This window comes from Hydrogenophaga intermedia (assembly GCF_000723405.1).
GTDB lineage: Bacteria > Pseudomonadota > Gammaproteobacteria > Burkholderiales > Burkholderiaceae_C > Hydrogenophaga > Hydrogenophaga intermedia.
Genome location: NZ_CCAE010000028.1, coordinates 1 through 54,215, shown reverse-complemented (window position 1 = coordinate 54,215; position 54,215 = coordinate 1). Strand labels below are relative to the sequence as shown.

Genomic DNA, 54,215 nt, shown 5'->3' with positions numbered 1-54,215 from the left:
AGGCAGCGGCGGATCAGCGCCACCATCTCGTCGATCTGCTCGCGCGTCATCACCAGCGGCGGCGCGATGATCATGCGGTCGCCCACGGCGCGCATGATCAGCCCGTTGCGGAAGCAATGGGCGCGGCACATCATGCCCACGGCCAGTTCCGGGTCGTACATGGCCTTGGAGGCCTTGTCCTTCACGAGCACCAGGCCTGCCACGAAACCACAAGTCTCGGCCAGGCCCACCAGCGGGTGTTCGCCGATCTCGGCGAAGCGCTTGGCGAGGTAGGGGGCCAGTTCCTCGCGCACCTTGCGCGGCAGGTCCTCGCGCTCCATCAGCTCCAGGTTGGCCAGGCCCACGGCGCAGGCCACGGGGTGGCCGCTGTAGGTGTAGCCGTGGTTGAACTCGCCGCCTTTGTCGATCAACACCTTCGCGATGCGATCACCCACCATCACCCCGCCCAGCGGGATGTAGCCGCTGGTCACGCCCTTGGCGAAGGTCACCAGGTCGGGCCGGTAGCCGAACTTCTCGTAGGCGAACCAGTGGCCCAGGCGGCCGAAGGCGCAGATCACTTCGTCGCTGATGAGCAGGATGCCGTACTGGTCGACGATGCGCTGGATCTCGGGCCAGTAGGTGGCCGGCGGAATGATCACGCCGCCCGCGCCCTGCACCGGCTCGGCGATGAAGGCCGCCACCTTGTCGGCACCAATCTCCAGGATCTTCTCCTCCAGCGCGCGCGCCGCGCGCAGGCCGAACTCGGCCTCGCTCTCGCCGGGTCGGCCGTTCTCGAAGAAGTAGGGTTGCTCGATGTGCACGATGCCCGGGATCGGCAGGTCGCCCTGCGCGTGCATGCCGCTCATGCCGCCGAGCGACGCCCCGGCCATGGTGGAGCCGTGGTACGCGTTGTGGCGGCCGATGATGGTCTTGCGCTGCGGCTGGCCCATCAGGTCCCAGTAGCGGCGCACCAGGCGCACGTTGGTGTCGTTGCTCTCCGATCCACTGCTGGAGAAGAACACGTGCTCGAACTTGCGGCCCCGCACCTCGGGCGCCAACGCAGCCAGCTTGGCCGCCAGTTGCACCGCCGGCACGTTGGTGGTCTGGAAGAAGCTGTTGTAGTAGGGCAGCGTCATGAGCTGCTGGTAGGCCGCCTCGGCCAACTCCTTGCGCCCATAACCCGCGTTCACGCACCACAGGCCGCTCATCGCGTCCAGGATCTTGTTGCCTTCCGAGTCCCAGATATAGATGCCCTGGGCCTGCGTGATTACGCGCGAACCACGCGTGGCCAGGTCACCGTGGTCGGTGAAGGGGTGGATGTAGTGCGCGCTGTCCAGCGCCTGGATGGCCTTGGTGTCGTGCTGCTCGGCGCGGCGCACCAGCGCGGGCGGGGCGATCAGGGGGTTCGGGTTCATCGCGGAGATTCCAGTTCAAACATGCAGCAGCAGGTGCTCTCTTTCCCAGGGGGAGATGACTTTCATGAACTCGTCGAATTCGAGTTCCTTGATCTCGGTGTAGATCGTCACGAACTCGTGGCCCAGCACCTCGTGCAGGTCGGGCTCGCGGCGCAGCCAGTCCAGCGCCTCACCCAGGCTGCGCGGCAGCGCGTAGGGCGAGAGGTAGGCGTCGCCCTTCATCTCGGGCTTGGGCTTGATCTTGTTCTTCATGCCCAGGTAGCCGCAGGCCAGGGTCATGGCCATGGCCACGTAGGGGTTGGCGTCGGCGCCGATCACGCGGTTCTCCACCCGGCGCGCCTCGGGCGAGGCGATCGGCGAGCGGATGCCCACGGTGCGGTTGTCGTGGCCCCACTCGATGTTGATCGGCGCGGCCGTGTGGCGGGAGAGGCGCCGGTAGCTGTTCACGTAGGGCGCCACCAGCGCCATGGCCGCCGGGATGTAGCGCTGCAGGCCACCGATGTAGTGGAAGAACTCGTCGGTGGCCGTGCCGTCGGGGTGACTGAAGATGTTCTGGCCGGTTTCCTTGTTCAGCACGCTCTGGTGCATGTGCATGGCGCTGCCCGGCTCGCCCGCGATGGGCTTGGCCATGAAGGTGGCGTACATGTCGTGGCGCAGCGCGGCCTCGCGCACGGTGCGCTTGAAAAAGAACACCTCGTCGGCCAGGCCCAGCGGGTGGTCATGGAAGAAGTTGATCTCCATCTGCCCGGCGCCGATCTCGTGGATCAGCGTGTCCACGTTCAGGCCCATGAGGTTGCAGTACTCGTAGATCTCCTCGAACAGCGGGTCGAACTCGTTCACCGCGTCGATGGAGTAGGCCTGGCGCGAGGTCTCGGCACGCCCGCTGCGGCCAATGGGCGGGCGCAGCAGGGTGTTGGGGTCGGTGTTGCGGGCGGTCAGGTAGAACTCCAGCTCGGGCGCGATCACCGGGTCCCAGCCCTCGGCCTCGTACAGGCCGCAGATGCGGCGCAGCACGCTGCGCGGCGCGTAGGGCACCAGCTTGCCCTTGTGGTCAAAGCAGTCGTGGATGACCTGCGCCGTGGGGTCGGTGGCCCAGGGCACGATGCGCACCGTCGTCGGGTCGGGGCGCAGCTGCATGTCGCGGTCGGTGGGCTCCACCACGTCGTAGTAGGGGCCGCTGGCGGGCTGCTCGCCCGTCACGCTCATGGCCACGATGGCGTGCGGCAGGCGCATGCCGCGGTCCTCGGTGAATTTCTCGCGCGGCAGGATCTTGCCGCGCGCCACGCCGGTCAGGTCGGGCACCAGGCATTCCACTTCGGTGACGCGGTGTTCGTTGAGCCAGCTCTCCAGCTCGTTGAAGTTCTTCGGGGCGCTCATGGCCGGTTCCTCGGGTTGGTTTCGGTTCGTTCGGGTGCTCAGGGTACGTGAATCGAACCTACCCGGGCTGGCTGCGCGCCAGGTCGTTCGCCTGCAAGCGCAGGCTGCGCCGCTGGCGGCAGGCGCGGCCGAAGGCCTCGAAGATGTTGGCGTAGAACGGCGTCTCCCAGCAGCGCCACTCGGGGTGCCACTGCATGGCGTAGGCAAAGGTGCGCGCGCCCTTCACCCAGAAGGCCTCGACCAGGCCGTCCGGCGCCCAGGCCAGCGGCGTCAGGCCCTCAGCCAGGCGCGCGATGCCCTGGCCGTGCAGGGAATTCACCTCGGCCTCGGTGCCACCGGCCCATTCGGCCATCACGCTGTCCGGTGCGATGCGGATCGGGTGGCGCGGCGCGTACTGCTCGTCGGGCGGCGCGGTCTTTGGCTCGCGGTGGTCGTTCATGCCGGGCACCTGGTGCACGCGCTGGTAGAGCGCGCCGCCCAGGGCCACGTTGATCTCCTGGAAGCCGCGGCACACGCCCAGCAGCGGCACGCCCTGGTGCACGCAGGCCTTCACCAGCGCCAGCGTGAGCAGGTCGCGGTCCTGGTCGAGCGGCAGGCTGGGGTCGGCCACCTCCTCCTGGAAGTGCGAGGGGTGCACGTTGGAGGGAGAGCCGGTCAGCATCACCCCGTCGACCATGCCGAGCAACTCATCGATCTGCTCGACCTCGGCCAGGGGAAACATCACCGGCTGGGCCTGGGCGCCGACCTTCACGGCCCGCGCGTACTTGTCGCCCAACAAGAGAAAGGGCATCTGGTGCCCGTGGTCGCCCAGCAGTCGGTGGTCGGCGGGCAGCCAGACCATGCATGGCGGCTTGTTCATGGGATCTCCACACTTTCTCGAACCATTGTGGTCGGCAAATTGGATCACAATGAGGGCCAGTTGTGCCCATCCCGTGGTGCCACTTACCCTGCTCCGGTACCGCTACATCCATGCTGTCCGAATACCTGCTGGCCGAGATGAACCGCCTCGGCGCGCAAGACGCCCTGCCCCTGCACCGCCAACTCTACGAGGCCCTGCGCCGCGCCATGCTGGACGGCAAGCTCGGCGCCGGCGAGCGCCTGCCCTCCAGCCGCGACCTTGCCGAGGACCTGAACCTCTCGCGCAACACCGTGGTCGCTGCCATCAACCAGCTCAGCGTGGAGGGCTACCTGGCCAGCCGCGTGGGCAGCGGCACCTATGTGAACGACCACGTGCCACGCAGTGCACTGGCACGCGGCCCGCGCGCGCCGGGCCAGGCGCCGCAGCACCAGCCAGCGCGCCTGTCCACGCGCGGCCATGCGCTGGCGCACAGCTTCAGCGCCGGTGCGCTGGAGGTGCAACCCTTCACCCCCGGCATCGCCGACTTCTCGGCCTTCCCCCTCACCCTGTGGCAGCGGCTGCAGAACAAGCACTGGCGCATGACCTACCCGGACATGCTCGACTACAACACCTCGGGTGGCTACGCGCCGCTGCGCCGCGCCATTGCCGACTACCTGCGCGTCTTCCGCAGCGTGCAGCTCGACGCCGACCAGGTCATCGTCACCACCGGCACGCAGCAATCGCTGGAGCTCTGCGCGCGCCTGCTGGCCGACCACGGCGACACCGTTTGGGTGGAAGACCCGGCCTACTGGGGCGCCATGAAGGCCTTCATCGCCACCGGCCTGGCCGTGCACCCGGTGGCGGTGGACGAACAGGGCATCAGCCCCACGCCGGCCGACGACGCCAGGCCGCCGCGCCTGATCTACGTCACGCCCTCGCATCAATACCCCGTGGGTGCGGTGATGTCGCTGGCGCGGCGCCACCAGTTGCTCGCCACGGCGCGCACGCACGGCGCCTGGGTGATCGAGGACGACTACGACAGCGAATACCGCTTCAGCGGCCCGCCGCTGTCCAGCCTGGAGGGCCTCGACCCGGACGGGCGCGTGCTCTACATGGGCACCTTCTCCAAGGTGCTCTACCCGGGCCTCAAGCTGGGCTACCTGGTGGTGCCCAAGGGCCTGATCGAGGCCTTCCGCCAGGCCCACTACGACCTCAACCGCCCGGGGCAGATGCCCACGCAGGCGGCACTGGCCGAGTTCATCGAGATGGGCCACTTCGCCAGCTCGCTGCGCCGCGCGCGCCAGACCTACGCCGAGCGCCGCCACTGCCTGCTGGAGGCCCTGAGGCCGGTGCTGGGCGACGGCCCCGACGCGCCGCGCATCAGCGGCGCCGAACAGGGCCTGCACCTGTGCCTGCGCCTGCCGCTGGCGGTGGACGACCAGGCCCTGGCGCGCCGGCTCGCACAGCAGGGCCTCACGGTGCGGCCCCTGTCGGCCTACTGCCTGCAGCGGCAGGATTTGCGTGGGTTGGTCATTGGGTATGGCTATGCGGCGCTGGAGGAGATCAAGCGCTGCGGGCCGGTGGTGGCCGCGGCCGTGCGGCAGGCGATACCGAACTGAACGACCTGGCTCTTGCAAATCTAAAGTTGGGTTTTGGATTTGTAAGACCTCAAGGTCACACCGCGTCGCGCAAGCGGTGCCACCACATTCCCAGCGCCAGACTGGGCGTGCGCAGCAGCGCGCCGCCGGGGAAGCGGTGGTGCTTGAGCCGCGCGTACAGGTCGAAGCGCCCCGCCTGACCCGCCACCGCTTCGGCCACGAGCTGGCCCGCCAGGCCCGTGAGCGCCACGCCGTGGCCGCTGAAGCCCTGCAGGTAGTACAGGTTGTGCCCGAGGCGGCCGAAGTCGGGCGCGCGGTTCATGCTGATGTCCACGAAGCCGCCCCACAGGTGCTCCACCGGCACCGCGCGCAGTTCGGGAAAGACCGCCGCCATGCGCGCGCGCATGGTGTCTTCCAGGCGGCGCGGGGTCATGGTGGTGTAGCTCACGCGGCCACCGAAGAGCATGCGGCGCTCGGCGCTGAAGCGGAAGTAGTCGAGCACGAAGTTGTTGTCGCACACCGCCGCGTCGCCGGGGATCAGTCGCTCGGCCAGGTTCGCGTCCACCGGCGCCGTGCCCAGGATGTAGGTGCCCACGGGCATGATGCGCGCCGCGATCTCGGGCGCCACCTGCGGGCCGTACTCGGGCAGCATGCAGTTGCCCGCCAGCACGCCGAAGCGTGCCGACACCTGGCCGCGCGCGGTGCGCGCGATCAAGGTGTCGCCGCGCTGCAGGCTGGTGACGGCCGATTGTTCGAAGATCCGCACGCCCGCGGCCTCGGCGGCGCGCGCCAGGCCCAGGGCGTACTTCAGCGGGTGCAGGTGGCCGCTGCGCTGTTCGCGCGCCGCCGCCGCGTAATGGTCGGTCCCGATCAGCCGGCGCGCATCCGCGCCCTCGGCCCAGTCCACCGCGATGCCGCGCGCGGCCAGGCCATCCATTTCCTCGCGCAGCTCGCGCGCCTTGCGCGCGCTCTCGGCCACATAGACGTAGCCGAAGCGGCGGTCGCAGTGAATGCCGTGCTCGGCGATGCGCTGGTCGATCAGGTCGATAGCCTCCAGCGACATCGTCCAGGCGCGTTCGGCGTCCTCGCGGCCCAGTTGCTGCTCGAACGGGCCTTGACCGCTCGCGTAGCCCACGATGGCCTGGCCGCCGTTGCGCCCGCTCGCGCCGCTGCCGATGCGATCGGCCTCCAGCACCACCACCGACAGGCCGCGTTGCGCCATCTCCAGCGCGGCCGACAGGCCCGAGAAGCCGGCGCCCACCACCAGCGCGTCAACCTTCAGGTGCTCCTGCAGCGGCGCGCGCGCCGGGCCGCGCTGCACGCTGGCCTCGTAGTAGCTGCGCTGATTCAGTTGCGTGTCCGAGCCAATGAGGGACATCACGCTTCCGCCCGGGCCACGCGACCCGCCAGGTACGTCCAGACGAAGCAGGCCGCCGCGTTGCTGGTGAGCTCGGCGTGGTCGTAGGCCGGGGCCACCTCCACACAGTCCATGCCGATCCAGTTCAGCGTGGCCAGCTCTTCCAGGAAGGTCAGCACCTGCGAGCTGGTGAGGCCGCCGGGCTCGGGCGTGCCGGTGCCGGGCGCGAAGGCGGGGTCCAGCACGTCGATGTCGAGCGTGAGGTACACGGGGCGCCCGGCAAGGCGCTCTCGGATGGCGGTGACCACCGGCCGCAGGGCCGAGCCGTCCAGCCCGCGCAAGTCGCGCGCGGTGAAGATCTGCCCGCCCTGGTCGGCCACGTAGTCGCGCGCGGCGCGCTCGCCGCTGGAGCGCGTGCCGATCTGCACCGTGTGCGCCGCGCTCACCAGGCCTTCCTGGATGGCCTCGTAGGTCCAGGTGCCATGGCCCGAGGGCTCGCCGAAGTGGTCGCTCCAGGTGTCGCAGTGCGCGTCGAAGTGCACCAGAGCCAGCGGCTCGCCGCCGTGGCGCGCCTTGGCCGCGCGCAGCAGAGACAGGGTGACCGAGTGGTCGCCGCCCAGGAACACGCAGTGGTGCCTGGCCATCAGCTCGCTCGCCTGGCGCTCGATGTGCGCACGCACCTCGGGCAGTGGCGAGGCGTTGGGCAGGCGCATGTCCAGCGCGTCGCCCAGGTGCTCCAGCGGCGAGACGTCGAACACCGGGTGGATGCCGTCGCAGAGCATGAGGCTGGCCGCGCGGATGGCCTGCGGCCCGAAACGCGCGCCGGGGCGGTTGGTCACCACGCCGTCGAAGGGGATGCCGCACACCGCGTACGGCTGCTCGGCCAGTGGCGCGCAGGCCAGGAACCGGTTGCTGTTGTTGGCGTAGGCGAACTGACCAAGGGCCATGGGTGAACGGGGTGTTGTCTGGGGATCGCCATGCGGCGGGAGGGGCGACGATAGCCCCGTGCCGGCCCGCCCCAGGGGGCCACTTGGGCGACGCCTCCGCCGTCCACCCCGCATCCCGCCAGACGGCTCGGCGCGGCTCCCCTCACGCCACGAACTAGCGCGCCAGTTCCAGCCGGTAGCTGAAGGCCTCGGGCCGGTAGGTGCTGGCCTCGAAGTGCAGCGGCCGGTCGTCCGTGGTGAACACCGTGCGCTCCACCCGCAGCACCGCCGCCGGATCGGCCAGGCCCAGCAGCTTGCGCTGGCGCGCCGTGGCCAGGGCCGCGCCGATGTCCACCGCCGCGCGCGTCACGCGCAGGTTCAATGCGCTCTCGTAGATCGTCAGCAGGTCGGTCTGCGCCAGCGCGGCTTCGTCCAGCGTGTCGCCCACGGTGGGCTCGATCCAGATGCTGTTGAGCGACAGCGGCTGCCCGTCGGCGAAACGCAGGGTCTGCAACTCGACGCAGGGCGTGCCCGCCGGCAGGCCCAGGGCCTGGGCAGCGCGCGCCGGCAATCCGGCCCGGCTCAGCGAGAGCACGCGCGTGAGCACCTCGCGCCCCTGCCCGCCCAAGGCTTCCGACAGGCCCTGCAGGCGCGAGAGCTCCTGGCGCACCGGCGCCGGCGCCACGAAGGAGCCCTTGCCCTGCACGCGCACGATCAGGCCGTCGCCCGCCAGGTCGGCCAGCGCCTGGCGCACCGTGATGCGGCTCACCCCGTGCCGCTCGATCAGCTCGTTCTCGCTGGGCAGGCGGTCGTGTGTGCGCCAGTCGCCGCGCAAAATGCCCGCGCGCAGCGCCTCGCGCACCTGCGCGCGCAGGGTCAGGCCATTGCCTGCCGACCCCGTGGATCCTGGAACGGTGTTTGCTTCACTTGTCATGACTTGTTATATCAAGTTGAATCGCCTCACCCGCCGGGTGCCTCTCCATCCTGTCAGGAGTTTCACATGTCCACCCCGTTCCGCGCCCTCTCCCGCCGCCTCATCCTCGCCGCTGCGCTGGCCAGCGCAGCCGGCACCTGTCTGGCGCAAGCCGCCGGCTACCCCAACCGGCCAGTCACCGTCGTGGTGCCTTTCGCACCGGGCGGCAGCGTGGACGCCGCCGCCCGCCTCACGCTGCAGGCCCTGGGCGAGCGCCTGAAGCAGCCGTTCGTCGTCGAGAACGTGGCCGGCGCCTCGGGCACCATTGGCACCCAGCGCGTGGCGCGCGCACCGGCCGACGGCTACACTCTGCTGTTCGCCGTGGCCAGCCCCATCAACGTGGCACCGGTGGTCAAGCCCTCCATCGTGCGCTACGACGTGTTCAAGGACTTCGCGCCCATCGCCACCGTGGCCAGCTCGCCCTTCGTGCTCATCGGCAGCCCCAAGCTCGGCGCCGCCGGCACGGCCGAGCTGATCGCCGCCGCGCGCCAGGCGCCCGGCAAGCTCAACTACGGCACCGACGGTGTGGGCACCTCCATGCACCTCACGGCCGAGATCATCAAGCTCGGGGCGGGCGTGGACATCGTGCATGTGCCCTACAAGAACGGCCCGCAGGTGCTCACCGAGTTGTCGGCCGGACTGATCGAACTCGCGGTCATGCCGATCTCGCTGGCGCAGCCCTTCATCAAAGACGGCAAGGTCAAGGCCTACGGCGTCACCACGCGCCAGCGCTGGCCCTTGCTGCCCGAGATTCCCGCGTTGGCCGAGACCCCAGCCCTGAAGTCGGTGGACGTGGATTCCTGGTACGGCCTGTTCGCGCCCGCCGGCACCGACGCCGCCCTCGTGCAGCGCGTGGCCGATGGCCTGCGCGAGGCGCTGAAGGACCCGGGCCTGGTCGAGAAAATGAACACCGCCGGCCTGCGGCCCCTGAGCGTGGAGCGCGAAGCGTTCGGCGCGCTGCTCAAGCGCGAGCGCGAGACGCTGGCCGCGGCCGTCAAAGCCGCCGAGATAAAACCTGAATGACCGGCACCGAAGCCCTCGCCTGGGCCGTGATCGCGCTGGCCGGCGCGGCCATCGGCGCCACGTCCATCGGCGGCGTGCTGGTGGTGCCCGCGCTCAGCAGCCTGCTGGGCGTGCCCTTGCCCGAGGCCATCGCCGCCTCCAGCCTGGCCTTTCTCGTCACCGGCGCCTACGCGCTCACCGGCAACGCTTCGGGCGCGCTCGCGCACCTGCGACGCGACGCGCCGCTCATGCTCACGGCCCTGCTCGGCGCGGGTGCGGGCGCCGCGCTCACCGCCTGGGCGCCGGGTGACGCGGTGCGCGGCTGGATCGGCCTGCTCGCGCTCGCCTCCGGCGCGCACGCGCTGTGGCGTCTGCACCGACCCGATCCGCGCGCCGACCACCCCTGGCCCGGCCTGGGCGGACAGATCGCGCTGGGCCTGGGCGTCGGCCTGGGCTCGGCCTTGTCGGGCACCGGTGGGCCGGTGATGCTGTTGCCGATCCTGATGCTGATGCGCCGCCCGCTGTCGCGCGCCATCGTCGCCGCGCAAGTCATCCAGTTGCCCATCGCCATCGCCTCCAGCGCCACACACGCCCTGGCCGGCCGGCTCGACTGGCGCCTGGGCGCCACCATCGCCGTCGCCCTGCTGCTGGGCGCCTGGGCCGGTCGCCGCCTGGCGCGCCGCGCCAACCCACGTCCCCTGCAGGCGGCCACCGCCGCCGTGCTCCTGGCCACCGGCGCCTGGTTCCTCCTCGCCTGAACACGAAAGCCCGCCATGGACCTCCGCACCGCCCTCGGCGCCCCCGAAACGCTGCTGCGCCCCGAACTCACGCTCATCGACGAGGTGCCGCGGCCCGACCTGGCCGTGCTGCTGCGCGATGGCCGCTTCGCCGACGTGGGGCCCGCCGATGAGGTGGCGCAGCGCCACCCCGGACTCACGCCCGTCGACCTGCCACGCCGCCTGCTCATGCCAGGCTTCGTCGACACCCACCACCACCTCACGCAGTCCTTCGGCAAGGCCCTGGCCTTTGGCGAGCCCTCGGAGATCTTTCGCCGCATCTGGGTGCCACTGGAGCAGCACCTCAACGAAGAGGCCCTGCACGTCTCGGCACGCCTGGCCGCGCTGGAGGCGCTGCGCGGCGGCTTCACCACCGTGTGCGACGCCGGCACGCGCTCTGAACACGGCCTGCAGGCGCTGGAGGCCGCCGTGCGGGAAAGCGGCATCCGCTGCGTGCTCGCGCGCACCTGCAACGACGCCGGTCTGGACGAGGCCGCCGCCGCGAACATCGTGCGAGAGGCCGAGCGCCACCTGAGCGCCCACCACCCCGACGGCCTGCTCCACGCCTCGCTGGCCATCTCCATCCCCGAGGCCGCCAGCGACGCCATGCTGGCCCGCGTGGCCGCGCTGTGCCGCGAGGCCGGCGCCGTGTTCCAGGTGCACCTCAACGAACACCTGGCCTCCATCGAGCGCTCGCTCATCGCGCGCGGCCGGCGCCCGCTGGAGGTGCTGCACCACGCGCGCGCCCTCGGCCCCGAACTGCTGGCCGCGCACGCCACCATGGTCACGCCGCACGAACTGGCCCTGCTGCGCGACAGCGGCGCGGCCGTCAGCTACAACCCCGTGGCCAGCAGTTGGAAGGGCAACGCCGTGGCGCCCGCGCTGCTGATGCACGGCCTGGGCATCCGCCTGGGCCTGGGCACCGACGGCACGCGCAGCGACGGCTTTCGCCTGATGGACGCGGCCGAGACCGCGCAGCGCCTCACCAGCGGCATGGACGTGGGCGATTTCTCCACCGGCGCCGGCTGGACCTGGCTCTCCATGGCCACGGGCGCGGGGGCCGATGCGGCTGGCCTCGGGCGGGTCACCGGTCGCATCGCCCCGGGCCTGGCGGCCGACGCCCTGCTCATCGACCTCGACGTGCCCGAGCTCACGCCCTCGTGGGACCTGGGCTGGGAGCTGGTGCGCCTGGCCCACCGCGGCCAGATCGAGGCCGTGCTGGTGCAGGGCCGCCTGCGACTGTGGCAAGGCTGGCCGACGGATTGGGACGCGCGCGCCCTGATGGACCGTGCGCGCGATCTCGCGCGCGAGGCCGTCGCCGCCGCGCCGATCCAGCGCATCCATCTCCCATCGGCGCAGGCGCCGCGCCCCAGCTCGTGACTTTCTGCACCGGGCGGACACCCCGATAGTTCGTGTCGTGCGGGTGTCTTCCCCGATGGGCCGACACCCGGTCATGCGCACTCGGCAGCGGTCATGTCTCCTTCATGACTCATCGCTGCCGCTGAGACAGACTGCGCGCCCCATGACCTCCCCACTCCGCCCCTACGCCCGCTTCACTGTTCCGCCGCTGTCCGACGAGGCGATGCGCGAGTTCGACACGCTACCCTTCGACCCCTACACCGGCGGCCTTCAACGCTACCGGCGCTTCTCGCAATTCCGCCTCTGGTTCGAAGGCGATGAGTGGCGCACGGAACGGCTGCCGCACCGGCCCTTCATCCAGTGCCGCCAGTACAGCGGCGTGACGGGCGGCGTGCTCCGCGAATTCGAGCCCATTCGCTTCGACCCCACGCCCCAGGTGGCGGCGGGCGCCAGCGCCGCCTGGCTCGAACAGGACCAGCTCTACCAGATCAACGTACACCAGGTGCGCGTCATCACCTCGAACGACATCAAGGGCATCGCCGTGCCTGAAGGTCCGCACCGCGACGGGCACGAGTTCGTCATGAACGCCGTCTTCTCCCGCCACAACATCACCGGCGGCGTGAGCCAGCTCATGCCCACGGGCGGCGGCCCATGCTTCTTCGAAGACGTGCTGCAACCGCAGGAAGCCATCGTCCTGGCCGACGACAGGATGTGGCACCACGCCACCGACATCCTGCCCGCCGGCCCCGGCCCGGGGCACCGCGACATCCTCATCGTCTCGTTCAACGCCTGGGCACGGCGACGCTATGGCGAGGCGTTCGAGCGCCGGATGGGCGCGCCGGGCCACGAGTCCGTGCCGGCATGACCCTCGCCGAGCGTCCGGCCGGGCGCCCGAACACAAGTCCCGCGCAGACGCGCGGAGCTACCGCTTCTCGCCGAACAGGTCCTTTAGGCCTTCACTCAGTCGATCGCCGAGGTTGGCGCCGGCCCCAGTGCCCACGCCCGGCATCACTGCGGTGCCGATGGCCGCGCCCAGCAGCGCGGCGCGCGTGAGCGTCACCTGCGGGTCGTCCAGCGTGCCGCCCACCGCCAGCGGCACGCCCACCACACCGGCCGTGGCGCCACGCGTCACGTCCACGCGCACACGGCCCGACAACGCGCGATTCGGTGAGATCGCCACGTCGCCTGTGGCCGCCAACAGGCCCGAACTCGCCACCAGGTTCGACAACTGGATGGCCTTGCCCCGCGTGGCCACCTGACCCGCCAGCGTGTCGAGCTGGGTGAGCCCACCGCTGGACAGGCCCACCGTGCTCACCGCCCGCAACAGATCCAGGCCGTGCAGCGTGGCGCCAGTCACCGTGAAGCGCGTGTCGCTGCGCAGTGCGTTCACCAGCGCGTCCGCGCTCACGCGCTCGGGAAAGCGCGCGCCCAACGTGGTCTCGGCCTGCAGGCGGCCCGTGAGCGGCTTGCTCGGCGCTGTCAGGGCCGATACCTCCACGCCCTCGGTGCGCAGCGAACCATCGAGCACCACGCGCCGTTCCTTCGCGCCGGGCTCGGGCAGTTTCACCTCGATCGGTCCGCGCACCCGGCCACCACCCACGCGCGCGTCCAGCGCCCAGGCCGTGGCCTCGCCCTCGCGCCTCAGCGTGGCCGTGGTGCCGCGCAACGCACCGCCCACGATCGCCAGCTCGGCCTTGGCGGGCCAGCCGTCCTCGGAGAACCGCAGGTCGGCGTTCACCGTGGTGCGCGCGCCATGGGCCGCCAACCAGCTCACCTCGTCGAGCACCAGCTCGCGCGGCAGCAACGAAAAATCGATGGCGTCGTCGGTGCCCTCATCCGCGGCCCCGGCCGGTGAGGCCTGCGCCGCGCCCACGCGCGCGCCCAGCAGTGCGATGGTGGCCTCGGGCAGCACCGCCTGGCGCACCACCAGCGTCTGCACACGCAGTTGCCCGGCCAGCAGAGCCGACCAGCGCGGCCGCAGCTCCACCCGCTGCAGCGACAGCGGCGTGCGCGCCTGGATGCTCAGCCCGTCCACCGCCACGCCGGGCACCGGCCACAGTGCCAGGCCAATGGCCTGCGCACGCACCGGCGCGCCCAGCAACTCGCTCGCCTCGGCCGCCAGGCGATCGCGAAAGCCCTCGCTCGTCACCCAGCGCTGCAGCGCGAACAGCAGGCCCGCGAGCAGCAGCACGGGCAACAGGAACCACAGGGTGAGGCGGGCGGATCGGCGCATGCCGAAATTGTGCCCAGGGCCAGTCGACTCCGCTTGAGGAAGTCATGCCGTCCGAGGCGACGCGAAGCCCTTACAGCGGGCGCTGGCGCCACGCGAACGCGGCCCCCAGCGCCAGTGCCAAGGCGGAGAACACCAGGCCTCGCGCCAGACCGCCCGGCCCATCGCTGATCAGCCCCGTGAGCACCGGGCCCACGATGTGCCCCACCGCGAAGCAGATGGTGAAGCTGCTGATGCCCCGCGCCCACGACGCGGGCGGCAGGTTGTGGCGCACGAAGGCCGTGGTCGAGGCCACCACCGACAGAAAACACAGGCCGAACAGCAGGCCCGACACCAGCGCCACCACCCAGCCGCTGGCCAGCACCGGCATCAACGCCGCCACCGCCAGCAGCGCGTTCAGTCGCGCAAAGGCGCCGCCACCGCGTTCGCGGTCGAGCAGGCCGGCCCACACGCGCGGCGCCACCACCACCGCCACGCCCAGCAGCGTGAAGTACGTGGTGATGCCCAGCGCCGACAGGCCCTGATCGCGCAGCAGCGCGACCGAGAAGGTCATGTAGCCGATGTAGCCCGCGCCGAACAGCCCGTAGCCCAGCAGCAACCAGCCCATGTCGCGCAGACGCACGGACGGCGGGCCGGCCGCTGCGCCCACCACTTCACCCACCGGCGCCGGCGGTTCGTCTAGCACCCGCACGGGCCAGGCCATGAAGACCGAGGCCAGCGCGCACAGCACGGCCAGACCCCACCACGCCCAGGCCCAGGCGTGCGGCTGCGTGGCAGCCACCTGCAACATCAGCGGCACCGCCAGCGCCGAGGCGATGATGCCCAGGCCCGCGCCGCCGTAGTACAGGCTCAACAGCAGGCTGCCACGCGCGATGTCGCGTGCGGCCAGGCGCGCCGCGAGCAGGCCACCCGCGATGAACTGGAACGCGCTCAGCACACCCGCCAGCAGGCGCTGAGCGAGCAGCGCCTCCGGCGCCACCAGAAAGCCCGCCACACCCATCAGCAGCGTGGCTAGCCACCCACCCCACAGGAACAACGCCGATGGCCCCGCACGACGCATCAGCACCGGCGTCAACAGCGCACCCACCAGATAGCCCACCGCGTTGACCGTGTTCATGGTGCCCGCCAGCGTGTAGCTCCAGCCCAGGTCGTCGCGCATGGGTGGCAGCAACAGGCCGTAGGCGAAGCGCGTCACACCCAGCGACACGGCCGCCCCGAGCGACAGGGCCAGGGCCAGGCGCATCAACGGCATCGGTGGCGACAGAGGTGTCGGCAAGGGCATGGCCGGCATTGTGGGCGCAGGCGCCCGCACCCACTGTCGCGCCGGTCCTTCAACCCCGCCGCGCACTGGCCCTGTGCCGATCGCGCCGCAGGCCGTAGAGTGGCCGCATGAACGCCCTGGCCATTCCTTCCGAACGACTGGCGGCGCTGCGGCGCCAGGAATCTGAACGCTTCGTCGCCACGCACCCGCGCTCCATGGCCCAGGCCGAGGCCGCGCGCGCCCACTTCCTCTTCGGCGTGCCCCTGCACTGGATGCGCGACTGGCCCGGCCCCGCCACGCTCGCGGTCGAGCGGGCCCAGGGTGCCGCGCTGTTCTGCGCCGACGGCCTGCGCTACAGCGACTTCTGCCTCGGCGACACCGGCGCCATGTTCGGCCACAGCCCCGAGCCGCTGGCACAGGCCATCGCGCAACAGGCCGAACGGGGCCTGACCTGCATGCTGCCGTCCACGCACACCGTGGCCGTGGGCGAGGCCCTGCAGCGCGTGTTCGGCCTGCCGGTGTGGCAACTGGCGCTGTCGGCCAGCGACGCCAACCGCTTCCTGCTCCGCTGGGCGCGCGCCACCACCGGCCGGCCCCAGGTGCTGGTGTTCGACGGCTGCTACCACGGCGCGGTGGACGACACCCTCGTGGACCTGGACGTGGCTTCGGGCACCACGGTGCGTCGCCCTTCCTTGCTGGGCCAGGTGCACAACCACCACGCCCACACACGCGTGGTGCCGTTCAACGACCTCGCCGCGCTCGAGGCCGCGCTCGCGCGCCACGACGTGGCCTGCCTGCTGGCCGAGCCCGCCCTGACCAACTGCGGCCTGATCCCACCGAACACGGGTTACTGGCCCGTCGCGCGCGAACTCTGCCGCCGCCACGGCACGCTGTTCGTCATGGACGAGACTCACACCATCTCCACAGCGCTCGGCGGCTACGCCCGCGCCCATGGTCTCGAGCCCGACGCCGTCGTGGTCGGCAAGGCCGTGGCTGGCGGCCTGCCCTGCGCGGTGTACGGCGTGACGACCGCGCTGGCTCAGCGCATGGTGCGTGCCAAGGAGGCCGCACCAGAGGGTCACAGCGGCATCGGCACCACCCTCTCGGGCAATGCACTGGCCATGGCCGCACTGGAAGCAGCGCTCACCCACCTGCACACCGAAGCGAACTACGCGCACATGCTGGCCATCGCCGCACTGTTGCAGGACGGCCTGGTGAAGCGCCTGCGCGCCGCCGGCCGCCCCTGGACCGTGACGCGGCTGGGCGCGCGGCTGGAGCTTCAGTTCATGCCACGCACGCCGCGCCACGCACAGGACGTGCGCGAACTCGCGCAAGGCGAACTGGAATCGCTGACCCACCTGTTCATGCTCAACCGCGGTGTGCTGCTCACACCCTTCCACAACATGATGCTCGCCAGCCCCGCCACCACGCCAACCGACGTGGAGCGACTTCTGGCCGTGTTCGACGAACTGCTCGTCGCGTTGGCCGACTGAGCCTCAGCCCACGCCCACGGGCGACGGCGCCAGGCGAACGATGCGCGTGAACAAGCGGTCGAAGGCCGGATCGCGCGAACCCTCGGCACTCAAGGGGTCCACGTGCTTGGCGAAGGCCGAGTCCAGCGCGCGGCGATCGGCCTCATCGAGACATTGCTCGGCGGCGGGCAGCACCACCTGTTCCTCCAGCTTCATGTGGGCCAGGTAGAAGTTCACGTAGTCCTTCGCCTCGCTCACGAACTCGCGGCGCCGGGGTTCGCCCAGGTACTCCCAGGCCAACAACAGGTGCATCAGCTCGCGCACGCGGTTCTCACCACCCAGGTGGTCTTTTTCCAGGCGCTGGATCGCTTCCATCGTGTGTGGCGCGGCGCGCGCCACGCGCGGAAACAGCAGGTCCGACTCTTTCGGGTGATGCAGCCGTTCGGGAAACTCGCCGATGTAGAACAGCATCGCGCGCAGCACATCGAAGAAGCGCTCGGGACCGTCCGTCTCCGGCCCTCGTTCAATCATCACGAGCATGGAACGCAGCATGGCCGACAGGCTTGCGTGTTCGTCGCGGATGGTGCTCAGGGCGTCGCGTTTCATGACGTGTCTCCTCGGACTGGAGTTCACAGCTTCCCACGCGATGGCCGCCCGCGCCTTGACGCAGGTCAAGCGCATGAATACATCGCAAACCCGCACGCTTGACCTTGACACCATGTCAAGCTTGAGAATGCCTTCACCCCCACACAGGAGTTCTTCCATGAACCAGACCTTCAACGTCCAAGGCATGACCTGCGGCCACTGCGAGCGCAGCGTCACCAACGCCATCAAGCAGCTCGACCCCCAGGCCCAAGTGCGCATCGACCGGCCACAGAACCTCGTCGAGGTCGACAGCACCGCCTCGCGCGAGAAGATCGCCGCGGCCATTCGCGAAGAAGGCTACGCGGTAGCGGCGTGATGGACACCCTCGCCACCGCCTGGCCGGTCAACATCGGTCAGGCCGCGCAACTCAGCGGCATCTCCCCCAAGATGCTGCGCCACTACGAAGGCCTGGGCCTGCTCGGCGCTGTGCGGCGCACCGACAGCAACTACCGCCAGTACGCCGAATCCGACGTGCACACCCTGCGCTTCATCCGCCGCGCGCGCGACATGGGCTTCACCCTCGATGAGATCCGCGACCTGGTGAACCTCTGGCACAACCGGCGGCGCAGCAGCGACACCGTCAAGCGCATCGCTCAGAAGCACATCGACGAGCTGGCCGAACGCATCGCCGCGCTCGAAGCCATGCGCCGCACCCTGCAGGACCTGGTGCAACGCTGCCCCGGCAATGACCGTCCCGACTGCCCCATCCTCGACGACCTGGGCGGTGGCGCTGACATGGATCTTTACAAGAACCACACAGAGCCTGCCACTTTGCTGCACAGAGCCCGCGCACAGTGAGACCCACGCCACCAGCCGGTGGTCCCATTGTTCAAAGGAGTGCCCATGAAACCCTCGATCTTCAGCCGCCGCGCCCTCGCCGTGACCGCCGCAGCCACCGCCATCACGGCCCTGTCCTTCGGCGCCCTGGCGCAGAACGTCGGCACCCCGGCCCAGCCGGCGCCCGCCGCCAGCGCCACCAAGCCCCAGGTGCAGGCCCCTCGCCACGACCCACAGCGCCACGCACAGCGCATGGAACGGATGCAGCAACGCATCGCCGAGCACCAGTCGCGCCTGAAAGACAGCCTGCAGTTGCGCCCTGAACAGGAATCGGCCTGGAACGACTTCCTCTCCAAGACGAAACCCGCCGCCCGCTCCGCCGGTGGTGAACGCCTCAGCCGCGCGGACTGGGCCAAGCTCAGCACGCCGCAGCGCCTGGACCGCCTGGACGCCATGAAGGCCGAGCGTGACCGCCAGATGGCCCAACGCCACGACGCGATCCGCCAGTTCTACGCGCAGCTCACGCCTCCGCAGCAAAAGGCCTTCGATGCGCAACGTGGCATGGGCATCGGCGGTGCGAGGCACGTGGGCCACCGCGGCGGCCCCATGAACCACGGCGGCCAGGGCTTCAAAGGCCATGGCGAACCCCGCCAACCCCGTCTCTGACTTCTTCTTACTGAATCAATTACTTAAATTAGTTGTAGTAGATAAGGGGCGCCGTCCGCTGTGGACAAGCGCCCCTTGTCCTTTCGTGACAAGGATTTTTCGATCCTGACAAGTCTGTGTGAAGTACCCGCCCGAACCTGGCACACGAATGGGGACAACACGCGGCCACGCGCCCGATCTGTGGACAAGTCCCTGCTTGTCCCGGAAATACCCACAGCTTTGTTCCAACATCCGGTGACAGCTGCTCACAAAGGCGCCTGTACCCGCTGCTACACTGCGCGGCTTTCGCCGTGCCCATTGGCCGAGTGAGCAGACCCTAGCAATGCCCGTGTCCCTCGGCGGCCAAGCGCCCGCCAGTTTCGATCTCAAGAGCGTTCACCTGCCGCTGCTGGCGCTGCTGCTCAAGTCGGGCGACCTCGATCTGCTGCGCCGCGAGTTCGGCCAGCGCTACGGCGACCAGCCCGACTTCTTCGACCACGACCCGCTGCTTATCGACCTGCAAGGCCTGAGCGGCGACGAGGCTCTGCCCGACCTGTTGCAGGTGAGCGAGCTGTTGCGCGCGCACCGCCTGCGCCCCGTGGCCGTGAACGTGGCCGGTGACGCCCAGCGCGCCGCGGCCCAGGCCGCCGGCCTGCCCCTGGCCGATGCGCCGCTGCTCACTCGCCAGGGCAAGGCCCCTGAGCCGTCCGCCAGCGCCGCGCCCGTGGCGGTGCCACCGCCGCCACCCGTCCCGGCCCCTGGCGCCCTGGTCATCGACAAGCCCTTGCGCTCGGGCCAGCAGGTCTACGCGCGCGGCGGCGACCTCGTGGTCATGGCCATGGTCAATCCCGGTGCAGAGGTCATCGCCGACGGCCACATCCACGTGTACGCACCGCTGCGCGGCAAGGCCATGGCGGGTGCGCGTGGCAATGCGCAGGCGCGCATCTTCTCCCTGGCCATGGCGCCCGAACTCATCTCCATCGCGGGCGTCTACCGCACCAGCGAGGTGCCGTTGCCCGAGGCCCTGCACGGCAAGCCCGCGCAGGTGCGCCTGCTCAGCAACGCCGAGGGCGACCGGCTCGTCATCGACGCCCTGTCCACCTGAACCTTCACACGCATCCACGGAGCCATTCCATGACCCGAATCGTCGTCGTCACCTCCGGCAAGGGAGGGGTGGGCAAGACCACCACCAGCGCAAGCTTTGCCACGGGCCTGGCCCTGCGCGGCCACAAGACCGCGGTCATCGACTTCGACGTCGGCCTGCGCAACCTCGACCTCATCATGGGCTGCGAGCGCCGCGTGGTGTACGACCTGATCAACGTCATCCAGGGTGAGGCCAACCTCAACCAGGCGCTCATCAAGGACAAGCAGGTCGAGAACCTGTTCATCCTGGCCGCCAGCCAGACGCGCGACAAGGACGCCCTCAACCAGGAAGGCGTCAAGCGCGTGCTCGACGACCTCAGCGGCATGGGCTTCGACTACATCGTGTGCGATTCGCCCGCCGGCATCGAGGCCGGCGCCCTCATGGCCATGCACTACGCCGACGAGGCCCTGGTGGTGACCAACCCCGAGGTCTCCAGCGTGCGCGACTCCGATCGCATCCTGGGCATGCTCTCCAGCAAGACCCGCCGCGCCATCGACGGCAAGGACCCGATCAAGGAGCACCTGCTCATCACGCGCTACAACCCCTCGCGCGTGGCCGACGGTCAGATGCTCTCCCTGCAGGACATCCAGGACATCCTGCGCATCCCGCTCATCGGCGTCATCCCCGAGAGCGAATCCGTGCTGACCGCGTCCAACCAGGGCACGCCGGCCATCCACCTCAAGGGCAGCGACGTGGCGGAGGCCTACGGCGACGTGATCGACCGCTTCCTCGGCCACGACAAGCCCCTGCGCTTCATCGAGGCCGAAAAATCAGGCTTCTTCAAGCGCCTGTTCGGAGGGAAATGAGGCATGTCCCTGCTGTCCTTCCTGCTGGGTGAGAAGAAGAAGACCGCGTCCGTCGCCAAGGAGCGCCTGCAAATCATCCTGGCGCACGAGCGCTCGGGCCGCAGCGCCGCCGAACCCGACTACCTGCCCTCGCTGCAGCGCGAGCTGGTGGCGGTGATCGGCAAGTACATCCGCATCAACCCGGACGACATCAAGGTCCAGCTCGAACGCCAGGACAACCTCGACGTGCTCGAGGTCAAGATCGAGCTGCCCGAGCGCCGTTGAGCCCCCGCCGGTAAAATCCCGGGGTTTTGCGCGCGCCACCGCGCACCAGGCCCGGCCCCCCGCCCCGGGCCGATCGCCGGCCATCGCCCCTTGATGGCCTTTTTCACGCCCCCTGCCCCCGTGGCCGATTGCTGATCGCCGGTCGCGGGCACCGTATGTGTGCCGGGCGCGTGTTTATCTATCGAAAGGACCGCATGGCCAAGGAAGAATTGATCGACATGATGGGCATCGTCAACGAGGTGCTGCCCGACACCCGTTTTCGCGTCACCCTCGACAACGGGCACCAGCTCATTGCCTATTCCGCCGGCAAGATGAAGAAGAACCACATCCGCATCCTCGCGGGTGATCGCGTCTCGCTCGAACTTTCGCCTTACGACCTCACCAAGGGCCGCATCAACTTCCGCCACCTGGAAGGCCGCGGCCCCGCGACGCCGCGCCGTCGCTGAGCGGGCAAAGCGTCACGCTCCTGCCACGATCGGGTCCGCAGGTCCGATCGGCGGCTTTCAGCGCACCGGGTCAACGGCCGAGAACATGGCCAGGGCTCCACCGGAGCCACCGTGTTCAAGGTGACCCATGTTCGTGCGCCCCTCCCTTTCCTGCCTCGTGTCGGCCCTGTTGGCCCTCCCCCTGGCGGCCGCCGCGGCGCCGGACGATGCCGCCGCACCGGACGCCGCCGTCAGCACGCCCGAGATCTGGCTCAACGTGGGCGGCTTCTCCCGCCACTTCGACCGCAGCAACCGCTACAACGAGCGCAACTTCGGCTTCGGCATCGAGTGGCGCACCTCCGAGCAGTTTGCCTTCATGGCCGGTGTCTACGACAACAGCCTGGGCAAACACTCGCAGTACGCGGCGGTGAACTGGCAACCCTGGAGCCTCGGCCCCGTCAAGCTCGGCGCGGCCATCGGCGTCATGAACGGCTACCCCTCGCTCAAGCGTGGTGGCACCTTCTTCGCCGCCCTCCCCATGGCCTCCATCGAAGGCCGCCGCTTCGGCATCAACCTGGGCATCATTCCCTCGATGAAGAACGTCGACGGCGCGTTCATGCTGCAGTTCAAGCTTCGCGTGAACTGAACGCGCGGCGGGCGACCTGTGGTCGCATGGGGTCGTGGGTGGGGCGCTAGCATCCGATGCCTCGTTCTTCATCACGCCACCGACCACCATGGAACTCGCCACCTGGCTCGCCTTCTTCGCCGCCTCCTGGGCCATCAGCATTTCGCCGGGCGCGGGCGCCGTGGCCGCCATGAGCGCCGGGCTTTCGCACGGCTTCCGCCGGGGCTACCTCACCACCCTCGGTCTGGTGTTGGGCATCTGGACGCAGATGCTGGTCGTCTCCGTGGGCCTGGGTGCGCTCGTCACCGCCTCCAGCACCGCCTTCCTGGTGGTGAAGTGGGCCGGCGTGGCTTATCTGGTGTGGCTGGGTATCCAGCAATGGCGCGCACCCGCGCGGCCCCTGGCCAATGGTGACGAAGCCGCCACCAGCCGCCGCCCGCGCGACCTCATCACGCGCGGCTGGATCATCAACGCCCTCAACCCCAAAGGCACGGTCTTCCTGCTTGCCGTGGTGCCGCAGTTCCTCGACCTCACCCAGCCACTGGGGCCGCAGTACCTGGTGATCGGCCTCACCCTGGGCTTCACCGACCTGGTGGTGATGGCGGGCTACACCGCGCTGGCCGCCCGCCTGCTGCGCACGCTCAAGTCCACCGCGCACATCCGCGCACTCAACCGCGTGTTTGGCACGCTGTTCGTGGTCGCGGGCGGCCTGCTCGCGATGTTCAAGCGCAGCGCTTGAATCCTGTCGAGCGTCGGCTCGCTTCACGGAACCCTGACTTCAAGATTTTCTGACCTACCGCCTTTGCGGTATGGGCTTCTCTCGCGCTCGCTGATGTGATCACGCGCGCCGTGCATGGGCACGGCGGCATTGATCGCATCAGGGAGGAAGAGGATGAAGCAGAAGCACCACCGCGTGGTGTTCAAGCCCGTGCGTGGCTTGCCACGCACCGTGCATTGGGCGATAGCGCTGGCCTTGAGCAGCCCGCTCAGCAGCCCACAGGCCTGGTCGCAGATCCTGGCCGACCCTTCTGCCCCGGGCAGCCAGCGCCCCACCATCCTCTCGGTGGGTGGCGGCGTGCCACTGATCAACATCACCACGCCCAGCGCCGCCGGTGTCTCGCGCAACACCTACCGCCAGTTCGACGTTTCTTCCTCCGGCGCCATCCTCAACAACAGCCGCACCGCCACGCAGACGCAGCTCGGCGGCGCGGTCCCCGGCAACCCCTGGCTCGCCACCGGCCCCGTTCAGCCGGGCGTTGGCGTGCGCGAGGGGACGGTAGGACCAATGTTCGATTCCACGATCGGGTCCGTACTTCCAGGCGGGGGACATCAAGTTCAATTTATGGCAAATGCTCCTCATACATCGCCCGAAAACTTTGTCGTCGACTTGTCTCGATCGGGGAGGATTCAGCCATGACGGGGCGGATCGCGCAGGTAGTGCTAGTGACGGCAGGGCCTGATGGCTTCCCTGTTAGGTGGGTCATCGATGGTGGAGACGAGCCTGCGGATGTTCGCGCGAGAGTGCTCGAAGGTCTTAGAGGACCAACGCGGACCGTTCGAACTGAACTGGACCTTGATGATGGGCAAGTGGTCCGTCTTCCGTTCAAGGATTTTGCCTACCTCCTCCCCGATCGCAGCGGCGTACTCGCCATTTTCATGCATGGCAGCTATACGCACCCCGACGGCAGCGACGTTTTTCCCTATCCCAATAACGCCGCCATCTTCAATGCCGATGGCAGCTTGAGGTTTCAGTTAAAGGTCGTGGATCCACGCGTTCACCACATCGATTGCCTGCACGGCGGAACGCTGCCCAAGAAATTCGAAGGCATGCTGGGCGTCTTGGTGGCCTACTCAGAAAATGATATGCCAGCGTGGGCTTATGCCGTCAACCCTGAGCACCCCGATCTGATCGACGCGATGCAGTGGGTCAGGTATTGATTCAGAGGCGATTCACACTGGTGACGTGTCTTCGTCCTGAAGACATCAAGCCATGATCGGTCTATGTCATCGGGTTCGACGTTAAGCCCGGGACAGGTCTGCGCGAGGGTCAAGTCGGCCCCATGTTTGACAAGCACACCCGCACAACACTTCCCGGTGGAGGGCATCAAGTCCAGTTCCTGGGAACATCTCCATATCTGATGCCCAACGCATTTGTCATTGACCTTTCTCGTGCACGGGAGGTCACACCATGAATTCGTCGCTGGTGCATCAGGTCAGTCTTCTTTGGGAGGGTAGCGACGGCACTCGGGCGAGCGTCATCAGCCAGCGAAGCCCGCTGGACGCCATCCAAAGTTGGAAGGATGTGGATCGGCTCATGCCACCAAAACGTCAACTGGAAACCGCGCTACTCCTGGATGACAACACTTATGTTCCCTTGCCGTTTTGTGATTTGGCATGGATCCTGCCCGACCGCACCGGTGTACTCGTTATCTTCAAGCCCGGGAGCTACACCCGCTCTGATGGCAGTGACGTCTTCGCCTGCCCCAACAACGCTGCCATCTTCAACGCAGACGCAAGCCTGCGTTGTCAAGTGCGCTTTTCAGATGCGCCAGAGCGAAGCGCGAGCTACGTAGTTGGGCTGCCATTCACACGAACGAAAACTCACAAGGAACTGCCCATCGGTCGCCGAGGCGAGCCCATTGACCCTCCCATCGTGCAGTTCGGTGTGCTGATTGGCACGAAAGAGCATCCCCCCGAGAGCTTCTTTGTACTAGACACCGAGACTGGTGAGTTAACCGACGACTTGTTCAGGGTCCCGTACTGACTGTCGCAATTGCCAATGAGTCAGAGGAAAGGCAGGGAGGTGGAGTGCAGATGCAGGCAATGATTCCAGAAGTCAAGGAAGGTTACGCGTGCATCGAGGAACTCATTCGTTATGGATACCTGCAGGACCCAAAGGCCAAACCATGATCATTCAATGGGACGAAAGATACGAGTTTCCGCCACCATCTCGGGATTCTGATCCCGATTGGCCGCTGAGGGAGCTTTCGGCTGAACTTCAGCGGCTGAAAGTGAGTGTGGATGTGAGATTGCTTGGCGTGCCTGATGCATTTCCTGACGGAGGTTGGTGCATCCACAAAGAGGGCAACGTGTGGTTGGTCTATCACTCAGAACGGGGGCATCGCTCCAGACCATCCATTTTCACAAGGTCGTGGGACGCAGCCAACTTCTATCTGTGGATTCACCTGGGCGATCCCAGATCTGACAGTACATCAGTCGGTCGTTTGCCACGAATTCGGTGACGACTCACAACGAATACGACCAACACAGCCCGGGAGGACCCCACCGAATGAAGATGGAATGGAGCGAGGTGTATGAGTTCGTGCAAACACCCCTTGAACCAGTACCCGACTGGGCGCTACGCGAGTTGGCACAGGAACTACAGCGCCTGAAGATTGATGTCGATGTGCGCTTACTGGGTGTCCCGGACGCCTTTCCGGACGGCGGATGGTGCATTCACCAAGAGGACGATGTCTGGCTCGTATATCACAGCGAGCGAGGCAGACGTTCGGGGCCGGCGATCTTCACCAGTTCGTTCGATGCGGCCAACTTCTATCTATGGTGCCGCGCTTCGCATCCAAAAAATGGGAATGGGGATGTGGGCAGACTGCCCAAGTTCAAGGGATAACATCGCTCCAAGGGGCTTCCTTGCGTTTGAAGGCGGGCTACATCGTGAAGAACGGATGCTTGAAATGATGGCGTGCGAACCCATGTCGCGCGCCCTCAATGCAACTTCACCAACGGCGTAGCCCTCTTCACCAGAAACCTCGCCACCGCCAGCGTCGCCGTGCGCGCCGTCCCCAGCACCGCCTGGTGGTGCATCAGGTGCAGGCTGGTGTACATCAACCGCGCCAGCAGCCCTTGCACAAACCACTTCGATCCGAACAGGTTGCCCATCAAGCTGCCCACCGAGCTTTGCGTGCCCAGCGACACCAGCGACCCGTGGTCGCGGTACCGGTACGGCTCGTTGTCGAGCGCGCGGCCTTCGCTGAGATCTCGCAGTCGCTTGGCGAGGTAGCTCGCCTGCTGGTGCGCGGCCTGTGCGCGCGGCGGCACCAGGCCGCCACCTGGGAGGGCGCATGCCGCGCAGTCGCCCAACGCGTGGATCGCGTCCTGACCTTTCACGCGCAGGTTCGCCTCCACCTCCACCTGCCCTGAACGGGTCACCGGCAGGCCCTGCTCGCCCAGCAGTGCGGGTGCCTTGATGCCGGCCGCCCACACCACGAGGTCGGCGGGGAAGCTGCGGCCTTCGGTGTCGGTCACCGCATCCGGCGTCACGCCGGCCACGCGGCAGCCCGTGACCACGTTGACCGCGCGCTCGCGCAGCAGCGCCGTGGCCGATGCCGATACGCGCTCGGGCAGCGGCGCCAGGATGCGGTCGGCGCCTTCGATGAGCGTGAGCTGCACGTCGCGCAGGCCGTCGAGCCGGCGAAAGCCGTAGCGTGTGTGCACCTGGCTGGCCTCGCGCAGTTCGGCCGCCAGTTCCACGCCCGTGGCGCCGCCGCCGATGATGACCACGCGCACCGCGGCCTCCGCGCCCGCGCTCTTGCGCAGCTCGGCCGCGGTCAGCAGCTTGAGCATGCGCTGGCGGAAACGCTCGGCGTCGGCCGGCTGGTTGAGCGACATGCTGTGTTCGGCCGCGCCAGGTACGTTGAAGTGGTTGGCTGTGCTGCCCAGGGCCAGCACCAACTGGCCATAGACCAGCGTGCGCTCCGGGATGAGTTGTTCGCCGTGTTCGTCGTGCACCGCGTCCACGGTGATCACGCGCTGATCAGCGTTCAGGCCCTTGAACGCGCCCAGGCAAAAGGTGAAACGGTTGTCGTACGCGAGCATCTCGTACGACAAGCCCTCCTGGTGAATGTCCAGCGTGCCGGCGGCCACCTCATGCAGTGAGGGCTTCCAGATGTGGAAGAGCTGGCGGTCAACGAGGGTGACGCGCTCGGGCCCGAGCTTGCGGCCCAGTTTGCAGGCCAGTTCAAGGCCGCCGGCACCGCCGCCGACGATCACGATGGGATGGTTCATGCACAGGTCCTTCGTGGGAGACAAGGGTCTAGCGCATCATGCCAAAGCCCATCGACCTCTACCCCTGTGCCATCCGCCCCAACAGGCTTGGCGCGGCCGTTGCGCCTCCGGCCATTGATTCAGCGCGGCTGGAACGCGATCAGCGCCATGCCCGCGAGCGTGATGGCCACGCCCGCCGCGTCCCAGGTGCTGGGTCGCACGCCATCCACCGCCCACAACCAGGCCACGGCCACGCTCACGTACACGCCGCCGTAAGCCGCGTACACGCGCCCCGAGGGCGCGTCGTGCAGCGTCAGCAACCACACGAAAACCATCAGGCTCAGCGCCGCCAGCGGCAGGGCCCACCACCCGGCGGCCTGTTGGCGCAGCCACAGCAGGGGCAGGAAGCAGCCAAGGATCTCGGCCAGCGCGGTGACGGTGTAGAGCAACAGGGTCTTCATGGGCCCCGATTGAAGCAGAGCCTTCGCGGTGTGCGGACAAGGCACTTGAAATCCGCCGCGCAAGCCTGAAGTGACTACAGTGTCAGCTTCGGTCTGAAAGGAGCGCCACCATGCAGATCAAGGACCTTGCCCGCGCCACGGGCGTGGACATCGAAACCATCCGCTACTACGAGCGCCAGGGCCTGCTGCCCGAGCCCGCGCGGCGCGACAACGGCTACCGCGACTACGCGGTCGAGCACCTGGAGCGCCTGGCCTTCATCCGCCACTGCCGCGCGCTGGACATGCCGCTGGCCGACGTGCAGCGCCTGCTGGGCTTCCTGGACGACCCTGATTCGCACTGCCACCACGTGGACGGCTTGGTGGACGAACAGCTCGCGCGCGTGCGCGCCCGCCTCAAGAGTCTGCGCGCGCTGGAGAAGCAGTTGCTGCGCCTGCGCGAGCGCTGCCAGGACGGCGAGGACGGCTCGAGCTGCGGCATCCTGGACGAGCTGGTGTCGGCGGCGCACGGCGAAGCCTGCGCCTGTCATTCCTCAGCCAACTGACTGTGTGCCTCAACCCGATCACGCCCCATGACCCACATCACCCTGCACCGCCTCGGCCCCGACGACCACGCCCTGCTGCTGCGCCTGAACGCGATGTTCGCCGTGGCCTTCGACGACGCCGATACCTATGAAGGCGCGCCGCCCGACGAGGCCTGGGCGCGCGAGACCCTGGGCCGCCCGAACGTGATCGCCCTCGCGGCGCGGGATGGGGAGGCAGTGGTTGGTGGCCTCGTGGCCTACGAACTCGACAAGCTCGAAAGCCGCCGCCGCGAGGTCTACCTGTACGACCTGGCCGTGGCCGAATCGCACCGCCGCCAGGGCATCGCCACACGGCTCATTGACCACCTGCGCGCCATCGCGCGCGAGCGCGGGGCCTGGGTGGTCTATGTGCAGGCCGACTATGGCGACGAACCCGCGATCGCGCTGTACACCAAGCTGGGCGTGCGCGAGGACGTGATGCACTTCGACCTCCCGCTGGATGGCGTTGCATAGTCCCGCTGATGCCCGCGCCCTGGGCGACTCGCCGATTCTTCAGATGGACGAAATGGACTGGGCCGTCTGTGACAGGCGATCGCAGAGGTGCTGGAACGCCTCGAGGCCTGGCGCAGCGTCTTCGTCATCTCCCAGTTGCTCGCGCAGATCGATGGCCGTGCCATCGGGCATCTGAACCTGCACCGTCAGCAGGCCGGGCACATGGTCGGGCAGGATGAGCCTCTGTTGAAGCAACATCTCCAGGGCATCCGTCAGATACGCCATGTGCTTGACGTCGTATTGAGCCAGTGCCGAATAGAACGGTGGGTAAATCAACCCTTGTTCCATGTCGATCCCCTCGGGCAGGACCCAGACTTCGGCGCGTAAGTCGGCTGCATGTGCACTTTTCTTCACAGCCTCCCACGCGTCATTGGGCGACTGGTGGGTTTCCTCTGGACGATCCGAAGCTTGCAAGCGATGGGGCATGAGGAGAATCGCCACCTCGTCCGGCGTCGGTGATCGGCCGCAGATCTGCTTGATCAGCAACACGTGCTCACACCACGCGTGGAGGGAGTGGCGCCCGGGCGTAAGGGGCGATTGCATCAGCGCTTCAGACGCGTGAGCTGTCGAACTGGGCCTGCCCACGCAAGCCAGGCCCAGCAGCAGTTGATGACAGATGGCGCCTGGCGTGAGCCCCCATTCATGCAGCAGTTGAACGACGGCCCTTGTCGTCGCCATGGTCCGGTTGTAGCGGAGGTATGCGTCGACCGAATTGGTTCGCGCGAACATGATGTCCAGGGCCGCGTTCAGTCCTTGTTCTTCCCGAACCCTGCACAACTGGACCCGCCAGTTGGCCAAATCATTGGCTCGATAGAGCAGGCCGATGGCGGATGCGCCACACGCGGTGTTGGTCGGCATCATCAACGACACCGGAGCGTCAATGGGGGATCCGGACGGCGCGCCCGGCTGCGCCGGAACCTCTGACAACAGCATGACTTTGTCGCCGGACTGTTCGTCGGGCAGATAGGCCTTCCACAAAGACTCGCCATCCGGCGTTCGAAACACATCCAGTGTCCACTGACGCATGAGTTCCGCCGACGTTGTCCACCGGTTCTGGTGTTGTGCTGTGCCGTTCGGGTCGTAGAAGGACACCCGGAAATGGGTTATGCCGCTGGCGTCGGATGGCGCCCAGAGTCTGAGTTCCAGTGCCATGGCGTGGTCGGCAATTTGCAGACTGTAGTGCCGGACCACTCCTTGAGATGGCATCTCTGAAAACCTGGCCTCCAGCCAACCACCCATGATCTCGTCGGCGACGACATGGTGAGAGCAATAGCCGAAGGTCGCCAGCTCGGTAATCCAGTAGCGATTGAGCGCGAGAAAGTCGGGCGAGCTCAAATGGGCATAGCTGAAGCTGTCTGTGCCCCGCGGCTGTCGCCGCTGGTGAATCCAGAACTTGCTCAACTCGTCGCAGGCGAGGCTGCCGTTGGCACCATCGGAGGCGACAATGCCATTGAGTCTCACCGTCCTGAGGGACGATGAGTGGGAGGCCTTGTTGATGTAGGTGCCGGAATCGATCGGTTCGAACGAATGGCTGCCGGCGGCGGCATCGGTGTTCCTCGCGGACGGAATCGGCACCTCCCTCCATTTGCCGTCGCGAGTACGGATCTGAATGCTCTGGAGATCACCCATCGCCTTCACGAATGCAGGCAGGGCCTTCGTGGTCGCGGGCAACTTCAGCGAGGTGATCGGCCGCTTTTCGATGGCGGCAACCACGCAGAGGGATTTCATCAATGCCGGCGAAACCGTCGCCAGCAACGTGGGCTTGCAGCGGCTCAGATCCAGTTCGGCGTTGGTCAGCCGAAGCGATTGCGCCAACCAGGGGTCTTTCTCTGAGAAGGCTTGACTGCCTTGCTGATTGCGCTGCTTGATCGATTCGAGTGACTTGGGGGTGTAGCGAGGCTGGCTGTTGGACGCTCTGTCCCGCTCTGGCGGCCTGCCCGCACTGCCCTTGTCTCGATCACCCCGCCGGGTGTACAGAGTGGAGGTGGCGCGGGCCTTGGGCGGATCGCGCGTCACCGTCACAGGCCCGGAGGGATCACCGCCTGAGGCCTCGCCTCGGTGTGTGGGTTGTGGTGCTTCCTGGCGGGGGGCCATGGAAGGCAGTTGAGGAAGCGATCGGGTGCGGCGCATGGCGATCTCGCGGATGGCAACGGAACGCCCATACTTGCATCACCAAACAACTTCCGCTTCTGCCAATCGTCCTGCATGCAAGAGCCTAAGCGGCGCTCACTAGGCCCAATGGGCAAGGCCTGCGGCCGGCAGGTGCTACACCCGCGATCCGGTCGCCTGCTCGATCGCCTGCATCGCCGCCTTGAAGATCCGCTGCCGATTCGCCAGCGGCACCTTGTGCTGCTCGTGCAGGTCGTTGAGCGCAATGGTCAGGTCCAGCATCAGGTTCTTCAGCGCCTTGCGGTCCAGTTCGTGCCCGATGCGGCCGTTGGGCAGGCGCACGCCCGGGCCCAGGGGCAGCAGGCACAGCAGCAGCACCGTCCACAGTTCGGGCACGGGCGCCAGGAAGTGCAGCCAGTACGGCCAGCGCTCGTGCAGGGCGCGCAGCATGTCGCGGCATTCGGGGATGGTGTGCACCTGGCGCGGGTCGCGGTCCAGGCCGTTGAAGGCGAAGTAGACGCCGGCGGTGAGCTGCTCCACGCGGATGGTGTTGTCCGACAGGTGCAGCAGGTCCTCCACGCAGCGGGCCAGGCCCTCGCCGCTGGCGTCGGCCAGGTTCAGCGTCAGCACCAGGCGGTGCAGCTCGGTGGGCAGGGCGTCCAGCCCCGAGCCCAGCGCCAGGCGCTGGGGGGTGTCATCGGGGTGGTCGAGTGGCATGGGTTCGGATTCTGCGCTGAAGCCGGGCGTATTCGTTCAGCGCCGTCCCGCCAGTGGGGGAGGCAGTGGGTCGCCCGCCTGGCGGCGGCGGAACAGCGCCGCGCGCGCCAGCACGATGGTGGTGACCGGGGCGGTGATGGACAGCACGATGATGATCAGCCACACGTGCAGGGCCAGTGCGCCTTCCTCGGTGTGAGAGGTGAAGTGAACGATCGAGGCCAGGGTGACGATCCAGGCACCCAGCGTGGACGCCAGCGCCGGCGCGTGCATGCGCAAGAAGAAATCGGGCAGGCGCCACAGCCCCAGCGCGGCCACCAGCACCACCACGCCGCTGGCCAGAAGCAGCGTGGCCACGGCGATTTCGGTCCAGGGAGGCATGCTCATTCGATCACCTCGCCGCGCAGCAGGAACTTGGCCAGCGCCACCGAGCCGACAAAGCCGAACAGCACCATCAGCAGTGCGCCTTCGAAGTACATGTCGCTGTCGTAGCGGATGGCCAGCACCAGCATCACCAGCATGCCCACCACGTAGAGAAAGTCGACCGCCAGCACGCGGTCCTGCGCGCTGGGGCCGCGCAACAGCCGCATCAGGCCCAGGCCCATGGCCAGCATGTACATCACCATCGTCACGGTGATCGACACCATCAGGAACGAACTCATCCGAAAACCTCCTTCAGGGGCAATTCGTAGTCGGCCTTGAAGTGGGCGATGAAAGCCGCCTCGTCTTCCAGGTCGAACACGTGCACCAGCAGTGCGGCGCAGTCAGGCGCGAGTTCGCACCACACGGTACCGGGAATCACCGCGGTGATCATCGACAGGGCTGCCAGCCCGTGCACGTTGCGCAGGTCCAGCGGCACCACCACAAAGCTGCCGCGCGGCGGCTCGCGGCGCGAGCGCACCACGCCGATGGCCACGTCGATGGCCGACCACACCACGTCGCGGCCCACGCGAAGGATCAGGCGGACGAGCGTGCCCCAGTGGCGCAGCGGTCCCGGTGTGGGGCGCAGCGGCGCCATCAGCAGCGGCACCACCACCGCCACCAGCAGGCCCAGCAGGATCTGGCCCGCGCTCATGCTGCGCGTGAGCAGCAGCCAGCCGCCGAACAGGCCCAGCGACAGCCAGGGGGACGGCAGGAGCGCCGCCCGGCCGCCCGAAGGCGCTCGCTCCGGAGCCGCAGGCGAAGGCACGTCGGTGTTGCGTTTCATGGCGTGCCCTCCCGCGCCATCGGATGCGGCACGGTCATCGCGCCGCGCACCGCGTCGATGTAGCGCTGCGGCTCGTGCAGCGCGTTGGCCGTGGCACGGGTGTAGCCCAGTACGGTCTCGGCCTGGCTCACCATGAGCAACGAAGCCAGCAGCAACGCGGCGATGGGCAGGGTTTCGGCCACGCGCAGGCGCGGCGCGGGCCGGTCCTGCGTGGTCCAGAAGTGGCGCATGCCCACGCGCATGAGCGAGATGGCAGCGAACAGGCCGGAGGCGATCACCAGCGCGAACAAGGTCCATGCGGCCGTGCTGCGCACCTCGATCAGCGCGCCGAGCATGGCCAGCTTGCTCACGAAGCCGGAGAACGGTGGCAGGCCCGCGATGACCATGGCGCACAGGGTGAAGGCCACGCCCAGGAAGGCAAGCGCGGCGGGAATGGCGCGGCCGATCAGCTCTTCTTCGTTGTCGTCGAGGTTGATGCCTTGCGGTGGCGCGGCGTCCAGGAAGGCCGGCAGGCCGTCGCGGCCATCGTCCAGGTCTTCGGGGCCCTCCTGCACCTCGCGCGCGCGTTCCAGCAACTCCACCAGCAGGTACAAGGCACAACCCGCCAGCGTGGAACTGGCCAGGTAGAACAGCGCGCCGCCGCTGAGCGCGGGGGCGTCGAAGCCGATGGCCGCGATCAGCGTGCCCGATGACGCGATCACGCTGTAGCCCGCCAGCCGGTTGAGCTGTTGCGAGGCCAGCATGCCGATGGCGCCAAAGGCCAGCGTGGCCAGGCCGCCCCAGATCAGCGCCGTGCCGCCGAAGCCGGCCGAACTGCCCGCCTCCGCCGGAAAGCACAGCGTCCACAGGCGCAGGATGGCGTAGACCCCCACTTTGGTGAGGATGGCGAAGACGGCGGCTGCGGGCGCGCTGGCCGCGCCATAGGCGGGTGGAAGCCAGAAGTTGAGCGGCCACAGCGCGGCCTTGGCCAGGAAGGCGATGGCCAGGATGGCCGCGCCGGCGTGCAGCAGGCCGCGGTCGCGTTCGGCCACCAGGAGCAGCTTGTCCGCGATGTCGGCCATGTTGAGCGTGCCCGTGACGCCATACAGCAGAGCCACGCCGATGAGGAACAGCAGCGAGGCGAACAGGTTGATGGCGATGTAGTGCAGGCCCGCGCGCACGCGCGCGATGCCGCCGCCGTGCAGCAGCAGGCCGTAGCTGGCGGCCAACAGCACCTCGAAGAACACGAAGAGATTGAACAGGTCGCCGGTGAGGAAGGCGCCGTACAGGCCCATGAGCTGCAGCTGGAACAACACGTGGAAGTACACGCCCGCGTGCTGCCAGCGCGCCAGCGCGTAGAGCAGCGCGGCCAGGCCCACCGCGCCCGCCAGCACCGCCATGAAGGCGGCCAGCGGGTCGGCCACCAGCACGATGCCGTACGGCACCGGCCAGTTGCCCGGCAGGTAGATGCCGAAGGCCGCGGTGCCACCGGCCTGCACGCGCATCAGCAACAGGATCGCCAGTGCCAGCCCCAGCGCGGTGGAGGCGGTGTTGATGACGGCCTTGGAGCGGCGGCGGCCTTCGCCCAGCATGAGCATGAGCGCGGCGGTGCCGAGCGGCAGCAGCACCGGCGCCACCAGCAGGTGTTCGATAGGGGGAGGCGAGGTGAAAGCCGTCATGAACGCTCTTCCTCGCCGTCAACATGGTCGCCACCGGACAAGCCTCGCAGTGCCAGCAGCACCACCAGGAACAGCGCCGTGGTGGCGAAACCGATGACGATGGCGGTGAGCACCAGCGACTGCGGCAGCGGGTCGGTGTAGTGCTGAAGGTCGGCCGGCAGACCGGGGCGCACGATGGGCTCGGCGTCCACCGACAGGCTGCCCACGCTGAAGATGAACAGGTTCACCGCGTACGACAGCATCGACAGGCCGATGAGCACCTGGAAGGTTCGCGGGCGCAGCAGCAGCCAGACGCCCGCCCCCGTCATCACGCCAATGGCGATCGAGATGATGAGTTCCATCAGCGCGCTCCTTCCCGTTGCTGTTGTTGTTCCTGTGCTTCCAGCTCTTCGTCCTGCGCGGCGAGCTGGCGGCGCGCGCGCAAGGACTGGTGGGCGATCGCCGTGAGCAGCAGGAGCGTGGAGCCCACCACCACCGCGAACACGCCCAGGTCGAACAGCGCGGCACTGGGGATGTGCACCTCGCCCACCAGCGGCCAAGTGACGTGGGCGGTGTGCGTGGTGAGGAAGGGGTAACCCAGCACCAGCGAGCCCAGGCCCGTGGCCAGGGCGACCGCCAGGCCGAAGGCGATCCAGCGCGGCGGCAGCAGGCGCATGCGGTCCTCCACCCAGCGGGTGCCGCTCACCATGTACTGCGCAATGAAGGCGATGGCCACAACGAGCCCGGCGACGAAGCCGCCGCCGGGCTCGTTGTGGCCGCGCATGAACAGATGGAAGGCGAACACGCCGGCCACTGGCAGCAGCAGGCGCACCAGCACGGCGGGCACCTCCAGGTAGCGCTGCGGCGTGTCGCCGTCCTCGCGCGTCACCAGGTCGCTCTCGATGTGCTGCGGCACCGCGCGCTGCTGAGCGGGCCGGTCGATCACCTCCACCGGCGGGCGAAAGCGCCGCAGCAGCGCATACACCGTGACGCCCACGATGCCCAGCACCGTGATCTCGCCCAGCGTGTCGAAGGCCCGGAAGTCGACCAGCATCACGTTGACGATGTTGGTGCCGCCGCCCTGCGGCAGCGCGTTCTCGATGAAGAAGGGCGAGATGGACAGCGGCGCGGTGCGCGTGAGCATGGCGTAGGACAGCGCCGCCAGTCCGGCGCCGATCAGCACCGCGACGAGCAGGTCGCGCCGGCGGCGCCAGAAAGTGCGCAGCGCGAAACGTGGGTCGTCTTCCACCACGCGCTTGGGCATCCAGCGCAGGCCCAGCAGGAACAGCACGGTGGTCACCACCTCCACCGACAACTGGGTGAGCGCGAGGTCGGGCGCCGAGAACCAGGCGAAGGTGATGCACAGCGCCAGCCCGACCACGCTGAGCATGATCAGCGCCGCGAGCCGGTGGAACTTGGCTTGCCACGCAGCGCCGATGGCGCAGGCACCCGCGACCACCCACAACATCACGAAGCCCGGCGAGGCAGGAATGCGCGGGCGGTCGCCCCAACTGAGTGGCACCACCAGGGCAGCGCCCACGCCCGCCAGGCCGGCGATCGCCACCATGGCGAACAACTGCGGCTGCAAGCGCCGCGTGCCCAGGTGGCGCAGCAGCCAGCGCGCCAGCGTGGTCAGCGCGACGAAGGCGCTGTCGAACACGGCGCGCCCGTCCAGCCCCAGCAGGCCTGGCGCGCGCGTGCTGGCGCGCCGCTTGAGCCATTGGCCGAACAGCAGATAGGCCACCAGGCCGCCGCCGGTGGCGATCAGGCTCATCACCAGCGGCGTGTTGAAGCCGTGCCACAGCGACAGGCTGTACTCGGGAAGCTCGCCGCCCACCACTGGCGTGGCGGCCATGGCCAGCAGCGGCCCGACCGACCAGGCCGGCAGCGTGCCCACCACGATGCAGGCCAGCACCAGCAGCTCCACCGGCACGCGCATCCAGTGCACCGGCTCGTGCGGCTGGCGCGGGCAGTCGGGGGGCGCGCCGAAGAACACGTCGTGCCCGAAGCGCAGTGAATACACCACCGCGAACACGCCGGCCAGCGTGGCCAGGGCGGGCAGGCCGATGGCGATCACCGGGTTGGCGCTGACGTACACCGTCTCGGCGAAGAACATTTCCTTCGAGAGGAAGCCGTTGAGCAGCGGCACGCCCGCCATGGCCGCGCAGGCCACGATGGCCAGCGTGCCGGTGATGGGCATGGAGCGGAACAGGCCATCCAGGCGGCGCATGTCGCGCGTGCCGGTCTCGTGGTCGATGATGCCCACCGACATGAACAGCGAGGCCTTGAAGGTCGCGTGGTTCATCATGTGGAAGACCGCCGCCACCGCCGCAAAGGGGCTGTTCAGGCCCAGCAACAGCGTGATCAGGCCCAGGTGGCTGATGGTGGAATACGCGAGCAGGCCCTTCAGGTCGTTCTGGAACATGGCCGCGTAGGCGCCCAGCAGCAGCGTGGCCAGGCCGGCGCCGCCAACGATCCAGAACCATTCCGGCGTGCCCGCCAGCGCCGGCCACAGCCGCGCCAGCAGAAACACACCGGCCTTCACCATGGTGGCCGAGTGCAGGTAGGCCGACACCGGCGTGGGCGCAGCCATGGCGTGCGGCAGCCAGAAGTGGAAGGGGAACTGCGCGCTCTTGGTGAGCGCGCCCAGCAGGATCAGCACCAGCGCGGGCGTGTAGAGCGCGTGTTCGCGGATGCGATCGCCGGCCGCCAGCACCACCTCCAGCTCCAGGCTGCCCACGATGTGCCCCAGCAGCATCACGCCCGCCAGCAGCGCCAGCCCGCCCGTGGCCGTGACGGTGAACGCCATGCGCGCGCCGCGCCGCGCGTCCTTGCGGTGCGTCCAGTAGCCGATCAGCAGGAAGGAGAAGACGCTGGTGAGTTCCCAGAACACCACCAGCTGCACCAGGTTGCCCGACAGCACCACGCCCAGCATGGCGCCCATGAAGCCCAGCAGCAGCGAATAGAAGCGCGCCGCCGGGTCCTCGGGCGAGAGGTAGTAGCGCGCGTAGACGATGACCAGCAGTCCCATGGCGCTGACCAGCATGGCGAACATCCAGGCAAAGCCGTCGATGCGCACGATCAGGTCGATGCCCAGGGCGGGCAACCAGGCCAGGCGCTCCATCAGCACCGCGCCGTCGCGCACCTCCGGGTAGATCAGGCCCAGGGGCACGGCCACCGCCAGGGCCACCAGCGCGGCCCACAGCGATTCGAGGTTGCGCGCATTCGTCGGCAGCAGCGCCGCGACCACGCAACCCACGAATGGGAATAACAGCAATAGAAACAAGGACATGGCTCGAGTCTAGGGCCAGAACGGCGCGTGAAGTTCCGCCAAGCCGGCCGGTCAACTGTTCGACGAACCGCCCTCGTCCCCCGTCAGCTTCTTGCGCCGCTTCCACAGCGTGGTGCGGGAGATGCCCAGGCGCTGCGCGGCCTCGGCCAGGCGCCCACCCGACTGCTCCAGCGCGCGCTCGATCTGCGCCAGCTCCGCGCGTTCGCGCGCATCGGCCAGCGTGGCCGCGGGACCCGGCTCGTCGAGCGCGCGCTCCGGGAAGAGGTCGCCCGCGCCCAGGGTATGGCCGTCGCACAGGGCCACGGCGCGTTCGATGCGGTTGCGCAACTCGCGCACATTGCCGGGCCAGTCGTGCGCGCGCAGCGCGGCCTCGGTCTCGCCGGACAAGGCGGGCGTGGCCAGACCCTGGCGCTCGGTCGCCTGCTGGAGCAGGCCGCGCGCCAGCGGCAGCACCTCGTCCGGGCGTTCGCGCAGCGGCGGCACGCGCAGCTCCACCACGGCCAGGCGGTAGTACAGATCCTCGCGGAAAGCGCGCTCGGCGATGCGCGCGCCCAGGTCGGCGTTGGTGGCGGCCACCACGCGGCCGCTGAAGCGCTGGTCCTGGCGCGCGCCCAGGCGGCGGAAATGCCCGTCCTGCAGCACGCGCAGCAAGGCCGTCTGCAGTCGCGGGTCGAGCTCGCCGATCTCGTCCAGGAACAGCGTGCCGCCCGCGGCTTCCTCGAACCAGCCCACGTGCGCGCCGCTGGCGCCCGTGAAGGCACCGCGCTCGTGGCCGAAGAACTGACTCTCCATCAGTTCTCGCGGCACGGCACCGCAGTTCACCGCCACGAAGGGCCCGTTCGCGCGCGCCGAGGCCTCGTGCAGGCGGCGCGCCGCCACTTCCTTGCCCACGCCGGTCTCGCCCAGCAGCAGCACGGGCACGTCGCGCGCTGCCAGTCGCTCCAGGTCGGCGGCCAGGCGCGCGGTGGCGGGCGACAGGCCGAAGCCCAGGGTCGGTCCTTCGCCGGCCGCCGCCGGCACCAGCGCTCGGATGCGCTCGACCAGCGCATCGACATCGAAGGGCTTGGTGAGGTAGTCGTCGGCGCCCGCGCGCACCAGGCGCACGGCCTGGCCCACATCGGCGAAGGCGGTGGCGAAGACGATGGGCGTTCGCCCGAGGTAGGGCAAGGCGCGGCGGTACAGGTCCTCACCCGAGCCGTCGGGCAGGCGGATGTCGCTCAGCACGAAGTCGGGCCGCTGGCGGCGCAAGGCGCTCAGGGCCTGCTCGCCGTCGCTGGCGTGGCTCACATGGAAACCCTCAAGCCGCAGGCGCTGCACCAGCGCGCCGCCGAGCACGGAGTCGTCCTCGATCAGCAGCACGTGGATGGCGGAGGGGGCGGCGGTCATGGCGTGGAAGCGTCGTCGGCAGGGACGTCATCGAACGGCAGTTCGAGCGCGATGCGAGTGCCCTGACCCGAGTGTGCCCGCACCGCCACGCGCCCGCGCAGCCGCTGCACCAGGCGCACCACCACCGCCACCCCCAGGCCCGCGCCAGGTGCGGGGGCCTCGCCCCGCTCCAGGCTCGCGGCCAGCGGCCCGGGCAGGCCCGCGCCCTCGTCGATCACCTCCAGCCACAGGTGGTCGGCGCGCGCCTCGCAGCGCAGCGTGACGCGCGTGCCAGCCGCCGAGGCCTGGATGGCGTTGAGCAGCAGGTTCAGCAGCACCTGGCGCACTTCCCCGCCGGCCAGCGGCACCGTGTGCGCCAACGTGGAATCGAGCACCAGCGCTACGCCGGCCCGGCGCGCCTGAGGCGTGAGCAGGCGGCGCACGTCTTCGAGGTCCTGCGGGCCGAAGGCGAGCGCGCCATCGACCGGGCGGTGCGTGGCCAGGGTCGCGTCCACCACGCCGCCGAGCACGCGCAGGCCGCGCTCCATGAAGTCCAGCGCTTCGGCACGCGTCTCGGGTCGCTCGCCGAATCGACGCAGCGTGTCGACGGCGGTGAGCACGCCGGCCAGGGGATTGCGCACCTCATGCGCCAGCGTGGCGGACAAGCGGCCCAGCACGGCCTCGCGTTCCTGCTCGGCCATGCGGGTGATCAGGGCCTCGCGCTCGCGTGCCGCGCCGGCCATGCGGTTGTAGGCGCGCAGCAGACGCGCGTTCTCACCGTCGTTGGGCGGGATGAGCGCCTCGGCCACGGGCTCGGGCCCGGCCTCGCCGGTGCGCTGCAGGTGCCGCGTGAGCAGGTCCAGCGGGCGCTGCAGGCGGCGCATCACCAGCACGCCCAGCGCGGCGCACACCACGCCCAAGCCCAAATTGAACAGCACCACGCGCCACCACAGCCGCTGGCGTTCGGCCACGTAGTCGGTCAGGTCCAGGTTGGCCACCACCGTCAGCGCGCCCGCCTGGCCGCCGGCGCTCAGGCGGTCGTCGCTCAGCGGGCGCCACACCCAGTAGCTGCGGTCGTCGATGTCGATCTGGTCGCCCTGCGGCATCTCCGTCACGGCGTCGGGCAGTGGCACGTCGTGCAGGCCGGCGCGGTCGGCCCGGGCCAGCGGCTGTCCCGTCCCGTCGAGCAGGAACAGGTGCCGGTCCACCAGGCCCTGGTGCATTCGCAGGGCCTCGTCCAGCGCGCGCTCGATGCCCGCGCCGTCGTTCGCCATCACGGGCGGCAGCAGCGCCGCGGCCAGGCCGTCGAGGTAGATCTGTCCCGTGCGCTCGATCTGGCGCTCCACCTGCCGCAACAGGCCCTGCATCGCGATCTGCGTGGTGCCCAGGGCGGTCACCAGGATGACGGCCACCACCGCCAGGGACAGGCGCGCGGTCATGGGCAGTCGGGTGATCCAGCGGGTCATGGGCGATCGGGGCATGGGCCCGATCGTAGGCCCGCGTTCAGCGCAGCACGCGCAAAGGCCGCAGGCCCGGCAGGTCCAGGCGGCCGGCGACGTCCACGCGCAGGTCCAGCACGCCCTGATCGAACCAGCCTTCGGCGGCGACCGTCATCAGCGTGGTTTCGTCGCAGCAGGCGCGCAGCACGGCGCGCGGGCGGCCCTCCTCCAGCTGGGTGCTCCAGCGCAGGCCGCTGGCGCGCGCCGCCGCCTCGAAGCGCTCGATCACGTCGGCCGCCGCGCGGCGCGCCTGCGCGATGCGGTTCTCGCGCATGCGCTGCGCGTGCCAACCGGCACCGATCGGCACCGGTCCCACGTTCTGCAGCCGTGGCAGATCGATCACCGCCACGCCGCACAGTTCGGCCCCGTGGCGGCGTGCCAGCGCCACCGACTGCGCGATCGCCTTGTCGATGTGCGGCCCGGCCGCCAGCGCCAGCAGCACGCGGCGCACCGGTGCGTCGTCGCTCGGGTGTGCTTCGTCGAGGCCGCCGCGCGGCAGCACGCCGGCCAGCGCGTCCTCCCGCGTGCCGCGCCACAGGGGCACGCCGCTGAGGTAACCCGCTCGCCCGATGAGGTGACCGGCCACTGGCGTGGTGAGCAGCAGGAACAGCACCGCCAGTGCGGCCTTGATCCAGGTCCCCGCGTCGCCATGCAGCGCGGCCACGCCCAGCAACACCAGGCCGCTGCCGGCCACGCCGGCCTTGGTGGCGGCGTGCATGCGCATGAAGAAGTCAGGCAGGCGCAGCACGCCCAGCGCCGCGAACAGGCACAGCAGCGCGCCGCCCAGCAGCAGCACGGATCCGATCCACTCGTTCATGGCCGCTCCTCCTCTTGCCGCGCGCCGCGCGCGATGAAGCCCGCGAAAGCCACGGTGGCCAGGAAGCCCACCAGCGCCACGCCCAGGGCGACGTCCACGAAGGCAGGCGCCCCCGAGACCAGCGCGGCCAGACCGGCGGCGGCCACGCCGATCAAGCCCAGCATGTCCAGCGCGATCACGCGGTCGGCCGCGGCCGGCCCGCGCACGATGCGCACGCCCGCGGCCAGCACCGCGCCGGCCAGCAGCAGCGCGCTGATCACCAGCACGCCATCAAAAAGGGTTTCGTTCATTCCAGGCACTCCTTCACGCGGCGCTCGAAGCCGCTCTGGATCTGCGCGACCGTGTCGTCGCCCAGGTTCATGGCGTGCACGTAGAGCACGCCCTTGTCGTCCGACACATGCAGGCTGGTGGTGCCCGGTGTGAGCGTCACCAGGTTGGCCAGCAACGCGATCGAGGCGTCGTCGCGCAGGCTCAAGGGCACGGCGACGATGCCGCTGCGCTGCACGCGCGAGGGCCGCAGCACCGCCTTGAGCACGTCGTTCACCGACAGCACGAGTTCGCGCGCGAACAGGCCGGCCAGCACCAGCCAGGCGCGTGCGCGTTTCAGCCACAGGTTCATGGGGCAACTCCTTCGGGCAAGGACACGGGGAGCGGCGCGGCGGGCGCCTGCGCGCCCAGCACGGCCTGCACGTAGGCCTCGCGGCCCAGCATCTGTTCGGCCGCACGGATCGAGAAGTCGACGAAGGGCTCGGTCCACAAGCCGATCGTCAGCGTGATGGCGGCCAGCGCGGCAATGGGCAGCAGCAGCGCCGCGCGCGAAGCGCCGTGGGCGCGCCATTCGCTCGCGGCTCGCATCGACCGCTCGCCCGGCGCCTTCCAGAAGGCCTCGTTCCAGATCTTGAGCATCGAGTACAGCGTGAGCGCGCCCACCACCAGCGCCACCACGGCCAGCGCCACGTGGCCGGCCTCAAGGCTCGAGCGGATCACCAGAAACTTGGCCCAGAAGCCCGACAGCGGCGGCAAGCCCGCCAGCGAGAGCGCGGGCACCACGAACAGCAGCGCCAGCATCGGCGCGCTGCGGTGCAGGCCGCCGATGCGCTTCAGGTCGTGCGACCCGCCGGCCAGGCGGATGGCGCCCGCGATCAGGAACAGGTTGGCCTTGACCACGATGTGGTGCAGCACGTACAGGATGGCGCCCGCGATCGCCAGCGGCGTGGCCACGGCCAGGCCTACCAGCATGTAGCCGATCTGACTGATGATGTGAAAGGACAGGATGCGCCGCACGTCGTAGTGCGCGGCCGCGCCCAGCACGCCCGTGACCATCGTCAGCGCGGCCAGCACGCCCACGATGGGACCGATGAAATCCAGCGTGCCGCCAAACACCAGCGTGAAGCAACGCAGGATGGCGTACACGCCCACCTTGGTGAGCAGCGCCGCGAAGATGGCCACCACCGGCGCGCTGGCCGTGTGGTACGCGGCCGGCAACCAGAAGAACAGCGGGAACACCGCGGCCTTGGCGCCGAAGGCCAGCAGGAACAGCAGGGCCAGCGTGCCCACCAGGCCCTGGTTGGGCACCTGCGGCAGCGCCAGCGACAGGTCCGCCATGTTGAGCGTGCCCGTGAGGCCGTAGAGCAGGCCCACGCCCAGCAGGAACAGCGTGGTGACCAGCAGGTTGAGCACCACGTACTTCACGCCGGCGTCGAGCTGCGCGCGCGTGCCGCCCTGCACCAGCAGGCCGAAGGACGCGATGAGCATGATCTCGAACCACACGTAGAGGTTGAAGATGTCGCCCGTGAGGAAGGCGCCGGTGACGCCCAGCAGCAGGCCGTGGTACAGCGGGTGGAACCACGCGCGCTCGCGCTCCTTCGCGCCGCTGGCCAGGGCGTAGACCGACACCGCCACGGCCATCAGGCCGGTGATGACCACCATGGCGGCGGCGAAACGATCGGCGACGAAGCTGATGCCGAAGGGCGCGGGCCAGCGGCCGAACTGCGTGGCAAGCACAGTGCCGTCGAACACGGCGCGCAGCAGCAGGCCACTGGCGATGAGCAGCCCGGCGCTACCGAGCAGGCTGATGGCGCGCTGCAACGCGGGCCTGCGTTGCAGCAGTGCGCACAGGGCCAGCGTGGCCAGGGGGATGGCCACGGGCAGGGTGAGCAGCAGGTGCGGCGTCATGTGCCGTGCTCCGCGCGCGGCTCGGCCTCGCGCATGGCGTCGGGGTCCAGCGTGCCCAGGGCGCGGTGGGCGCGCTCGAACAGCACCACGGTGTAGGCCACGAGCGAGAAGGAGATGACGATGGCGGTGAGGATCAGCGCCTGCGGCAGGGGGTTGGCGCTGGTGGCGATGCCCAGGGCTCCCTCGGGCACCAAAGGAGGTGTGTTTGACGACAGGCGCCCCGCCACGAAGATGGCCAGGTTCACCGCGTTGCCCAGCAGCAGCAGCCCCAGCACCATGCGCAGCAGTTGCCGCGACATGAGCAGGTACAGCGCGGCGGCGAGCAGGGCGCCGAAGCTCAGGGCGTAGAGGGTTTCCATCAGTGTTCGGCCTCCTCGCCGAGGTAGTAGCCCACGAAGGCGCACACCGCGCCCAGCACGGCGAGGTAGACGCCGATGTCGAACACCAGCGTCGTGCCCAGCGCGAAGCCGTTGTCCCAGAACCGCCACTGGTGCGTGAGGAACGGCGCCTGCGCGAACAGCGCGGGCAGGCCCGAGGCCAGGGCCAGCAGGAGGCCGACACCGGCGATCGAGGCGGGCGGCCAGCGCAGCGCCTTCAGCAGGGCCGCGCGCCCGCGCGGCAGCGCGTGCACCGTGAAGCCGGCCGCCGCCACCAGCCCGCCCACGAAGCCGCCACCGGGCTCGTTGTGACCGCGCCAGAGCAGGTACAGCGAGAACAGCAGGGCCAGGGGCAACAGCATCCGTCCGGCCACGGTCAGGATGGGGGAGTTCATGCGGCGCCCTCCTCTTCATCGGGCGAAGGTGTGGTGCCACGCGAGCGTCGCGTGCCCGCCAGCGCGGCGGCCGCGGCCAGCGCCGCCAGCGCCAGCACCGTGATCTCGCCCAGCGTGTCCAGCGCGCGGAAGTCCACGATGATCACGTTCACCAGGTTGCGGCCGTGCGCTTCGGGCACGCTCGCGGCGCGGAAGAAATCGGACAGGCGCTCGTCGAACGGCGTGGCCAGCACCGACAGCAGCAGCAGCGAGGCCACCGCGCCGAAGCCGATGGCGATGGCCGCGTCCACCCGGCGCTGCGGCGCGGTGCGCGCGTCCTCGCGCGCGAAGGGCATGCGCCCGGCGATCGCCAGCAGCACCACGATGGCCACCGCCTCCACCGAGAACTGCGTGAACGCCAGGTCCGGCGCGCCGTGGAACAGGAACACCAGCGCCAGCCCGAAGCCGACCATGCCCGCCGCCACGATGCCGCGCAGGAAGCCGTGTGCGCGCACCACGGCCCAGGCCGCCAGCAACAGCAAGGCCGGCAACAAGGCGTACAGCGACAGCGCACCCCGCAGCGACGGCCAGGCCAGCGCGCCGCGCGCGAACAGCGCGAGGCCCACCGCCCCGCCCACCACCACCAGCGTGGCGCCCAGGTAGCGGCGCAGGCTGCCCGACTGGATGCCCTCCGTCTGCCAGCGCGCCAGCGCCTGCAGGGCGGACATGGCGCGGTCGTAGCCCGCGTCGGGGCCGTGCGTGGCGATGGCCTCGCGCGCCGCCAGGGCGCGGTGCAGGCGGTTCCAGCCCCGGTAGATGGCCACGCCCAGCGCCAAGGTGAACGCGCTGAGCACCAGCATGGGCGTGAGGCCGTGCCACAGCGACAGCGTCGTCTCGGTGGGGTGGCCGGCCACGGCGCTCGCCGCGGCCTGCACCAGAGCGCCGGCCAGGCCGGGCGCCAGACCCAGCAGCAGGCCCAGCGCGGCCAGCAGCGCGGGGCCGATCCCCATCGCCAGTGGCGGGTCGTGTGGCGTCTGCGGCGTGGGGCGCAGGGGGCCCCAGAAAGCGCGCACCGTCACCACGCCGGCCACCGCCACCATCACCGCATTGGCCAGGATGGCGATGGCCACCGGCAGCCAGGACGCGGTGGCGCTGAGCTGCGCCTCGTACACCAGCTCCTTGGCCACGAAGCCCACGAAGGGCGGCAGCCCCGCCATCGACAGGCCCGCCAGCAACGCGGTGGCGGCCGTCAGCGGCATGCGCCGCGCCAGGCCGCCGAGCTGCGTGCTGTCGCGCGTGCCGGCCTCGTGGTCCACGATGCCCGCGACCATGAACAGGCAGGCCTTGTACAGCGCGTGCACGATGAGGAAGGCCACCATGGCCGTGGCCGCCAGCGGGTGCGGCAGCGCGATCAGCGTGACCAGGGTGCCGAGCGACACCACCGTGGAATACGCCAGCACGCGCTTGAGGTCCGTCTCGCGCAGCGACAGCAATGCGCCCGTGAGCATGGTGGCCAGGCCCGTGGTGAGCAGCAGGCCGGTCCACAGCGCGTGCTCGCCGAACACCGGGTTCAGGCGCGCCAGCAGGTACACGCCCAGCTTGACCATGGTGGCCGAGTGCAGGAAAGCCGACACCGGCGTGGGCGCCACCATGGCGTTGGGCAACCAGGCGTGCAGCGGCACCTGGGCGGATTTGGCGAAGGCGCCCAGGGCGACCAGCGCGATCACCCAGGCGGCGTGCGGGTGCGTGGCCAGGCCCTCCATGGCCAGGATCTCCGAGATCCGGAACGTCCCTGCGGCCTGCCCCAGCAGGATGGCGCCGGCCAGCAGCGCCAGGCCCCCGCCCACCGTGATCAACAGCCCTTGCTGCGCCGAGCGGCGCGAGGCCGCCTGTTCGGGCGTGAAGCCGATCAGCAGGAAGGACGCCAGGCTGGTCAGCTCCCAGAACACCAGCAGCACGATCAGGTCGTCGGCCAGCACGGCGCCCAGCATGGCGCCCATGAACAGCGTGAGCCGCGCGAAGAAGCGCGCGATGTCCGCGTGCCCCGCGAGGTAGCGCGCCGCGTACAGGAAGATGAACGTGCCGATGCCCGTGATCAGCAGCGCGGACAGCAGGGACAGGCCGTCCGCCCGCAGCGCCAGCGCGACGCCCAGGCTGGGGATCCAGGGCGTGACTTCCACGCGCGCGCCATTGGCCAGCACCTCGGGCAGCAGGCCGGCGAAGCCCGCGCACAGCGCGGCCGGCAGCAGCCAGGCCAGCGCGGCCAGCGGCGCGCGCCAGCGCAGCAGCGCCCACAACAGGGGCGCGGACAACAGGGCGGTGAGGACGAGCGAAGTGAGCGACATGGGCGGGCGGGGAAAAGAGCCCCGTCACCCGCTTCGCAATCGCCATGCCGCGCGATTCGTGGACGTCATCGCCTTTTGAATCAATCACTTGCGTGAGGCATTGGTCCGGTGACGTTCAGAAAGCTGAACGTCACCGACGCGCCGCGTTGCGCCGGACGAACGGCTCGCTATATTCGCTAAGATATAGCGCTACCGACTGGAGTCCCACCATGCCGCTTCGCCCGATCCGCACGCTGGCCCTGTTCCTCGCGGCTGGCCTGTCCGTCGCCGCCCAGGCGGCCGACCTCACTGTCTCCGCCGCCGCCAGCCTCACCAACGCCTTCAAGGACATCGCCCCCTTGTTCGAGGCCGCCCACCCCGGCACCAAGGTGCAGCTCAACTTTGCGGCCTCGGGCGTGCTGCTGCAGCAGATCGCCAAGGGCGCGCCGGCCGACGTGTTCGCCAGCGCCGACCAGGACACCATGGACCAGGCGCAGGCGCAGAACCTCGTCAAACCCGCGCAGCGGCGCGATTTCGTCTCCAACAGCCTGGTGGTCATCGTGCCCGGCGCCAGCACCAAGGTGCCGGCGGCGGTGGCCGACCTGACCCAACCCGCCTACGGCAGGATCGCCATCGGCCTGCCCGCCAGCGTGCCGGTGGGCCGTTACACCAAGAGCGTGCTCGAAGGCGCCAAGCTGTGGGGCGCCATCGAACCCAAGATGGTGGGCGCCACCAACGTGCGCCAGGCGCTGGATTACGTGCAGCGCGCCGAGGTCGACGCCGGCTTCGTCTATTCCACCGACGCGGCGCTGATGGCCGACAAGGTCAAGGTGGCGCTGACCGTGCCCACGCCCAAGCCCATCCTCTACCCCGTGGCGCCGCTGCCCGCGGGCCCCAACGCCGCCATGGGCGAGAAGTTCGTCGAGTTCCTGTTCACGCCGCCCGCGCAGGCCGTGCTGTCGAAGTACGGCTTCGGCAAGCCCTGAACGTTCGCCGCAGGTTCTGTCGTGGCCGACGCCTGGATCCCGCTGGTCCTCACCCTGAAGGTGGCGGGCTGGGCGACCGCGCTCAACCTGCTGTTGGGCACGGCGGTGGGCTATGCGCTGGCGCGCGGGCGCTTCCCCGGCCGCGACGTGCTGGACGCCGCGCTCACCCTGCCCCTGGTGATGCCGCCCACCGTGCTGGGCTACTACCTGCTCGTGGTCATTGGCAGCCAGGGCGTGCTGGGCGCCTGGCTGCTGCAGCACTTCGGCATCCGGCTCATCTTCACGGTGGAGGCGGCCATCATCGCGGCCACCATCGTGGCCTTTCCGCTGGTGTTCAAGGCCGCGCGCGCCGCCTTCGAGACGGTGGACCCGCAGTTCGAAGACGCGGCGCGCACGCTGGGCATCGGCGAATGGGCCATCTTCTTTCGCGTGACGCTGCCACTGGCCTGGCGCGGCATCCTCGCCGGCCTGCTGCTCGCTTTCGCGCGCGCGCTGGGCGAGTTCGGCGCCACGCTCATGGTGGCGGGCAGCATCGTCGGCAAGACGCAGACGCTCTCCATCGCCGTCTACGAAGCGGTGCAGGCGGGGCAGGACGGCACGGCCAATTTCCTGGTGGTGGTCACCTCGGTCGTGTGCCTGGCGGTGCTGCTGGGTGCCGGCAGGCTGGTGCCGGGCCGGGTGGCGGCGCGCTGATGGGGACGCGGCCATGATCTGGGACCTGTCCCTGCAGAAAACCTTGCGGCAAGGCGACTCGCGCTTCGACGTGGACGTGAGCTTCCAGTCGTCCGCGCAGCGCGTGGTGCTGTTCGGTCCCTCGGGCGCGGGCAAGACGCTGACGCTCAAGATGGTCGCCGGCATCCTGGCGCCCGATCGGGGCCGCATCGCCGTGGCCGGCCGCGTGCTGTTCGACAGCGAACGCGGCGTGCGCACCACCGCGCAGCAGCGCCACCTGGCCTACATGTTCCAGGACTACGCGCTGTTCCCGCACCTCACGGTGCGCCAGAACGTGGCCTTCGCGGTGCGCCAGGGCCTGCGCAACCCGTCGAAGGACGAAGCGAACACCGACGTGGACCGCTGGCTCACCAGCTTCGGCCTGAACGCGGTGGCCGGGCACCACCTGCACCAGATCTCGGGCGGCCAGCGCCAGCGCACGGCGCTGGCGCGCGCCCTGGTGTCGCGGCCCACGGCGCTGCTGCTGGACGAACCCTTCGCCGCCCTGGACAAGGGCTTGCGCCAGCGCCTGCGCGATGAACTGAAGGACCTGCAGGCCGAGCTGCAACTGCCGCTGCTGCTGATCACGCACGACGACGACGACGTGCGCCACCTGGCCCAGGACGTGGTCTGCCTGGACGCCGGCCGCACCGTGGCCTGCGGCACTGTCCTGGCAAGCCGCTGATATCCTCGCCGCGGGCCCGAGGGCCGCAGGAGCAGCCACGATGGCGACGAACAAACGCAGGAGCAAAAACCCGCTGGAGGTGCACGGCGCGCTCTGGCTGTCGGCCGGTGGCGCAAGCCTCGCCGGCCATGGCCGCATCGAGTTGCTGCGCGCCGTGGCCGAACACGGCTCCATCACCCAGGCCGCCAAGGCCTTCGGCATGAGCTACAAGGCCGCCTGGGACGCCATCGACACCATGAATCAACGCGCCAACCAGCCCGTGGTGGAGCGCAGCATCGGTGGCAAGGGCGGTGGCGCCACGAAGATCACCGATTTCGGCCAGCGCCTGATCGCGCGCTACGAACAGGTGCACGCGGTGCACCAGCGCTTTCTAGGGCTCATCGAACAGGGCGCGATGGACCTGGACCAGGAGTTCTCCCTGCTGAAGGTGCTCAACATGAAGACCAGCGCACGCAACCAGTGGTTGGGCACCGTCACGGCGGTGCGCGCCGGTGCGGTGAACGACGACATCGAAGTCGCCCTGCCCGGCGGTCAGTGCCTGGCCGCCACCGTCACGCGCGCCAGCACCGAGTCGCTGGCGCTGCGCCCGCAGATGGCGGTGATCGTGCTGATCAAGTCATCGGCCGTGATGCTGGCGGTGGACCTGACGGGGGCGCGTGTCTCGGCACGCAACCGCATCGAAGGCCGCGTGGCGTCGGTGACGCCCGGCGCGGTCAACGCCGAAGTGGTGCTGCGCGCCGAGGGTGGCGTCGAGGTGGTGGCCGTGGTACCGCAGGGCGCGGTGGCCGAGCTGGGCCTGTCGCCCGGCGCCGAGGCCACGGCGCTGATCAAGGCCTCGGACGTGGTGCTGGCGGTGGTGAGCTGAGGGCGTTGCGGGCATGCCCAGCAAGGCTCGGGCCTTGTGTGGGAAGCGGAAGTTCCGTCACGAGGCCGGGCGCGCGCGCCGCTTGCGGGGCCGCGGCGCCATCAGCGGTGATTCGCCGAGTCGGGGCGTGGCGTACTTTTCCGCCGGTGCCGGTCGGGGCAGATCCTCTGCTGCCGCGGTCTCGACCCAGTCCGGCAGGCCGAAGGTGCGTCGCTCGCTCAGGCGCTTCATGCCCTCGTTCCACTCCCACAGCATGCGCAGGCCCACGGGTGCGAAACCTTGCGTGTGACGGATGTGGTGCTTGAGATCCGGCACCACCCCATCGACGGCGGTGCACACGCGGTCGACCAGCGCGCGCTGGGCGGCGGGCTCGAAGCCCAGTTGCTGCTGCAGGTAGCGCCACAGGGCCTTGGTCGCATCCCAGCGTTTGCGACCATCCAGGTACATGCCCGGCGGGTTGTCTGCGTAGCGGTCGTAGGCCAGGATGGTGAGCATGTCGTAGACGGGCGCCACCTCCACGTCCTGCAGGCCGGTGTAGAGAAAACCCAGGTTCTTGGTGTGGCAGTCCGCGTTGCCCAGCGCATAGGTCAGCAGCAGCGTGACGGCCAGGCGCTCGTTGGAGGCGCGTTGGCGGTCCGCGGGCACATAGTCGCGGACCAGCCGGGCCACGCGCTCCCAGGTCGATTCGTACTTCTGCTCGGGCGGCAGGCCCAGCAGGCTGCAGAAATCCTCGAAACCCTTGCGCTGGCCGGTCGCCGGATCCACGTCGAATCGTTCGACCACCAGCACCTGACCATCATCGGACACCATCGTCGCGGCGGCGGGCACGCCCGAGCGTCGGGCCGCTTCCATGCACAGGTGTTCGTTGAGCGCGATGAAGGGCTGGTGATCGGAGCCAGCCTTCACGATGTGCCGTTCGGTCGCGACGGTTCCCTTGCGGAACAAGGCCTCGGTATCGGGGCTGAGGAACTTGGGCACCACGCCGGACACGCCCGAGGCCGCGAAGCGGCTCATCAGCTCCAGAAAGACCTTGTGCGAGGCCTCTCCATGCAGCAGCGGTTTCAGGTCTGTCGCGGCCAGTTCGGGCTGGGGCCGCTGCCCTGCACTCACCTGCACGCGACCAATGAGGTTGTGGCCGACCACCGACAGCAGGTCAAGCGGCCTGGCACCCAGGTGCGGCCCCAACTGCTCCTTCAACACAGACAGCAGAAAGCCTTCGGGCAGGCTGACCTGGAAGAAGGGGTGCAGGGTGGGCCAGCGAAAGGTTTGGCCTTCGACGGGCATGGTCAGGGAGACGAAGTGCCCAGGCTCGACCCCGGGCAGGTAGCGCATGACGTGCTCGAAGCCGTCCGGGCTGTCGAGCGTGGCGACGGCGTCGCCGTCCACGAAGACGTTCAAGCCCAAGGGGGAACCTTCGCGCGGCCGTGCGGGGCTCATTGCGCATCCGGCCCGGTGTTGCGGCCCTCGCGCACCTCGTGCAGCACGTCGTTGAGTGTGGGCCTGCGCACGACGGCTTTGAACTCCAGTTGGAGTTCCAGTACCTGCAGCAGGCGCAGCAGCTTGGACAGGGAAAAGTCGGCGGCGCTTCCCGACTCGAAACGCGACAGCGCTTCCTGTCGCATGCCGGCGGCAGTGGCAACCTCCGTCTGCGTTTTGCCGGTGGCCTTGCGCAGTGCCTGGAAGCGTTGACCGACCTCGGGCAGCGTTTGGAGCGGATCGGGGCTGGAATATGTGTATGGAGACATAAATTCACCTTTGAGAGCGAATTTATGCCATGGAACGCATTTCAGGAAGTCTTGTTGTAAAAATGCGTTCAATCGCATAAATGGCAGGGAGAGTCGAGAAATATGCGCTGAAGTGCATTTTCAAGCGCCATCGGGTCGCGGCCGATGGCGCCGCCGGCTCAGACCCCCACCACCGACACCGCCTTGGTGTTGAGGTACGCCTCCATCGCCTCGGGGCCGCCCTCGGTGCCGTAGCCCGAGTCCTTGATGCCGCCGAAGGGCAGCTCGGCCGAGGGCGTGGCCGGCTGGTTGATCCACACCATGCCCGCTTCCACACGGTTGGCCAGCAGTTGCACGTTCTTGAACGAGCGCGTGAACGCGTAGGCTGCCAAGCCGTACGGCAGGCGGTTGGCCTCGGCGATCGCGTCCTCCAGCCGGTCGAACGCGCGGATGCCCGCGATCGGGCCGAAGGGCTCGTTGTTGAACAAGTCGGCCTCCAGCGGCACCTGGCGAATGATGGTGGGCGCGAAGAAGTTGCCGGCTTCCCCCACGCGCTCGCCGCCGGTGAGGATCTCGGCGCCGTGCTCGACCGCGTCCTTCACCACCTGGGCCATGGCCGTCACGCGGCGGGCGTTGGCCAGCGGGCCCAGCGTGGTGCCCTCGGCCAGGCCGTCGCCCAGCTTCAGGCCCTGAGCATGGCTCGTGAGGGCGCGCGAAAAATCCTCCACCAGGCTGCTGTGCACCAGGAAGCGCGTGGGCGAGATGCAGACCTGCCCCGCGTTGCGGAACTTGGCCGCGCCCGCGGCCTTCACGGCCAGGGCCACGTCGGCGTCCTCGGCCACGATCACCGGCGCGTGGCCGCCCAGCTCCATGGTCACGCGCTTCATGTGCCGCCCGGCCAGCGCCGCGAGCTGCTTGCCCACGGCGGTGGAGCCGGTGAAGGTGACCTTGCGGATCACCGGGTGCGGGATCAGGTGGCCGGAGATTTCGGCCGGGTCGCCGAACACCAGGCCCACCACGCCGGGGGGCAGGCCGGCGTCGACGAAGCAGCGCAGCAGCGCGGCCGGCGCGGCCGGGGTCTCCTCGGGCGCCTTGCACAGGAAGGAGCAGCCCGTGGCCAGCGCTGCGCCCATCTTGCGCACGATCTGGTTGACCGGGAAGTTCCAGGGCGTGAAGGCCGCCACGGGGCCCACCGGCTCCTTGATGACCATCTGCTGCGCGGCCAGGTTGCGGCCCGGCACCAGGCGGCCGTAGACGCGGCGGCCCTCCTCGGCGAACCAGTCGAGGATGTCCGCGCCGGCGAGGATCTCGCCCTTGGCCTCGGCCAGCGGCTTGCCCTGCTCCTGCGTGAGCAGGCGCGCGATGTCGCCGGCGCGTTCGCGCAGCAGCGTGGTGGCGCGGCGCATCAGGGCCGCGCGCTCGTAGACCGAGGTGTCGCGCCAGGTCTCGAAGCCCTTCTGCGCCGCCGCCAGCGCGCGCTCCAGGTCGTCGATGCCGGCGTGCGCCACCGTGCCGATGACCTGGCCGGTGGCCGGGTTGCGCACGTCGATGGTCTTGCCGCTGGCGGCGTCGACCCACTGGTTGGCGATGAGGAGTTGGGTGCTGGGGTAGGTGGTGGTCATGGGCGTGGTGCTGAAGCGGGTGTCAGGGGCCCGGCCAAGTCGGGCCGAAACGCGCACCATACCCCAGCAGGTCCGGCGCGGATGTCTCCGGGGCTAACCCCGCACCGCCGCGTCCATCGCCCGGATCAGGTCCGACTGCGTGACGATGCCCACCAGCCGGCGCTCGGCGTCGATGATGGGCAGGTGGCGGTGCCCGCCCTCGGAGAACACCGGCACCAGCTCGGTCAGCGGGCGGTCTGCGCTGGCCACGCGCACCTGGCGCGTCATGATCTCGCCCACCGTGTGACGCGGCGTGGGCCGGTGCATCTGGCGCAGCAGCGCGCGCAGGCGGAAGTTCACGCCCTCGTGCACGTCCATGTCCACCTGGCGCATGAAGTCGGACACCGTGACGATGCCCACCAGGTGGTGCTGCCGGTCCACCACCGGCAAGGCCTTCACGCGGTGCTGGCGGATCAGCGCCCAGGCCTGGCGCAGCGGCATCTCGGCGCGCGCCGTCACCGGGTCGCGCGTCATCACGTCGGCGCAGCGCAGCTCACCCATGGTGCGCTGGTAGGCCGCGGCCTCGGCGTACTGCATCAGGTCCTGCAGGTCCTCGCGGCTGATGTCGAGCACCTGGTTGTAGTGCGCCAGCGCGGCGTCCAGGTCGCGGCTGGTGAGGCGCGCGCCGCCCGGCTCGGCCGGTGCCGGGTGGTGCACGTGCGGCCAGCGCCGCCGCGTGAGGTTGTTGTAGAGCAGGCCGGCGGCCACCATCAGCGCCGAATCCAGCAGCACGGGTTGCAGCGCCACGCCGAAGTCGTGGCTGCCCATCAACACCATCAGCAGCGCCGACGCGCCGCCCGGCGGGTGCAGGCAGCGCAGCGCCAGCATCAGCGCGATGGACAGGCCCACCGCCAGCGCCGCGCCCAGGGCCGCGTGCGGCACCCAGATCGCGCAGGCCACGCCCACCAGGGCCGACAGCGTGTTGCCCCCGATCACCGACCAGGGCTGCGCGAGCTGGCTGGAGGGCACGACGAACACCAGCACGGCGCTGGCGCCCAGCGGCGCCACCAGGGCGGTGGCCAGCGCGTGGTCGCCACCACCGGGTGAGAGCCAGGTGGCGCCCACACCGGCGATGAGGATGCCCAGCGCCGCGCCGATGCAGGCGCGCCATTTCTCGCGTGCGTCGATGGTCTGCGCGGCGGGCCACAGGGCGCGCAGGGAGAGCAGGAGCTCGGGCCAGAGTGTGTGCAGGAGGCCGTGCAGCGCGCGGCGCCACGCGGGCCGGCGCGGGGTCGCGAAGGGCATGGGAGACGGGGGGGATTGG

At 69.3% G+C, this 54,215-nt stretch carries 57 protein-coding genes (1 of these 57 running past the window's edge); 25 read left to right on the top strand and 32 right to left on the bottom strand.

Going from position 1 to position 54,215, the window contains the following annotated elements; all coding sequences use genetic code 11:
• The 3 genes in view from BN948_RS15945 to BN948_RS15935 are tightly spaced (at most 58 nt apart) and all read right to left on the bottom strand, a layout consistent with a single transcriptional unit that may run on beyond the window.
• A protein-coding gene (locus BN948_RS15945; protein WP_009515149.1) for an aspartate aminotransferase family protein crosses the window boundary here: on the bottom strand, positions 1-1,394 show its 5' portion. Its footprint begins 46 nt before the window's first position; 1,394 of the gene's 1,440 nt are visible here — the first part of the coding sequence; the start codon lies at positions 1,392-1,394; its stop codon lies beyond the left edge, outside the window.
• Between the two features lie 15 nt (positions 1,395-1,409).
• A complete protein-coding gene (locus BN948_RS15940) occupies positions 1,410-2,771 on the bottom strand; it encodes a glutamine synthetase family protein (protein WP_009515150.1) in 1,362 nt (453 codons plus the stop codon).
• 58 nt (positions 2,772-2,829) lie between these two features.
• The gene (locus BN948_RS15935; protein ID WP_009515151.1) at positions 2,830-3,630 is read right to left on the bottom strand and encodes a gamma-glutamyl-gamma-aminobutyrate hydrolase family protein; all 801 of its coding nucleotides are present in this window, start codon (positions 3,628-3,630) and stop codon (positions 2,830-2,832) included.
• A gap of 110 nt (positions 3,631-3,740) precedes the next feature.
• Between BN948_RS15935 and pdxR the strand changes: the two genes are divergently transcribed.
• On the top strand, positions 3,741-5,228 hold the full coding sequence (pdxR, locus tag BN948_RS15930) for a MocR-like pyridoxine biosynthesis transcription factor PdxR (RefSeq protein ID WP_009515152.1): 1,488 nt from the start codon (positions 3,741-3,743) through the stop codon (positions 5,226-5,228).
• A 55-nt stretch (positions 5,229-5,283) separates the two neighbouring features.
• Here the strand turns inward: pdxR and BN948_RS15925 are convergent, their stop codons facing one another.
• The 3 genes from BN948_RS15925 to BN948_RS15915 all read right to left on the bottom strand — a co-directional run bounded on the left by BN948_RS15925 (position 5,284) and on the right by BN948_RS15915 (position 8,424).
• The gene (locus tag BN948_RS15925) at positions 5,284-6,585 is read right to left on the bottom strand and encodes an NAD(P)/FAD-dependent oxidoreductase (protein WP_009515153.1); all 1,302 of its coding nucleotides are present in this window, start codon (positions 6,583-6,585) and stop codon (positions 5,284-5,286) included.
• Positions 6,585-7,511, bottom strand: a complete 927-nt coding sequence (gene speB, locus BN948_RS15920) for an agmatinase (RefSeq protein WP_009515155.1) — start codon at positions 7,509-7,511, stop codon at positions 6,585-6,587. Before speB ends, BN948_RS15925 begins: the two co-directional genes overlap by 1 nt.
• A 154-nt stretch (positions 7,512-7,665) precedes the next feature.
• Positions 7,666-8,424 (bottom strand): GntR family transcriptional regulator, encoded by a 759-nt coding sequence (locus BN948_RS15915; RefSeq protein WP_009515157.1) that lies wholly within the window; start codon positions 8,422-8,424, stop codon positions 7,666-7,668.
• Between the two features lie 66 nt (positions 8,425-8,490).
• Between BN948_RS15915 and BN948_RS15910 the strand changes: the two genes are divergently transcribed.
• The 4 genes from BN948_RS15910 to BN948_RS15895 all read left to right on the top strand — a co-directional run bounded on the left by BN948_RS15910 (position 8,491) and on the right by BN948_RS15895 (position 12,465).
• Complete coding sequence (locus BN948_RS15910) at positions 8,491-9,486, top strand: Bug family tripartite tricarboxylate transporter substrate binding protein (RefSeq protein ID WP_009515159.1); 996 nt, start codon at positions 8,491-8,493, stop codon at positions 9,484-9,486.
• Positions 9,483-10,223, top strand: coding sequence for a sulfite exporter TauE/SafE family protein (locus tag BN948_RS15905; RefSeq protein ID WP_035622504.1), 741 nt, complete (start codon positions 9,483-9,485; stop codon positions 10,221-10,223). The genes BN948_RS15910 and BN948_RS15905 overlap by 4 nt, the downstream gene beginning before the upstream one ends.
• A 15-nt stretch (positions 10,224-10,238) precedes the next feature.
• Entirely contained in the window at positions 10,239-11,621 is a 1,383-nt protein-coding gene (locus BN948_RS15900; protein WP_009515162.1) for an amidohydrolase family protein, read from the top strand.
• Positions 11,622-11,763: 142 nt separating this feature from the next.
• On the top strand, positions 11,764-12,465 hold the full coding sequence (locus tag BN948_RS15895) for a 2OG-Fe dioxygenase family protein (RefSeq protein WP_009515163.1): 702 nt from the start codon (positions 11,764-11,766) through the stop codon (positions 12,463-12,465).
• Positions 12,466-12,522: 57 nt separating this feature from the next.
• Here BN948_RS15895 and BN948_RS15890 read toward each other — a convergent pair whose 3' ends face one another.
• Both BN948_RS15890 and BN948_RS15885 read right to left on the bottom strand, forming a co-directional pair.
• A complete protein-coding gene (locus BN948_RS15890; RefSeq protein WP_009515164.1) occupies positions 12,523-13,833 on the bottom strand; it encodes an AsmA family protein in 1,311 nt (436 codons plus the stop codon).
• A 70-nt stretch (positions 13,834-13,903) separates the two neighbouring features.
• Positions 13,904-15,121, bottom strand: coding sequence for a YbfB/YjiJ family MFS transporter (locus BN948_RS15885; RefSeq protein WP_035622501.1), 1,218 nt, complete (start codon positions 15,119-15,121; stop codon positions 13,904-13,906).
• Between the two features lie 98 nt (positions 15,122-15,219).
• Here BN948_RS15885 and BN948_RS15880 point away from each other — a divergent pair, with 98 nt between their 5' ends.
• On the top strand, positions 15,220-16,584 hold the full coding sequence (locus tag BN948_RS15880; RefSeq protein WP_009515166.1) for a transaminase: 1,365 nt from the start codon (positions 15,220-15,222) through the stop codon (positions 16,582-16,584).
• A gap of 3 nt (positions 16,585-16,587) precedes the next feature.
• On the opposite strand, the gene BN948_RS15875 is transcribed toward BN948_RS15880, so the two are convergent.
• On the bottom strand, positions 16,588-17,169 hold the full coding sequence (locus BN948_RS15875) for a hemerythrin domain-containing protein (protein ID WP_009515167.1): 582 nt from the start codon (positions 17,167-17,169) through the stop codon (positions 16,588-16,590).
• Positions 17,170-17,326: 157 nt separating this feature from the next.
• On the opposite strand from BN948_RS15875, the gene BN948_RS15870 reads away from it, so the two are divergent.
• The 13 genes from BN948_RS15870 (at position 17,327) to BN948_RS26220 (ending at position 25,522) form a co-directional block, all read left to right on the top strand.
• A complete protein-coding gene (locus tag BN948_RS15870; protein WP_009515168.1) occupies positions 17,327-17,524 on the top strand; it encodes a heavy-metal-associated domain-containing protein in 198 nt (65 codons plus the stop codon).
• Positions 17,524-18,006 carry a Cu(I)-responsive transcriptional regulator gene (gene cueR, locus BN948_RS15865; RefSeq protein ID WP_009515169.1) on the top strand — a complete coding sequence of 161 codons (483 nt, stop codon included), beginning with the start codon at positions 17,524-17,526 and terminating at the stop codon, positions 18,004-18,006. Before BN948_RS15870 ends, cueR begins: the two co-directional genes overlap by 1 nt.
• 45 nt (positions 18,007-18,051) lie before the next feature.
• Positions 18,052-18,651, top strand: a complete 600-nt coding sequence (locus tag BN948_RS15860) for a Spy/CpxP family protein refolding chaperone (protein WP_009515170.1) — start codon at positions 18,052-18,054, stop codon at positions 18,649-18,651.
• A 322-nt stretch (positions 18,652-18,973) separates the two neighbouring features.
• Positions 18,974-19,735 carry a septum site-determining protein MinC gene (minC, locus tag BN948_RS15855; protein WP_009515171.1) on the top strand — a complete coding sequence of 254 codons (762 nt, stop codon included), beginning with the start codon at positions 18,974-18,976 and terminating at the stop codon, positions 19,733-19,735.
• Positions 19,736-19,764: 29 nt separating this feature from the next.
• Entirely contained in the window at positions 19,765-20,580 is an 816-nt protein-coding gene (minD, locus tag BN948_RS15850) for a septum site-determining protein MinD (protein WP_009515172.1), read from the top strand.
• A gap of 3 nt (positions 20,581-20,583) precedes the next feature.
• The gene (minE, locus tag BN948_RS15845) at positions 20,584-20,844 is read left to right on the top strand and encodes a cell division topological specificity factor MinE (RefSeq protein ID WP_009515173.1); all 261 of its coding nucleotides are present in this window, start codon (positions 20,584-20,586) and stop codon (positions 20,842-20,844) included.
• A 194-nt stretch (positions 20,845-21,038) separates the two neighbouring features.
• A complete protein-coding gene (gene infA / locus BN948_RS15840; RefSeq protein WP_035622498.1) occupies positions 21,039-21,290 on the top strand; it encodes a translation initiation factor IF-1 in 252 nt (83 codons plus the stop codon).
• 127 nt (positions 21,291-21,417) lie between these two features.
• Entirely contained in the window at positions 21,418-21,915 is a 498-nt protein-coding gene (locus BN948_RS15835) for a hypothetical protein (protein WP_009515175.1), read from the top strand.
• Positions 21,916-22,003: 88 nt separating this feature from the next.
• Positions 22,004-22,633 (top strand): LysE family transporter, encoded by a 630-nt coding sequence (locus BN948_RS15830; RefSeq protein ID WP_009515176.1) that lies wholly within the window; start codon positions 22,004-22,006, stop codon positions 22,631-22,633.
• Positions 22,634-22,786: 153 nt separating this feature from the next.
• Positions 22,787-23,311: a two-partner secretion domain-containing protein gene (locus BN948_RS15825; protein WP_009515177.1), complete on the top strand. Its 525-nt coding sequence runs from the start codon at positions 22,787-22,789 to the stop codon at positions 23,309-23,311.
• Positions 23,308-23,832: a hypothetical protein gene (locus BN948_RS27060; protein WP_174545032.1), complete on the top strand. Its 525-nt coding sequence runs from the start codon at positions 23,308-23,310 to the stop codon at positions 23,830-23,832. The genes BN948_RS15825 and BN948_RS27060 overlap by 4 nt, the downstream gene beginning before the upstream one ends.
• Positions 23,833-24,082: 250 nt before the next feature.
• On the top strand, positions 24,083-24,658 hold the full coding sequence (locus BN948_RS15815) for a hypothetical protein (protein ID WP_009515179.1): 576 nt from the start codon (positions 24,083-24,085) through the stop codon (positions 24,656-24,658).
• 525 nt (positions 24,659-25,183) lie between these two features.
• Positions 25,184-25,522: a hypothetical protein gene (locus tag BN948_RS26220; RefSeq protein ID WP_009519439.1), complete on the top strand. Its 339-nt coding sequence runs from the start codon at positions 25,184-25,186 to the stop codon at positions 25,520-25,522.
• A 95-nt stretch (positions 25,523-25,617) separates the two neighbouring features.
• Here the strand turns inward: BN948_RS26220 and BN948_RS15810 are convergent, their stop codons facing one another.
• Positions 25,618-26,916: an NAD(P)/FAD-dependent oxidoreductase gene (locus tag BN948_RS15810; protein WP_009519440.1), complete on the bottom strand. Its 1,299-nt coding sequence runs from the start codon at positions 26,914-26,916 to the stop codon at positions 25,618-25,620.
• A gap of 119 nt (positions 26,917-27,035) precedes the next feature.
• Positions 27,036-27,356 (bottom strand): YnfA family protein, encoded by a 321-nt coding sequence (locus BN948_RS15805; RefSeq protein ID WP_009519441.1) that lies wholly within the window; start codon positions 27,354-27,356, stop codon positions 27,036-27,038.
• A gap of 110 nt (positions 27,357-27,466) precedes the next feature.
• On the opposite strand from BN948_RS15805, the gene cadR reads away from it, so the two are divergent.
• The gene (cadR, locus tag BN948_RS15800) at positions 27,467-27,898 is read left to right on the top strand and encodes a Cd(II)/Pb(II)-responsive transcriptional regulator (protein WP_009519442.1); all 432 of its coding nucleotides are present in this window, start codon (positions 27,467-27,469) and stop codon (positions 27,896-27,898) included.
• Between the two features lie 27 nt (positions 27,899-27,925).
• Positions 27,926-28,390: an AAC(3)-I family aminoglycoside N-acetyltransferase gene (locus BN948_RS15795; protein WP_009519443.1), complete on the top strand. Its 465-nt coding sequence runs from the start codon at positions 27,926-27,928 to the stop codon at positions 28,388-28,390.
• A 39-nt stretch (positions 28,391-28,429) separates the two neighbouring features.
• Here the strand turns inward: BN948_RS15795 and BN948_RS15790 are convergent, their stop codons facing one another.
• From BN948_RS15790 to mbhE, 17 genes are all read right to left on the bottom strand, one after another.
• Positions 28,430-30,559 (bottom strand): ShET2/EspL2 family type III secretion system effector toxin, encoded by a 2,130-nt coding sequence (locus BN948_RS15790; protein WP_138820168.1) that lies wholly within the window; start codon positions 30,557-30,559, stop codon positions 28,430-28,432.
• A gap of 135 nt (positions 30,560-30,694) precedes the next feature.
• The gene (locus tag BN948_RS15785; RefSeq protein WP_009519445.1) at positions 30,695-31,255 is read right to left on the bottom strand and encodes a hypothetical protein; all 561 of its coding nucleotides are present in this window, start codon (positions 31,253-31,255) and stop codon (positions 30,695-30,697) included.
• A gap of 36 nt (positions 31,256-31,291) precedes the next feature.
• Positions 31,292-31,639 (bottom strand): Na+/H+ antiporter subunit G, encoded by a 348-nt coding sequence (locus BN948_RS15780; RefSeq protein ID WP_009519446.1) that lies wholly within the window; start codon positions 31,637-31,639, stop codon positions 31,292-31,294.
• Positions 31,636-31,914: a K+/H+ antiporter subunit F gene (locus tag BN948_RS15775; protein WP_009519448.1), complete on the bottom strand. Its 279-nt coding sequence runs from the start codon at positions 31,912-31,914 to the stop codon at positions 31,636-31,638. The genes BN948_RS15780 and BN948_RS15775 overlap by 4 nt, the downstream gene beginning before the upstream one ends.
• Complete coding sequence (locus BN948_RS15770; protein ID WP_009519449.1) at positions 31,911-32,459, bottom strand: Na+/H+ antiporter subunit E; 549 nt, start codon at positions 32,457-32,459, stop codon at positions 31,911-31,913. The genes BN948_RS15775 and BN948_RS15770 overlap by 4 nt, the downstream gene beginning before the upstream one ends.
• Positions 32,456-34,117, bottom strand: a complete 1,662-nt coding sequence (locus tag BN948_RS15765) for a monovalent cation/H+ antiporter subunit D (RefSeq protein ID WP_009519450.1) — start codon at positions 34,115-34,117, stop codon at positions 32,456-32,458. The genes BN948_RS15770 and BN948_RS15765 overlap by 4 nt, the downstream gene beginning before the upstream one ends.
• Positions 34,114-34,458, bottom strand: coding sequence for a Na+/H+ antiporter subunit C (locus BN948_RS15760; protein ID WP_009519451.1), 345 nt, complete (start codon positions 34,456-34,458; stop codon positions 34,114-34,116). Before BN948_RS15760 ends, BN948_RS15765 begins: the two co-directional genes overlap by 4 nt.
• Entirely contained in the window at positions 34,458-37,388 is a 2,931-nt protein-coding gene (locus tag BN948_RS15755; RefSeq protein ID WP_009519452.1) for a monovalent cation/H+ antiporter subunit A, read from the bottom strand. Before BN948_RS15755 ends, BN948_RS15760 begins: the two co-directional genes overlap by 1 nt.
• A 51-nt stretch (positions 37,389-37,439) precedes the next feature.
• A complete protein-coding gene (locus BN948_RS15750; RefSeq protein ID WP_009519453.1) occupies positions 37,440-38,774 on the bottom strand; it encodes a sigma-54-dependent transcriptional regulator in 1,335 nt (444 codons plus the stop codon).
• Positions 38,771-40,234: a sensor histidine kinase gene (locus BN948_RS15745; RefSeq protein ID WP_138820170.1), complete on the bottom strand. Its 1,464-nt coding sequence runs from the start codon at positions 40,232-40,234 to the stop codon at positions 38,771-38,773. Before BN948_RS15745 ends, BN948_RS15750 begins: the two co-directional genes overlap by 4 nt.
• Positions 40,235-40,256: 22 nt before the next feature.
• Positions 40,257-41,069 (bottom strand): monovalent cation/H(+) antiporter subunit G, encoded by an 813-nt coding sequence (gene mnhG / locus BN948_RS25740; protein ID WP_009519455.1) that lies wholly within the window; start codon positions 41,067-41,069, stop codon positions 40,257-40,259.
• Entirely contained in the window at positions 41,066-41,359 is a 294-nt protein-coding gene (locus tag BN948_RS15735; RefSeq protein ID WP_009519456.1) for an MrpF/PhaF family protein, read from the bottom strand. Before BN948_RS15735 ends, mnhG begins: the two co-directional genes overlap by 4 nt.
• Positions 41,356-41,688, bottom strand: a complete 333-nt coding sequence (locus BN948_RS15730) for a Na+/H+ antiporter subunit E (RefSeq protein WP_009519457.1) — start codon at positions 41,686-41,688, stop codon at positions 41,356-41,358. Before BN948_RS15730 ends, BN948_RS15735 begins: the two co-directional genes overlap by 4 nt.
• A complete protein-coding gene (locus tag BN948_RS15725; protein ID WP_009519458.1) occupies positions 41,685-43,244 on the bottom strand; it encodes a Na+/H+ antiporter subunit D in 1,560 nt (519 codons plus the stop codon). Before BN948_RS15725 ends, BN948_RS15730 begins: the two co-directional genes overlap by 4 nt.
• Positions 43,241-43,603 carry an NADH-quinone oxidoreductase subunit K gene (locus tag BN948_RS15720; RefSeq protein ID WP_009519459.1) on the bottom strand — a complete coding sequence of 121 codons (363 nt, stop codon included), beginning with the start codon at positions 43,601-43,603 and terminating at the stop codon, positions 43,241-43,243. Before BN948_RS15720 ends, BN948_RS15725 begins: the two co-directional genes overlap by 4 nt.
• Positions 43,603-44,016 carry a Na(+)/H(+) antiporter subunit B gene (locus tag BN948_RS15715; RefSeq protein ID WP_009519460.1) on the bottom strand — a complete coding sequence of 138 codons (414 nt, stop codon included), beginning with the start codon at positions 44,014-44,016 and terminating at the stop codon, positions 43,603-43,605. Before BN948_RS15715 ends, BN948_RS15720 begins: the two co-directional genes overlap by 1 nt.
• Positions 44,013-46,340 carry a hydrogen gas-evolving membrane-bound hydrogenase subunit E gene (gene mbhE, locus BN948_RS15710; RefSeq protein ID WP_009519461.1) on the bottom strand — a complete coding sequence of 776 codons (2,328 nt, stop codon included), beginning with the start codon at positions 46,338-46,340 and terminating at the stop codon, positions 44,013-44,015. The genes BN948_RS15715 and mbhE overlap by 4 nt, the downstream gene beginning before the upstream one ends.
• A gap of 209 nt (positions 46,341-46,549) precedes the next feature.
• On the opposite strand from mbhE, the gene modA reads away from it, so the two are divergent.
• From modA to BN948_RS15690, 4 genes are read left to right on the top strand one after another with little or no spacing between them, the layout of a single operon-like run.
• Positions 46,550-47,305: a molybdate ABC transporter substrate-binding protein gene (gene modA, locus BN948_RS15705; RefSeq protein ID WP_009519462.1), complete on the top strand. Its 756-nt coding sequence runs from the start codon at positions 46,550-46,552 to the stop codon at positions 47,303-47,305.
• 21 nt (positions 47,306-47,326) lie between these two features.
• A complete protein-coding gene (gene modB, locus BN948_RS15700; RefSeq protein WP_009519463.1) occupies positions 47,327-47,998 on the top strand; it encodes a molybdate ABC transporter permease subunit in 672 nt (223 codons plus the stop codon).
• 13 nt (positions 47,999-48,011) lie between these two features.
• Positions 48,012-48,701 (top strand): sulfate/molybdate ABC transporter ATP-binding protein, encoded by a 690-nt coding sequence (locus BN948_RS15695; RefSeq protein ID WP_009519464.1) that lies wholly within the window; start codon positions 48,012-48,014, stop codon positions 48,699-48,701.
• Between the two features lie 40 nt (positions 48,702-48,741).
• Positions 48,742-49,566: a TOBE domain-containing protein gene (locus BN948_RS15690; RefSeq protein ID WP_035622486.1), complete on the top strand. Its 825-nt coding sequence runs from the start codon at positions 48,742-48,744 to the stop codon at positions 49,564-49,566.
• 57 nt (positions 49,567-49,623) lie between these two features.
• On the opposite strand, the gene BN948_RS15685 is transcribed toward BN948_RS15690, so the two are convergent.
• The 4 genes from BN948_RS15685 to BN948_RS15670 form a co-directional block, all read right to left on the bottom strand.
• Positions 49,624-51,003 (bottom strand): type II toxin-antitoxin system HipA family toxin, encoded by a 1,380-nt coding sequence (locus BN948_RS15685; RefSeq protein ID WP_009519468.1) that lies wholly within the window; start codon positions 51,001-51,003, stop codon positions 49,624-49,626.
• Complete coding sequence (locus BN948_RS15680) at positions 51,000-51,311, bottom strand: helix-turn-helix domain-containing protein (RefSeq protein WP_009519469.1); 312 nt, start codon at positions 51,309-51,311, stop codon at positions 51,000-51,002. The genes BN948_RS15685 and BN948_RS15680 overlap by 4 nt, the downstream gene beginning before the upstream one ends.
• Positions 51,312-51,469: 158 nt before the next feature.
• Entirely contained in the window at positions 51,470-52,912 is a 1,443-nt protein-coding gene (locus BN948_RS15675) for an NAD-dependent succinate-semialdehyde dehydrogenase (RefSeq protein ID WP_009519471.1), read from the bottom strand.
• Positions 52,913-53,005: 93 nt separating this feature from the next.
• Positions 53,006-54,196, bottom strand: a complete 1,191-nt coding sequence (locus BN948_RS15670; protein WP_009519472.1) for an HPP family protein — start codon at positions 54,194-54,196, stop codon at positions 53,006-53,008.
• Positions 54,197-54,215: the final 19 nt, after the last annotated feature.

Coding starts and splice junctions, on each gene's coding strand:
- BN948_RS15940 (WP_009515150.1), bottom strand. CDS start 2,771: ATGAGCGCCCCGAAGAACTTCAACGAGCTGGAGAGCTGGCTCAACGAA.
- BN948_RS15935 (WP_009515151.1), bottom strand. CDS start 3,630: ATGAACAAGCCGCCATGCATGGTCTGGCTGCCCGCCGACCACCGACTG.
- pdxR (WP_009515152.1), top strand. CDS start 3,741: ATGCTGTCCGAATACCTGCTGGCCGAGATGAACCGCCTCGGCGCGCAA.
- BN948_RS15925 (WP_009515153.1), bottom strand. CDS start 6,585: ATGTCCCTCATTGGCTCGGACACGCAACTGAATCAGCGCAGCTACTAC.
- speB (WP_009515155.1), bottom strand. CDS start 7,511: ATGGCCCTTGGTCAGTTCGCCTACGCCAACAACAGCAACCGGTTCCTG.
- BN948_RS15915 (WP_009515157.1), bottom strand. CDS start 8,424: ATGACAAGTGAAGCAAACACCGTTCCAGGATCCACGGGGTCGGCAGGC.
- BN948_RS15910 (WP_009515159.1), top strand. CDS start 8,491: ATGTCCACCCCGTTCCGCGCCCTCTCCCGCCGCCTCATCCTCGCCGCT.
- BN948_RS15905 (WP_035622504.1), top strand. CDS start 9,483: ATGACCGGCACCGAAGCCCTCGCCTGGGCCGTGATCGCGCTGGCCGGC.
- BN948_RS15900 (WP_009515162.1), top strand. CDS start 10,239: ATGGACCTCCGCACCGCCCTCGGCGCCCCCGAAACGCTGCTGCGCCCC.
- BN948_RS15895 (WP_009515163.1), top strand. CDS start 11,764: ATGACCTCCCCACTCCGCCCCTACGCCCGCTTCACTGTTCCGCCGCTG.
- BN948_RS15890 (WP_009515164.1), bottom strand. CDS start 13,833: ATGCGCCGATCCGCCCGCCTCACCCTGTGGTTCCTGTTGCCCGTGCTG.
- BN948_RS15885 (WP_035622501.1), bottom strand. CDS start 15,121: ATGCCGGCCATGCCCTTGCCGACACCTCTGTCGCCACCGATGCCGTTG.
- BN948_RS15880 (WP_009515166.1), top strand. CDS start 15,220: ATGAACGCCCTGGCCATTCCTTCCGAACGACTGGCGGCGCTGCGGCGC.
- BN948_RS15875 (WP_009515167.1), bottom strand. CDS start 17,169: ATGAAACGCGACGCCCTGAGCACCATCCGCGACGAACACGCAAGCCTG.
- BN948_RS15870 (WP_009515168.1), top strand. CDS start 17,327: ATGAACCAGACCTTCAACGTCCAAGGCATGACCTGCGGCCACTGCGAG.
- cueR (WP_009515169.1), top strand. CDS start 17,524: ATGGACACCCTCGCCACCGCCTGGCCGGTCAACATCGGTCAGGCCGCG.
- BN948_RS15860 (WP_009515170.1), top strand. CDS start 18,052: ATGAAACCCTCGATCTTCAGCCGCCGCGCCCTCGCCGTGACCGCCGCA.
- minC (WP_009515171.1), top strand. CDS start 18,974: ATGCCCGTGTCCCTCGGCGGCCAAGCGCCCGCCAGTTTCGATCTCAAG.
- minD (WP_009515172.1), top strand. CDS start 19,765: ATGACCCGAATCGTCGTCGTCACCTCCGGCAAGGGAGGGGTGGGCAAG.
- minE (WP_009515173.1), top strand. CDS start 20,584: ATGTCCCTGCTGTCCTTCCTGCTGGGTGAGAAGAAGAAGACCGCGTCC.
- infA (WP_035622498.1), top strand. CDS start 21,039: ATGGCCAAGGAAGAATTGATCGACATGATGGGCATCGTCAACGAGGTG.
- BN948_RS15835 (WP_009515175.1), top strand. CDS start 21,418: ATGTTCGTGCGCCCCTCCCTTTCCTGCCTCGTGTCGGCCCTGTTGGCC.
- BN948_RS15830 (WP_009515176.1), top strand. CDS start 22,004: ATGGAACTCGCCACCTGGCTCGCCTTCTTCGCCGCCTCCTGGGCCATC.
- BN948_RS15825 (WP_009515177.1), top strand. CDS start 22,787: ATGAAGCAGAAGCACCACCGCGTGGTGTTCAAGCCCGTGCGTGGCTTG.
- BN948_RS27060 (WP_174545032.1), top strand. CDS start 23,308: ATGACGGGGCGGATCGCGCAGGTAGTGCTAGTGACGGCAGGGCCTGAT.
- BN948_RS15815 (WP_009515179.1), top strand. CDS start 24,083: ATGAATTCGTCGCTGGTGCATCAGGTCAGTCTTCTTTGGGAGGGTAGC.
- BN948_RS26220 (WP_009519439.1), top strand. CDS start 25,184: ATGAAGATGGAATGGAGCGAGGTGTATGAGTTCGTGCAAACACCCCTT.
- BN948_RS15810 (WP_009519440.1), bottom strand. CDS start 26,916: ATGAACCATCCCATCGTGATCGTCGGCGGCGGTGCCGGCGGCCTTGAA.
- BN948_RS15805 (WP_009519441.1), bottom strand. CDS start 27,356: ATGAAGACCCTGTTGCTCTACACCGTCACCGCGCTGGCCGAGATCCTT.
- cadR (WP_009519442.1), top strand. CDS start 27,467: ATGCAGATCAAGGACCTTGCCCGCGCCACGGGCGTGGACATCGAAACC.
- BN948_RS15795 (WP_009519443.1), top strand. CDS start 27,926: ATGACCCACATCACCCTGCACCGCCTCGGCCCCGACGACCACGCCCTG.
- BN948_RS15790 (WP_138820168.1), bottom strand. CDS start 30,559: ATGCGCCGCACCCGATCGCTTCCTCAACTGCCTTCCATGGCCCCCCGC.
- BN948_RS15785 (WP_009519445.1), bottom strand. CDS start 31,255: ATGCCACTCGACCACCCCGATGACACCCCCCAGCGCCTGGCGCTGGGC.
- BN948_RS15780 (WP_009519446.1), bottom strand. CDS start 31,639: ATGAGCATGCCTCCCTGGACCGAAATCGCCGTGGCCACGCTGCTTCTG.
- BN948_RS15775 (WP_009519448.1), bottom strand. CDS start 31,914: ATGAGTTCGTTCCTGATGGTGTCGATCACCGTGACGATGGTGATGTAC.
- BN948_RS15770 (WP_009519449.1), bottom strand. CDS start 32,459: ATGAAACGCAACACCGACGTGCCTTCGCCTGCGGCTCCGGAGCGAGCG.
- BN948_RS15765 (WP_009519450.1), bottom strand. CDS start 34,117: ATGACGGCTTTCACCTCGCCTCCCCCTATCGAACACCTGCTGGTGGCG.
- BN948_RS15760 (WP_009519451.1), bottom strand. CDS start 34,458: ATGGAACTCATCATCTCGATCGCCATTGGCGTGATGACGGGGGCGGGC.
- BN948_RS15755 (WP_009519452.1), bottom strand. CDS start 37,388: ATGTCCTTGTTTCTATTGCTGTTATTCCCATTCGTGGGTTGCGTGGTC.
- BN948_RS15750 (WP_009519453.1), bottom strand. CDS start 38,774: ATGACCGCCGCCCCCTCCGCCATCCACGTGCTGCTGATCGAGGACGAC.
- BN948_RS15745 (WP_138820170.1), bottom strand. CDS start 40,234: ATGCCCCGATCGCCCATGACCCGCTGGATCACCCGACTGCCCATGACC.
- mnhG (WP_009519455.1), bottom strand. CDS start 41,069: ATGAACGAGTGGATCGGATCCGTGCTGCTGCTGGGCGGCGCGCTGCTG.
- BN948_RS15735 (WP_009519456.1), bottom strand. CDS start 41,359: ATGAACGAAACCCTTTTTGATGGCGTGCTGGTGATCAGCGCGCTGCTG.
- BN948_RS15730 (WP_009519457.1), bottom strand. CDS start 41,688: ATGAACCTGTGGCTGAAACGCGCACGCGCCTGGCTGGTGCTGGCCGGC.
- BN948_RS15725 (WP_009519458.1), bottom strand. CDS start 43,244: ATGACGCCGCACCTGCTGCTCACCCTGCCCGTGGCCATCCCCCTGGCC.
- BN948_RS15720 (WP_009519459.1), bottom strand. CDS start 43,603: ATGGAAACCCTCTACGCCCTGAGCTTCGGCGCCCTGCTCGCCGCCGCG.
- BN948_RS15715 (WP_009519460.1), bottom strand. CDS start 44,016: ATGAACTCCCCCATCCTGACCGTGGCCGGACGGATGCTGTTGCCCCTG.
- mbhE (WP_009519461.1), bottom strand. CDS start 46,340: ATGTCGCTCACTTCGCTCGTCCTCACCGCCCTGTTGTCCGCGCCCCTG.
- modA (WP_009519462.1), top strand. CDS start 46,550: ATGCCGCTTCGCCCGATCCGCACGCTGGCCCTGTTCCTCGCGGCTGGC.
- BN948_RS15695 (WP_009519464.1), top strand. CDS start 48,012: ATGATCTGGGACCTGTCCCTGCAGAAAACCTTGCGGCAAGGCGACTCG.
- BN948_RS15690 (WP_035622486.1), top strand. CDS start 48,742: ATGGCGACGAACAAACGCAGGAGCAAAAACCCGCTGGAGGTGCACGGC.
- BN948_RS15685 (WP_009519468.1), bottom strand. CDS start 51,003: ATGAGCCCCGCACGGCCGCGCGAAGGTTCCCCCTTGGGCTTGAACGTC.
- BN948_RS15680 (WP_009519469.1), bottom strand. CDS start 51,311: ATGTCTCCATACACATATTCCAGCCCCGATCCGCTCCAAACGCTGCCC.
- BN948_RS15675 (WP_009519471.1), bottom strand. CDS start 52,912: ATGACCACCACCTACCCCAGCACCCAACTCCTCATCGCCAACCAGTGG.
- BN948_RS15670 (WP_009519472.1), bottom strand. CDS start 54,196: ATGCCCTTCGCGACCCCGCGCCGGCCCGCGTGGCGCCGCGCGCTGCAC.